General features: G+C 52.3%; 57 protein-coding genes, 3 pseudogenes and 1 riboswitch (1 of these 61 only partly in view). Of the genes and pseudogenes, 37 read left to right on the top strand and 23 right to left on the bottom strand.

What is annotated here, in order from left to right; translation table 11 throughout:
• Positions 1–190 precede the first annotated feature (190 nt).
• The 3 genes from EFB11_RS08635 to EFB11_RS08625 all read left to right on the top strand — a co-directional run bounded on the left by EFB11_RS08635 (position 191) and on the right by EFB11_RS08625 (position 3,431).
• Complete coding sequence (locus EFB11_RS08635) at positions 191–526, top strand: LPS biosynthesis protein (RefSeq protein WP_122789843.1); 336 nt, start codon at positions 191–193, stop codon at positions 524–526.
• A 116-nt stretch (positions 527–642) separates the two neighbouring features.
• Positions 643–2,085 carry a M20/M25/M40 family metallo-hydrolase gene (locus EFB11_RS08630; protein WP_122789842.1) on the top strand — a complete coding sequence of 481 codons (1,443 nt, stop codon included), beginning with the start codon at positions 643–645 and terminating at the stop codon, positions 2,083–2,085.
• A gap of 17 nt (positions 2,086–2,102) precedes the next feature.
• Positions 2,103–3,431 (top strand): MATE family efflux transporter, encoded by a 1,329-nt coding sequence (locus EFB11_RS08625; protein WP_164706683.1) that lies wholly within the window; start codon positions 2,103–2,105, stop codon positions 3,429–3,431.
• 45 nt (positions 3,432–3,476) lie between these two features.
• Here the strand turns inward: EFB11_RS08625 and EFB11_RS08620 are convergent, their stop codons facing one another.
• On the bottom strand, positions 3,477–4,193 hold the full coding sequence (locus tag EFB11_RS08620; protein WP_122789840.1) for an NAD-dependent protein deacylase: 717 nt from the start codon (positions 4,191–4,193) through the stop codon (positions 3,477–3,479).
• 15 nt (positions 4,194–4,208) lie between these two features.
• Entirely contained in the window at positions 4,209–4,733 is a 525-nt protein-coding gene (locus EFB11_RS08615) for a nitroreductase family protein (protein ID WP_122789839.1), read from the bottom strand.
• 226 nt (positions 4,734–4,959) lie between these two features.
• Here EFB11_RS08615 and EFB11_RS08610 point away from each other — a divergent pair, with 226 nt between their 5' ends.
• The 3 genes from EFB11_RS08610 to EFB11_RS08600 are packed head-to-tail and all read left to right on the top strand — an operon-like array spanning position 4,960 to position 7,651.
• The gene (locus EFB11_RS08610; RefSeq protein ID WP_122789838.1) at positions 4,960–6,573 is read left to right on the top strand and encodes an ABC-F family ATP-binding cassette domain-containing protein; all 1,614 of its coding nucleotides are present in this window, start codon (positions 4,960–4,962) and stop codon (positions 6,571–6,573) included.
• The gene (locus EFB11_RS08605; RefSeq protein ID WP_122789837.1) at positions 6,570–7,010 is read left to right on the top strand and encodes a DUF2752 domain-containing protein; all 441 of its coding nucleotides are present in this window, start codon (positions 6,570–6,572) and stop codon (positions 7,008–7,010) included. The genes EFB11_RS08610 and EFB11_RS08605 overlap by 4 nt, the downstream gene beginning before the upstream one ends.
• Positions 7,011–7,030: 20 nt before the next feature.
• On the top strand, positions 7,031–7,651 hold the full coding sequence (locus EFB11_RS08600) for a CpXC domain-containing protein (protein WP_164706682.1): 621 nt from the start codon (positions 7,031–7,033) through the stop codon (positions 7,649–7,651).
• A 45-nt stretch (positions 7,652–7,696) separates the two neighbouring features.
• On the opposite strand, the gene EFB11_RS08595 is transcribed toward EFB11_RS08600, so the two are convergent.
• Entirely contained in the window at positions 7,697–8,551 is an 855-nt protein-coding gene (locus tag EFB11_RS08595; protein WP_122789835.1) for an arsenic efflux protein, read from the bottom strand.
• 110 nt (positions 8,552–8,661) lie between these two features.
• Between EFB11_RS08595 and EFB11_RS08590 the strand changes: the two genes are divergently transcribed.
• From EFB11_RS08590 to EFB11_RS08575, 4 genes are all read left to right on the top strand, one after another.
• Entirely contained in the window at positions 8,662–10,242 is a 1,581-nt protein-coding gene (locus EFB11_RS08590) for a DEAD/DEAH box helicase (RefSeq protein ID WP_122789834.1), read from the top strand.
• A 30-nt stretch (positions 10,243–10,272) separates the two neighbouring features.
• Complete coding sequence (locus EFB11_RS08585) at positions 10,273–11,451, top strand: phosphodiester glycosidase family protein (protein ID WP_122789833.1); 1,179 nt, start codon at positions 10,273–10,275, stop codon at positions 11,449–11,451.
• Positions 11,452–11,620: 169 nt separating this feature from the next.
• Positions 11,621–12,199, top strand: a complete 579-nt coding sequence (locus EFB11_RS08580) for a DUF3793 family protein (RefSeq protein ID WP_122789832.1) — start codon at positions 11,621–11,623, stop codon at positions 12,197–12,199.
• Positions 12,200–12,230: 31 nt separating this feature from the next.
• The gene (locus tag EFB11_RS08575) at positions 12,231–12,659 is read left to right on the top strand and encodes a flavodoxin (protein ID WP_122789831.1); all 429 of its coding nucleotides are present in this window, start codon (positions 12,231–12,233) and stop codon (positions 12,657–12,659) included.
• 264 nt (positions 12,660–12,923) lie between these two features.
• On the opposite strand, the gene EFB11_RS08570 is transcribed toward EFB11_RS08575, so the two are convergent.
• Positions 12,924–13,406, bottom strand: a complete 483-nt coding sequence (locus EFB11_RS08570) for a DUF2798 domain-containing protein (RefSeq protein WP_122789830.1) — start codon at positions 13,404–13,406, stop codon at positions 12,924–12,926.
• Between the two features lie 259 nt (positions 13,407–13,665).
• On the opposite strand from EFB11_RS08570, the gene EFB11_RS08565 reads away from it, so the two are divergent.
• From EFB11_RS08565 to cysK, 8 genes are all read left to right on the top strand, one after another.
• Positions 13,666–14,538 carry an NAD(P)H-hydrate dehydratase gene (locus EFB11_RS08565; protein ID WP_122789829.1) on the top strand — a complete coding sequence of 291 codons (873 nt, stop codon included), beginning with the start codon at positions 13,666–13,668 and terminating at the stop codon, positions 14,536–14,538.
• Positions 14,539–14,556: 18 nt separating this feature from the next.
• Positions 14,557–15,180: a hypothetical protein gene (locus tag EFB11_RS08560; protein ID WP_122789828.1), complete on the top strand. Its 624-nt coding sequence runs from the start codon at positions 14,557–14,559 to the stop codon at positions 15,178–15,180.
• Positions 15,167–16,291 (top strand): alanine racemase, encoded by a 1,125-nt coding sequence (gene alr, locus EFB11_RS08555; protein ID WP_122789827.1) that lies wholly within the window; start codon positions 15,167–15,169, stop codon positions 16,289–16,291. Before EFB11_RS08560 ends, alr begins: the two co-directional genes overlap by 14 nt.
• Before the next feature lie 171 nt (positions 16,292–16,462).
• Positions 16,463–16,828, top strand: a complete 366-nt coding sequence (locus EFB11_RS08550; RefSeq protein ID WP_122789826.1) for a type II toxin-antitoxin system PemK/MazF family toxin — start codon at positions 16,463–16,465, stop codon at positions 16,826–16,828.
• A 20-nt stretch (positions 16,829–16,848) separates the two neighbouring features.
• Positions 16,849–17,445, top strand: coding sequence for a hypothetical protein (locus tag EFB11_RS08545; protein WP_164706681.1), 597 nt, complete (start codon positions 16,849–16,851; stop codon positions 17,443–17,445).
• Positions 17,446–17,505: 60 nt separating this feature from the next.
• Entirely contained in the window at positions 17,506–18,039 is a 534-nt protein-coding gene (locus EFB11_RS08540) for a hypothetical protein (protein ID WP_122789824.1), read from the top strand.
• Positions 18,040–18,066: 27 nt separating this feature from the next.
• Positions 18,067–18,477, top strand: a complete 411-nt coding sequence (locus EFB11_RS08535; protein WP_122789823.1) for an RrF2 family transcriptional regulator — start codon at positions 18,067–18,069, stop codon at positions 18,475–18,477.
• Between the two features lie 129 nt (positions 18,478–18,606).
• Positions 18,607–19,539 carry a cysteine synthase A gene (cysK, locus tag EFB11_RS08530; RefSeq protein WP_122789822.1) on the top strand — a complete coding sequence of 311 codons (933 nt, stop codon included), beginning with the start codon at positions 18,607–18,609 and terminating at the stop codon, positions 19,537–19,539.
• A gap of 37 nt (positions 19,540–19,576) precedes the next feature.
• Here cysK and hydF read toward each other — a convergent pair whose 3' ends face one another.
• The 5 genes from hydF to EFB11_RS08505 all read right to left on the bottom strand — a co-directional run bounded on the left by hydF (position 19,577) and on the right by EFB11_RS08505 (position 24,065).
• On the bottom strand, positions 19,577–20,776 hold the full coding sequence (hydF, locus tag EFB11_RS08525; protein ID WP_122789821.1) for a [FeFe] hydrogenase H-cluster maturation GTPase HydF: 1,200 nt from the start codon (positions 20,774–20,776) through the stop codon (positions 19,577–19,579).
• A gap of 12 nt (positions 20,777–20,788) precedes the next feature.
• Entirely contained in the window at positions 20,789–22,204 is a 1,416-nt protein-coding gene (gene hydG, locus EFB11_RS08520; RefSeq protein WP_122789820.1) for a [FeFe] hydrogenase H-cluster radical SAM maturase HydG, read from the bottom strand.
• Positions 22,205–22,225: 21 nt separating this feature from the next.
• Positions 22,226–23,197, bottom strand: a complete 972-nt coding sequence (hydE, locus tag EFB11_RS08515) for a [FeFe] hydrogenase H-cluster radical SAM maturase HydE (protein WP_122789819.1) — start codon at positions 23,195–23,197, stop codon at positions 22,226–22,228.
• Positions 23,194–23,454, bottom strand: coding sequence for a TM1266 family iron-only hydrogenase system putative regulator (locus tag EFB11_RS08510; protein WP_122789818.1), 261 nt, complete (start codon positions 23,452–23,454; stop codon positions 23,194–23,196). The genes hydE and EFB11_RS08510 overlap by 4 nt, the downstream gene beginning before the upstream one ends.
• A 173-nt stretch (positions 23,455–23,627) precedes the next feature.
• Complete coding sequence (locus tag EFB11_RS08505; protein ID WP_164706680.1) at positions 23,628–24,065, bottom strand: Fur family transcriptional regulator; 438 nt, start codon at positions 24,063–24,065, stop codon at positions 23,628–23,630.
• A gap of 170 nt (positions 24,066–24,235) precedes the next feature.
• On the opposite strand from EFB11_RS08505, the gene EFB11_RS08500 reads away from it, so the two are divergent.
• Both EFB11_RS08500 and EFB11_RS08495 read left to right on the top strand, forming a co-directional pair.
• A complete protein-coding gene (locus EFB11_RS08500) occupies positions 24,236–26,749 on the top strand; it encodes a heavy metal translocating P-type ATPase (RefSeq protein WP_122789816.1) in 2,514 nt (837 codons plus the stop codon).
• Entirely contained in the window at positions 26,712–27,011 is a 300-nt protein-coding gene (locus EFB11_RS08495; RefSeq protein WP_279220541.1) for a metal-sensing transcriptional repressor, read from the top strand. Before EFB11_RS08500 ends, EFB11_RS08495 begins: the two co-directional genes overlap by 38 nt.
• A gap of 39 nt (positions 27,012–27,050) precedes the next feature.
• On the opposite strand, the gene EFB11_RS08490 is transcribed toward EFB11_RS08495, so the two are convergent.
• The gene (locus EFB11_RS08490) at positions 27,051–27,584 is read right to left on the bottom strand and encodes a nitroreductase family protein (RefSeq protein ID WP_122789814.1); all 534 of its coding nucleotides are present in this window, start codon (positions 27,582–27,584) and stop codon (positions 27,051–27,053) included.
• 205 nt (positions 27,585–27,789) lie between these two features.
• Between EFB11_RS08490 and nrdD the strand changes: the two genes are divergently transcribed.
• The 6 genes from nrdD (at position 27,790) to spoIVA (ending at position 34,298) form a co-directional block, all read left to right on the top strand.
• On the top strand, positions 27,790–29,910 hold the full coding sequence (gene nrdD, locus EFB11_RS08485; RefSeq protein ID WP_122789813.1) for an anaerobic ribonucleoside-triphosphate reductase: 2,121 nt from the start codon (positions 27,790–27,792) through the stop codon (positions 29,908–29,910).
• Entirely contained in the window at positions 29,910–30,416 is a 507-nt protein-coding gene (gene nrdG, locus EFB11_RS08480; protein ID WP_122789812.1) for an anaerobic ribonucleoside-triphosphate reductase activating protein, read from the top strand. The genes nrdD and nrdG overlap by 1 nt, the downstream gene beginning before the upstream one ends.
• 9 nt (positions 30,417–30,425) lie before the next feature.
• A complete protein-coding gene (locus tag EFB11_RS08475; protein WP_122789811.1) occupies positions 30,426–30,857 on the top strand; it encodes a dUTP diphosphatase in 432 nt (143 codons plus the stop codon).
• A 94-nt stretch (positions 30,858–30,951) separates the two neighbouring features.
• The gene (locus EFB11_RS16840) at positions 30,952–31,098 is read left to right on the top strand and encodes a hypothetical protein (RefSeq protein ID WP_164706679.1); all 147 of its coding nucleotides are present in this window, start codon (positions 30,952–30,954) and stop codon (positions 31,096–31,098) included.
• 215 nt (positions 31,099–31,313) lie between these two features.
• Entirely contained in the window at positions 31,314–32,804 is a 1,491-nt protein-coding gene (locus EFB11_RS08470; RefSeq protein ID WP_122789810.1) for a DUF3794 and LysM peptidoglycan-binding domain-containing protein, read from the top strand.
• A gap of 15 nt (positions 32,805–32,819) precedes the next feature.
• Positions 32,820–34,298, top strand: coding sequence for a stage IV sporulation protein A (spoIVA, locus tag EFB11_RS08465; protein ID WP_122789809.1), 1,479 nt, complete (start codon positions 32,820–32,822; stop codon positions 34,296–34,298).
• A gap of 66 nt (positions 34,299–34,364) precedes the next feature.
• Here the strand turns inward: spoIVA and pta are convergent, their stop codons facing one another.
• Positions 34,365–35,339, bottom strand: a complete 975-nt coding sequence (gene pta, locus EFB11_RS08460) for a phosphate acetyltransferase (protein ID WP_122789808.1) — start codon at positions 35,337–35,339, stop codon at positions 34,365–34,367.
• Between the two features lie 121 nt (positions 35,340–35,460).
• Positions 35,461–36,015: a cysteine hydrolase family protein gene (locus EFB11_RS08455; protein ID WP_122789807.1), complete on the bottom strand. Its 555-nt coding sequence runs from the start codon at positions 36,013–36,015 to the stop codon at positions 35,461–35,463.
• A 216-nt stretch (positions 36,016–36,231) separates the two neighbouring features.
• Here EFB11_RS08455 and EFB11_RS08450 point away from each other — a divergent pair, with 216 nt between their 5' ends.
• Together EFB11_RS08450 and radA are read left to right on the top strand one after the other, a co-directional pair.
• Positions 36,232–36,972, top strand: a complete 741-nt coding sequence (locus tag EFB11_RS08450; RefSeq protein WP_122789806.1) for an N-acetylmuramoyl-L-alanine amidase — start codon at positions 36,232–36,234, stop codon at positions 36,970–36,972.
• Entirely contained in the window at positions 36,941–38,299 is a 1,359-nt protein-coding gene (radA, locus tag EFB11_RS08445; RefSeq protein ID WP_122789805.1) for a DNA repair protein RadA, read from the top strand. The genes EFB11_RS08450 and radA overlap by 32 nt, the downstream gene beginning before the upstream one ends.
• A gap of 7 nt (positions 38,300–38,306) precedes the next feature.
• On the opposite strand, the pseudogene EFB11_RS08440 reads toward radA, so the two are convergent.
• Positions 38,307–39,158: pseudogene (locus tag EFB11_RS08440) on the bottom strand (nucleoside recognition domain-containing protein); the annotation flags it as partial.
• 37 nt (positions 39,159–39,195) lie between these two features.
• Between EFB11_RS08440 and EFB11_RS08435 the strand changes: the two are divergent.
• Positions 39,196–40,008, top strand: coding sequence for a carbon-nitrogen hydrolase family protein (locus tag EFB11_RS08435; protein ID WP_122789803.1), 813 nt, complete (start codon positions 39,196–39,198; stop codon positions 40,006–40,008).
• A gap of 29 nt (positions 40,009–40,037) precedes the next feature.
• Here the strand turns inward: EFB11_RS08435 and EFB11_RS08430 are convergent, their stop codons facing one another.
• The 5 genes from EFB11_RS08430 to EFB11_RS08410 form a co-directional block, all read right to left on the bottom strand.
• On the bottom strand, positions 40,038–41,600 hold the full coding sequence (locus tag EFB11_RS08430) for a recombinase family protein (protein ID WP_122789802.1): 1,563 nt from the start codon (positions 41,598–41,600) through the stop codon (positions 40,038–40,040).
• 189 nt (positions 41,601–41,789) lie between these two features.
• Positions 41,790–43,655 (bottom strand): S-layer homology domain-containing protein, encoded by a 1,866-nt coding sequence (locus EFB11_RS08425; RefSeq protein ID WP_122789801.1) that lies wholly within the window; start codon positions 43,653–43,655, stop codon positions 41,790–41,792.
• A gap of 18 nt (positions 43,656–43,673) precedes the next feature.
• Entirely contained in the window at positions 43,674–44,843 is a 1,170-nt protein-coding gene (locus EFB11_RS08420; RefSeq protein WP_243115197.1) for an ABC transporter permease, read from the bottom strand.
• Between the two features lies 1 nt (position 44,844).
• The gene (locus EFB11_RS08415; protein ID WP_122789800.1) at positions 44,845–45,573 is read right to left on the bottom strand and encodes an ABC transporter ATP-binding protein; all 729 of its coding nucleotides are present in this window, start codon (positions 45,571–45,573) and stop codon (positions 44,845–44,847) included.
• Complete coding sequence (locus tag EFB11_RS08410) at positions 45,573–46,865, bottom strand: HlyD family efflux transporter periplasmic adaptor subunit (protein ID WP_279220561.1); 1,293 nt, start codon at positions 46,863–46,865, stop codon at positions 45,573–45,575. The genes EFB11_RS08415 and EFB11_RS08410 overlap by 1 nt, the downstream gene beginning before the upstream one ends.
• Positions 46,866–47,552: 687 nt before the next feature.
• On the opposite strand from EFB11_RS08410, the gene EFB11_RS08400 reads away from it, so the two are divergent.
• Genes EFB11_RS08400 through EFB11_RS08385 form a run of 4 tightly spaced genes read left to right on the top strand, consistent with a single transcriptional unit; the run spans position 47,553 to position 49,455 of the window.
• Positions 47,553–48,233 carry a response regulator transcription factor gene (locus EFB11_RS08400; RefSeq protein WP_122789797.1) on the top strand — a complete coding sequence of 227 codons (681 nt, stop codon included), beginning with the start codon at positions 47,553–47,555 and terminating at the stop codon, positions 48,231–48,233.
• Positions 48,230–48,775: a hypothetical protein gene (locus EFB11_RS08395; RefSeq protein WP_122789796.1), complete on the top strand. Its 546-nt coding sequence runs from the start codon at positions 48,230–48,232 to the stop codon at positions 48,773–48,775. The genes EFB11_RS08400 and EFB11_RS08395 overlap by 4 nt, the downstream gene beginning before the upstream one ends.
• An 18-nt stretch (positions 48,776–48,793) precedes the next feature.
• Positions 48,794–49,045 (top strand): histidine kinase dimerization/phospho-acceptor domain-containing protein, encoded by a 252-nt coding sequence (locus tag EFB11_RS17555; protein WP_442906882.1) that lies wholly within the window; start codon positions 48,794–48,796, stop codon positions 49,043–49,045.
• Entirely contained in the window at positions 49,009–49,455 is a 447-nt protein-coding gene (locus EFB11_RS08385; RefSeq protein ID WP_122789794.1) for a sensor histidine kinase, read from the top strand. Before EFB11_RS17555 ends, EFB11_RS08385 begins: the two co-directional genes overlap by 37 nt.
• Before the next feature lie 318 nt (positions 49,456–49,773).
• Here EFB11_RS08385 and EFB11_RS17165 read toward each other — a convergent pair.
• Positions 49,774–49,932 (bottom strand): annotated as a pseudogene (locus tag EFB11_RS17165) (nucleoside recognition domain-containing protein); the annotation flags it as partial.
• 20 nt (positions 49,933–49,952) lie between these two features.
• The gene (locus tag EFB11_RS08375; RefSeq protein WP_122789793.1) at positions 49,953–51,383 is read right to left on the bottom strand and encodes a recombinase family protein; all 1,431 of its coding nucleotides are present in this window, start codon (positions 51,381–51,383) and stop codon (positions 49,953–49,955) included.
• Between the two features lie 133 nt (positions 51,384–51,516).
• Here EFB11_RS08375 and EFB11_RS08370 point away from each other — a divergent pair, with 133 nt between their 5' ends.
• The 3 genes and pseudogenes from EFB11_RS08370 to EFB11_RS17550 form a co-directional block, all read left to right on the top strand.
• Positions 51,517–51,765, top strand: a complete 249-nt coding sequence (locus EFB11_RS08370; RefSeq protein WP_122789792.1) for a hypothetical protein — start codon at positions 51,517–51,519, stop codon at positions 51,763–51,765.
• Positions 51,762–52,856, top strand: coding sequence for a tetratricopeptide repeat-containing glycosyltransferase (locus EFB11_RS08365; protein WP_206424172.1), 1,095 nt, complete (start codon positions 51,762–51,764; stop codon positions 52,854–52,856). The genes EFB11_RS08370 and EFB11_RS08365 overlap by 4 nt, the downstream gene beginning before the upstream one ends.
• 9 nt (positions 52,857–52,865) lie before the next feature.
• A pseudogene (locus EFB11_RS17550) lies at positions 52,866–52,913 on the top strand (hypothetical protein); the annotation flags it as partial.
• 15 nt (positions 52,914–52,928) lie between these two features.
• Here EFB11_RS17550 and EFB11_RS08360 read toward each other — a convergent pair.
• From EFB11_RS08360 to metK, 3 genes are all read right to left on the bottom strand, one after another.
• On the bottom strand, positions 52,929–53,990 hold the full coding sequence (locus tag EFB11_RS08360; RefSeq protein ID WP_164706677.1) for a FeoB small GTPase domain-containing protein: 1,062 nt from the start codon (positions 53,988–53,990) through the stop codon (positions 52,929–52,931).
• A gap of 6 nt (positions 53,991–53,996) precedes the next feature.
• Positions 53,997–54,224: a FeoA family protein gene (locus tag EFB11_RS08355; RefSeq protein ID WP_206424198.1), complete on the bottom strand. Its 228-nt coding sequence runs from the start codon at positions 54,222–54,224 to the stop codon at positions 53,997–53,999.
• 153 nt (positions 54,225–54,377) lie between these two features.
• A complete protein-coding gene (metK, locus tag EFB11_RS08350; protein WP_243115196.1) occupies positions 54,378–55,562 on the bottom strand; it encodes a methionine adenosyltransferase in 1,185 nt (394 codons plus the stop codon).
• Between the two features lie 94 nt (positions 55,563–55,656).
• Positions 55,657–55,769, bottom strand: a riboswitch (SAM riboswitch).
• Positions 55,770–56,261: 492 nt separating this feature from the next.
• On the opposite strand from metK, the gene EFB11_RS08345 reads away from it, so the two are divergent.
• Positions 56,262–56,318, top strand: partial view of an acyl-CoA dehydratase activase gene (locus EFB11_RS08345; RefSeq protein ID WP_122789789.1) — the beginning only. Its footprint extends 2,901 nt past the window's final position; only the first 57 of its 2,958 coding nucleotides appear in the window; its start codon is at positions 56,262–56,264; its stop codon lies beyond the right edge, outside the window.

Below are 56,318 nucleotides of genomic sequence, written 5' to 3'. Positions count from 1 at the left end.
CCTTTCTTTGGTATGTGTATTATAGCAGTAATACATGGAGTCGTCAACGGTATGCGATGACTTTCGGAAACATATACAAACAAACCCGCGCGCTTTTGGCAGGATTGGCCTCTTGGCGGGCAGAGGGCAGATTGCTATAATGGGTATGGTATCATAGAGCCCGTGGAAGAACAAAAAGAAGGTGTACCATATGAAAATTGATGGAAATGAATTGGCAATTCGGCAGAATGAACTGGACCAGCAAGGCAAAAAGAAAGAAGCCTATGAGATGAAGATGGAGTTTTTGCGGCAGGTGCGGGAGAGCGGCGACCATTGCCCCTGCAAGGAGGCCTGTCCGCATCACGGCAACTGTTTTGAATGCGTGACCATCCATCGCGGGCATCGTGACCATTTGCCCATGTGCTTGTGGGACATGATCAACGAGCGGGTCGCAGCGCTTTCGCATTTGACCGAAGGGTCCTTGCATGCGTATGAGGAGCAGCACAAAGCAGGCTGTGCCGATTGTGCTGGTTGTTCCAAAGAATAAAAAAATGGACGTGAAAGGCAAAAGCCGGACACGTCCCTTTTTTCGGAGGAATTGCAAAGATGGACAAATTCTGCTATGCTGGAACGAGTGCAAAATGGAAGGGGAGGAACTTATAAATGTCGTTTACCGATCAGGAGATGATAGACGGCGTCCTGGCGGCGTTTTATCCGTTGTGTGCCATTCCGCATGGGTCGGGTCAGGAACAGGCGCTTGCCGACTATTTGGAGCGCAAACTGCGCGATTGGAACGCCAGCGTACAGCGGGATGCCATGCACAATCTTTGGGCGGATGTGCCCGGCACAGCAGGGCTGGAAAACGCGCCCAGAATCGCCCTGCAAGCCCATATCGATATGGTATGTGCAGCGGGCGCACCGGATTATGATGCAGCGTCCAGCCCGATTGAAACGCGCATTGTAGATGGATGGCTGTCGACCGGCGGACGGTCGTCGCTGGGGGCGGACTGCGGCGCAGGTGTGGCGCTCATTTTATGGCTGCTGGAGCAGGAGATTCCGCATCCGCCGCTGCGCATTCTGTTTACCGTGCAGGAAGAAACCGGCTTGAACGGCGCACGGGAAATCGATGCGCAAAGCGTGCAAGGCGTTACAGAACTGATCAATTTGGATGGGTTTTCGTCGCAGCGCATTCTGGTTGGCGCAGCTGGCGGCACACGGGAACATTATGCCCGGGCACTGGAAACCGTACCATCCCCGGCGGGTAAACCCTACCGCATCACCATATCCGGTCTGACCGGCGGACATTCCGGTTTTGACATCGATAAGCGGCGCGGCAATGCCATTCTGTGGATGGGCGAACTGCTGCGGCGGCTGCAAACCAAAACACCGTTTGCCATCGCGTCTTTGGCCGGGGGACAGGCATTCAATGCCATCGCCTATGAGTGCCAGGCCGAAATTGTGACAGCGGTATCCATCGAGCAGGAGGCTGTGGCATTTGCGCAGGAAATTCAAGACCGGCATGCTGCCACCAATCCACAGGCCAAAATTACGATTGAGCCGTGTGAAATGCCCGAACGGGTGTGGGCGGGGAGTGTCACCAGCGGCCTGCTGACCTTGCTCGGCGGATTTGCCGACGGCGTGTATGCCATGCACCCGGAACTTCCGGGTGTGGTCAGCGATTCCTCCAATTTGGGGCGGGTCTATGAGCAGGATGGCGCGCTCTGTCTGGATGCCATGATACGATTCATGGATCCGCAGGCGGAAATGGCGCTGCGGCAAAGCCATCAGCTGGTGGCGGGTATGTGCGGCTTTGCCAGGACAGTACGCACACGGTACCCAGCCTGGCCGGCCCAGCCGCAAAGTGCCCTGGCTGAACGGATGCGGCAGCTGCATGAGCAGTATGTATCCGGTGAACCGCAGATTGTAGCGCAGCATGTTGGCCTGGAACCGTCTTATTTCTATGCCAAGAATCCGAATCTGGCATGCGTGGGACTGGGTATGGACATCGAAGGCTGCCATTCGCCGGAGGAACGGTGGCGGCTGGACAGCATCCCGCCGCTGGCAAAGATGCTTCTCGAATATCTGGCACGCCCTGCGGCAAACTAAGAAAAAGGGGAAACACGATGGCAAAACAAATGGATCTTTTGCGCGACCGACCGTCCAGTTTGTATTTTCGATACCTGGTGCCTTCGGTCAGCGCATCGCTCGTGACATCAATTTATATTTTAGCCGATACCATCATGATTGGGCGGGGATGCGGAGCCGAAGCATTGGCAGCGCTTAATTTAGTCCTGCCGGTTTTTGCCGTGCTGTTTGCCAGCGGGACATTGTTTGGGGTAGGCGGCGGCGTTCTGTATTCGGTCGCCCGCGGCAATGGGGACGACGAACGCGCACAAGGCATCTGGTCAACGGCGGTCTTGATGGTCGTCGGAGTGGCGCTTCTGCTCATGCTGACGGGGGCACTGGCGTTCCGTCCACTGTGCTATGCCTTGGGAGCTGATGAAAGCAACATCCAAATGGTCATGGATTATGCGCAGTTCATCGTCTATGGAGCACCGTTTTTTGTGCTGTCCTACTTTTTGCAGGCATTTGTGCGCAACGACCAGGATCCCAAACGTGCCATGGCCGGTGTGCTGAGCGGTGCAGCGGTCAATATTATCTTGGACTATGTGTTTATTTTCCCGATGCAGCTCGGGCTGACCGGCGGCGCTGCGGCGACGCTGCTCGGCAATATTGTGACCGTACTTGTGGTGCTCACACATTTGCGCTCCCCGCGCAACCGGCTGTATTTTTCCAGAAAATCCATTCGCCTGCGTTTAGCGGGAGAGATCTTCTTATCCGGCGCTCCGTCCTTCTTCATTGAGGCGGCATCCGGCCTGATTACCTTTACGTTTAACCGTCAGCTTTTGCGGTACCTGGGACATGCCGGCGTGGTTGCCTATGGCGTGGTAGCGAACTATGCGCTTGTAATGCAGTCGCTGTTCAATGGCGTCGGACAGGCAGCACAGCCGGTCATGGCGACCAACTACGGCGCCGGACAGCGTCCACGGGTACACAGAGTGCGACTGATGGGATTGGTAACCGTGGTCATTTTGGCATGTGTGGCGGTTTTGTGCGCATACACCTTCCCAGAAATGATGACCGCGCTGTTTGTCGAGCCGACCGAAGAGCTGCTCGCCTTATCGGTGCCTGCTCTGCACACCTATTTTCCGGCGTTTTTGCCGTTTGGACTCAATCTGTTTTTGACGACGTACTTGCAATCCATCGTGCGCGCGGCACCGGCGCTGGCGATCATGGTCTTGCGCGGCGTGATCCTGCCCGTGCTGTTTGCAATCGTACTGCCGGGGCTGTTTGGCGGCTTTGCGATTTTTGCCGCGGTTTTATGCGCGGAAGGCATTACCAGCCTGCTGTCGATCGGTCTATCGGTGTACCATGCCCGCCACGGCGGATAAACGAACAGGCGCGTTCTTTTCAGAACGCGCCTGTGATATACCCGATTAAATTTGCGCAAAGACCTGACCGATTGGTTCATGGATGACCAGATCGGCCCGGCGATCTGCCGGGGTCGCATCTTTGTTGATGAGCACCAATTTGCTGCCCGTGTAGTAATCGATCAGACCAGCAGCCGGATAGACGGCAAGCGATGTGCCGCCAATGATGAGCATATCGGCATGAGCGATGTATTCGACGCTTTTGCGAAGCGTATGGTTGTCCAAACTTTCCTCATACAGCACCACATCCGGTTTGATCGTGCCGCCGCAAGGGCAGGTAGGCACACCGGTGCTGTTCAGAATCTCCTCCGGCGGGAAAGAGCGATGGCAGCGCATACAGAAGTTGCGATGCACCGAGCCATGAAGTTCCAGCACTTCCTGCGAACCCGCGGCCTGGTGCAGGCCATCGATGTTTTGAGTGATGACGGCTCGCAGTTTCCCGGCCTTTTCCAGTTCGGCGAGTTTTAAATGCGCTGCATTGGGCTTGGCGTCCAAACAGAGCATTTTGTCGCGGTAAAAACGATAAAATTCGGGCGTTTGACGGACAAAAAAGGTATGGGAAAGGATGGTTTCGGGTGGCCAGGCATATTTCTGGTTATACAGGCCGTCCACCGAACGAAAATCCGGAATGCCGCTTTCGGTGGATACGCCGGCGCCACCGAAAAAGACGATGTTCTGCGAACCATCGACCCACTCTTTGAGTTTTGCAACCGCTTCAGTCATAACCAGCGTCCTTTCTTATTCCACAAAGGTGACGGTGCCTTCCTTGCGGGACTTGGCAGGGGTCTCCTTGGCGATGTAGCCGATAGCTGCCGAAGCGATGACGATGTGTGACGAGGGAATGCCATAAGAAGTCAGCAGCTTACGAACCTCCGGTTCATCGCAGCAATCGCGGATCTGGTTGATCCAGCAAGAGCCCAGTCCCAGATTTTCTGCCATGAGCAGGATGTTTTCCATGGCTGCCGAGCCATCCAGAAACGCGTGCCGCTCGTCGCGCTCATAGGAAACGATGATTTGCACCGGGGCATGGTAGAAATTATAGTCCGGACCGCGGTCGGTCGCCGCGCTAACGGCACGGGCCAGTTCCATAGATTTGTCTGCATTATATAAAACTGTAAAATGCCAAAGCTGCTTGCCCATACCGCTGGGAGCCCACTGAGCAGCTTCTACAAGCTGTTCGATTTGTTCACGCGGCGGCAGCTTTCCGGGCTGAAACGCACGGGTCGAACGGCGGGAGCGGATGATGTTCATAAGTTCACGCATAAAGAAAACCTCCTTGAAATGGGGCGAATCGCATCAAAGTTGTAACCTTTTTCAGCGAACGCGGGGTGTTTCATGGTCCATTTGCTTATAGTATAGTCCGCAGCCGCAAGTTTTTCAAGCAAGACGCACAAAAATCTACTCGCGGCAAAAGTTTGATGGCATGCAGAATCCAAGTGTGATATAATACATCTGATTAAAAATTTTTGAGAAAATGTATGGAGGCAACATGATTAACGTTTCCAATGTAAGCGTAAACTTTACAGGGGAGCCCCTCTTTAAAGATGTCAACATCAAGTTCACCGAAGGCAACTGCTACGGCGTCATTGGCGCCAATGGTGCAGGCAAATCGACCTTCCTGAAGATCTTATCGGGCGAACTGGATTCCACGACCGGCGATGTGTCCATCAAGCCGCAGACCCGTATGTCGGTGCTCAAGCAGGACCACTTTGCATTCGACGATTTTACCGTGCTGGATACCATCATCCAGGGCAATCCGCGTCTGTATGAGATCATCAAGGAAAAAGAAGCGCTGTACGCCAAAGACCCCTTCACCGAAGAAGATGGCAATAAGGCCGCCGATCTGGAGGCCGAGTTTGCCGAGATGGACGGCTGGAATGCCGACACTGAGGCGGGTCAGCTTTTGGAAGGCCTTGGCCTGGACGGCGATGCGGTCCTCTATCGTCCGATGAGCTCCATGCAGGACACCGATAAGGTCAAGATTCTGCTGGCGCAGGCGCTGTTCGGCCATCCGGACATCCTGCTGCTCGACGAGCCCACCAACCATTTGGACGTTGACGCCATCCACTGGCTGGAGGACTTCCTGATGGAATTTCCGGGTACGGTCATCGTGGTATCGCATGACCGTCACTTCCTCAACAACGTATGTACCCACATCGTTGACATCGACTATGGTAAGGTCAAGCTGTATGTGGGCAACTACGAATTCTGGTATGAATCGTCCCAGCTCGTGCAGCGCATGATTCGTGACCAGAACCGCAAGAACGAAGAAAAAATCAAGGAATTGCAGGCCTTTATTCAGCGTTTCTCGGCCAACAAGTCCAAGTCGCGTCAGGCGACCAGCCGTCGTAAGCTGATCGATAAGCTGACCGTAGAAGAGCTGCCGGCATCGTCCCGCCGGTATCCGTGGGTAGGCTTTACAATGGACCGTGAAGCCGGTAAGGATATTTTGGAGGTCAGCGGCATTTCCAAGACCATCGGCGGCGAAAAGCTGCTCAATAATGTATCCTTTATCGTTAAGAAGGGCGACAAGATCGGCTTTATCGCCGAGAATGAGCGCGCGGCAACCTGTCTGTTTCAGATTCTCATGGGCGAGATGGAGCCGGATGAAGGCACCTTCAAGTGGGGCGTATCCACCTCGCAGTCGTATTTCCCCAAGGACAACAATGCGTTCTTTGACGGCCATAAGGAAAACATGCTCGAATGGCTGGCGCCGTATTCGCGGACCGATACCCTGGAATCCACGCTGCGCGGCTTCCTGGGGCGCATGCTGTTCTCGGGCAACGATGTGTACAAGCCGGTGGATGTCCTCTCGGGCGGCGAAAAGGTGCGTATGATGCTGTCCCGCATGATGCTGTTTGGCTCCAATGTGCTGGTCATTGACCAGCCGACCAACCACTTGGATCTGGAATCCATCACCGCGGTCAACAATGGCGTACGCGACTTTAAGGGCAACGTTCTGTTTGCGACCCATGACCACGAATTTATGCAGACCATTGCAAACCGCATCATCGAACTGCGCGAGGATGGCGTGCTGGATAAGGAATGCACCTACGATGAATTCCTGGAATTTCGTGCCGAGCGCATGAAGAACGGGAAATGACCTGGAAACAGCGCCTGTATCGGCTGCTGATTTTGCTCGGCATTTTTGCCGGTGTCAGTTTGGTCTTGCTGCTGACCGGCATCAATTGTCCGATTCGATATTTTACCGGATTTTCCTGCCCTGGCTGCGGGATGACACGTGCCTGCCTGTCGTTGGTGTTTGGCCACGGCGATTTGGGGGAGCGGCTGCGTTTGGCGGCACAATACCATCCCATGGTCTTTGTGGTGCCGCCGTTGCTGCTGTATGCCATTTGGGGCAAACGGCCGCTGTTCGGCAGCGAAAAACGGGAACTGGCCGCGATGTATGCCGTATGCGCCCTGATGCTGGTGACATACGGCGTACGTTTGGCGCTGCATGACCCCGTTTTATCCATGGACTGGCAGGATGGCCAGATCGCGCGTGTGTTGCATGCCCTGCGCGGCGGGGCCGGATTTTAGCAGAAGGGAGGGGAATGTCGATGGCACAGATGGAAAAAATCACATGTCCCCATTGCAAAAACGAGAGTGAGCGCAAGCCCCTATCCTCGATCAATATCGACCGTACGCCCGAAATGCGTGCCAAGGTGCAGGACCTGTCCTGTTTTCGCTGGCGCTGCCCGGTGTGCGGTGCGACTTCCTTGGTGATGGACCCATGTCTTTATCATGACTTGTCCGGGCAGTTCATGATCTGGCTGCGGGAAGATACGCCCGAACGGGCGGATTTTGATCCGCTGGCTGGGTATACGCTGCGCTGGGTCGTGGATTTCAATGCGTTTCGAGAAAAAATCAATATTTTAGAGCGTGGTTTGGACGACCGTGCAGTCGAAATCATGAAATATCTGCTGCTGGCACAGTTACCGCAGGATTTGGATGTTGTCGAGCTCTTGTTCCACGATTTGGACACCCGTACGGCAGAGTTCCGGTTTGTTGCAGTGCTGTCCGATGGGGTGGAGCAGTATATTTCCATGCCGGGCGCGGTATATCAGAAGATCGCACAGGATGTACAGGAGCGATTGTTTACCTCGACCCGCGATTTTGTCAAGATCGATCTGGAGTGGGCGCGGGATGCCTTGGATTTGCTGCACAGCGCGACCGAATAAAAAAAGTCCGTTCCGGTTTGACCGGGACGGACTTGATTTCCGAACTTAGTTCCAGATGAACTGGCAGAGGATGCCGCCGATGACAGCGATCACCCAGGTCGCTGCAATGACCGGCAGGGCGCGGCTGCGGCTGGATTTTTCCCGCAGCAAAATCATATAGCCAAAACCGGCGCCGGTCGACAGACCAGCGACCAGGCCGCCGAATCCAATGGCGCCCGACAAATAGAGCTGGCTGAGCAGGACCGAAATGGCGCAGCTTGGGATAAGGCCAATGCAGGCACATAAGACGGGCTGCAAAAAGCTGCCGCCGAGCAAAAACGATGAGATGGCATCTTCACCGACAAATTCCACGGCCAGATTGATGACCACCATAATGCCGAGCAAAAACAGGCAGGTCTGTACGGTACGCAGAACGATTGCAGAGAAAAGAGAAGAGCCGCAGCAATGGTCGCCATGGTGACTGATGTCCATGTGTACAGGTGCCTTCGCTTGGCGGTTGCTTCGATGAAAGATGGTCCATTGCAGCACATAGCCGCCTGCGACTGCCAACGCAATTTTGACCACGATCAATAAAACGGCCTGTCCTGTGGCCCCGCCCGACAGCAGCAGTGGGATGGCTTCGTCCGAGGTGGCTAAAAAGACCGCCACCAGCGTGGCCGGCGCCAAAAACCCTTCGGCAAACAGGGCGGAAGCGGCTGCCGAAAAGCCGCATTGGGGCACGCTGCCCGCCAGAGCGCCAATGACTGGGCCGACTTTTTGTGCCTTGTCCATCAGCGTGGGCGCGGCGCGCATTTTGTGCTCGATCCAGTAGAGCACCGCATATACGATCAAGAGGATGGGCGCGCTTTTGATAACATCCTCGAGGGAATGCGTGATCGCATGTAAAATAAGATGAGCCATGATGTTCTCCTTTGCTAACCTGGGAATGGTTCTCATTATATCATCTTCCTTTTGGGAATGCAAGGGCTGCGCGCACATCCGGCTGATTTTTTCAGATAGTAGGAGTTAGTATGAACTTTAATGAATTTGGGATTGATCCCGCCATTTTACGCGCACTGAAAGAGATCGGTTATGTAAAGCCGACCCCTATCCAGGAAAAAGCCATCCCGCTGGTATTGGCTGGCCGGGATCTTTTGGGGTGTGCGCAGACGGGCACCGGGAAAACCGCTGCATTTTCCATTCCGCTGTTGCAGCACATGGGCAAGCCTGCGCCGGGTGAGCCGCGTCCCATTCGCGGCCTGATTCTGACCCCAACCCGCGAGCTGGCGCTGCAAATCTATGAAAATATTTGTCAGTACAGCCGCTATACCGGACGGGTCGCAGCCGTCATCTATGGCGGCGTGTCCCAAGTGCCCCAGGTGGAAGCCCTGGAACGCGGCGCGGATATTTTGGTCGCAACGCCGGGACGGCTGTGGGATCTGATGGGGCAGAAGCTGCTGGACATCAGTAAGGTGGAATGCTTTGTGCTGGATGAAGCCGACCGTATGCTCGACATGGGCTTTATTCAGGATGTCAAGCGCATCATCGACAAATTGCCTCGCAAGCGGCAAACCCTGTTGTTTTCGGCAACCATGCCGCAGGAGATTGCCGATTTGGCCAAGACCATGTTGCATCGTCCGGCACAGGTGTCGATCACCCCGGCTGCAACGCCGGTAGAAGTCATCGAACAGGGCGTCTACTTTGCGGAAAAGGCCGAAAAGCGTGAACTGCTGAAGGCTGTTTTGCGCGAACGAAATGTGCCCCAAACGCTGGTATTCTCCCGCACCAAGCATGGCGCTGACCGCATCGCGCGCGATTTGAACCGCGCAGGGATTTCGGCACGGTCTTTGCATGGAGATAAGTCCCAGGGAGCGCGGCAGACAGCACTCAAGCTGTTTAAGGAATACAAGATCGCAGTATTGGTGGCAACCGATATTGCGGCTCGAGGGCTGGATATTTCTGAATTGCCGCTAGTCATCAACTTTGATTTGCCGAATATTCCGGAAACCTATGTGCATCGCATTGGCCGCACCGGCCGGGCAGGCATGGAAGGCACCGCTTTGTCGTTCTGTGCCCAGGATGAGCGGCCGTATTTGAAGGACATTGAAAAGCTGACGCGGACCCAGATTCCAGAAAAGGAATGGCCGGCCGATATGCCGGTGGTCCCTGCACCGGTGGAAACCGTGCGTGCGGTCGTCAAGTCGCCGTCGCGCCGTAAGGCCGCGACAAAAAAGACCCAGGCAGTCGAACCCGCACCGGAAAAGAAGAAGGTGCCCAATCGTCGTCAGTCCCATCACAACGGGCCGACCGAAGCATTGGCGCAAAAGTATCCTAAGCCGGCGCAGACGCCGCCGAGCAGCCGCTCGTCGCGCCGGTCCAAGCAGCGGGACGATTTGAGCATGGATATTTCCACTCCGCGGACCCGGGAGCTGTCGGAAGAGGCAGCCGCTCGTGTGCGGGCAAAAATCCAACAAAAGCTGGCCGAACGGGCTGCTGCGCGGCAGCAGCAGATGGCACAGCAAACGCCACAAAACACGGAAGAGAAAAAGCAGCGCCGTATCTTTCGTACGGGCCGTGGTCGTGGCCGCAAGCGTACCCCGGCAAAAAAATAAACAGACAACGACTAGGATGGGAGTACTTCTATGAACGGAAAGCATCGTGTCGGACTGGGTGCTTTGGTATTGGTCTTACTGATGGCTACGGTAGCATATCCCGTCCTTCTATACACAGACAACGCCTTTGTCACCAAGTGGCGGACATTGTATATTGAAACGGCTATGAGCACCATGAGCCATCAGTGGCTGGCAACTGCATTTATTCCGCAGTCGATCATTGATGAGGTCATGAAAACCCGCGAAGAAACGACAGAGCTGCAAAAGACCGCCGAATCGACTTGGAATCTGGGGGACGTGACTTCAGCCATTGTCGAATCCGAGGAGATCGAAGACGAAGAAGAGCGGTTCTATACCCTGTTCAATGAATTGGACCGGGAAAGCTTTGAAAGCTATCTGGAAGACCATGAAGAGGTGCTGGAAAAAGGCTGGGACCGTATCGCCATTGATAAGTGCGATGAGGACAGCGATACCGGTATCCGTACTAAACAGGGCGACACCGTTCTGGCGATCAGCGCCAAACAGGGTATTATGATCGTAAAAGTCAAGGGTGAGACGTATGAAGGCAGATTGGCGATTGTCAAGGATGCCTCACGGGTCGAACTGAAAACGTGTGAGGAACTCTTCGATGTGGGCCAGTATATCAAGGATATCGCGGAAGACAATGACGCGATTCTGGCGATCAATGCCTCCGGTTTTGTCGATGCCGATGGCGTTGGCAACGGCGGTACACCCTATGGCTACTTGAAGGTGGCAGGCAAGGAATTGCAGGAGCCGTATGAACACGGCTATAAAATTATCGGCTTTGACGAAGATGATCTCATGCAGATCGGCGATTCCAACATCACCGACGACCTGTGGGATGCTGTGGAATTTGGTCCGGCGCTGATGGTCGATGGAGAGTCTAAACTTAAGAGCGCCTCGTCCGGATGGGGCTTGCAGCCCCGTACCGCCATTGGACAGGCTGCGGATAAAACGGTCCTGATGCTGGTCATCGATGGCCGCAGTACCCGCTCAGCGGGCGCAACCGTAGGCGATTGCAAAGAGGTACTGGAGGAGTATGGTGCCGTGCAGGCTTGTAATCTGGATGGCGGTTCCTCGTCGGTCATGTATTACAATGGCCGTGAGATCACCCATCCGACAACGGCCGGTGATAATCCGCATGGACGGAAACTCCCCAATGCCTTCACGGTCAGTTGGAAACAATAAGAGAAAAAACAGCCGGAAAAAATCCGGCTGTTTTTTTTGAAATGTGCTTGACAGCGGGGGAGGGGTATGATATATTAAATACACAAGTTAGCCAAGACTAACAACGAAAAAGCCTGGCTGACTTTTCTTCGAAACATAGGTTAGCATAAGCTAACAAGGAGGGACATCCATGCACATTCGACGCTTTGAAAACGAGTTAGTACACCATTGCGCGCCTGCACTTTGCCGGTTAAAGCCTGCCAATCTGGTGAGCTTCGCCAAGCGTGAATTTCCAGAGTTGCCGCATGTGCTGCAAACATATCAACCGGTAATGGAATCCTACGGAATCCATATGGAGCTCCTGTGCAGCTGCGACAAGCGATGGCTGGTTCTGGTCTATGATCCAGCCTTGCTGCAACGACAGCTTTCCCAATCGACGGTTTCCAATCTGCTGCAGCGCGATGGCTATCCGGCAGGAGGGATGCGCGCACAGCTGGAGTTTTTAAAATACCGGCTGCAAAGATATCGGACGTTTCCGCACGAAATCGGATTGTTCCTGGGGTATCCCATATCGGATGTCTTAGCCTTTCAACAAAATCGCGGCGAAGGATGTAAACTATGCGGCTATTGGAAGGTATACACCAATGTAGAGGCTGCGAAGAAAAGCTTTGCAACCTTTGATGCCTGCCGGGATGCGCTGGAACAGGCGCTGCGCGCAGGAAAAACCGTCACGCAACTGCTGGAAATGCAAACAATGCGTACAGCGTGAAAATATATTGAATCACTGGAGGTTATACAACATGAGCAAAGTAGCTGTAATTTACTGGTCTGGCACCGGCAATACCGAAATGATGGCGCAGGCTGTGGCAGAAGGCGCCAAGGCTGCAGGGGCCGATGTATCGCTCCTGTCGGTCGCGGATACCAATGCAGCCGAAGCCGCAGGGTTTGACCGCCTGGCGCTGGGATGCCCGGCCATGGGCGCGGAGGTGCTCGAAGAGATGGAATTTGAACCCTTCTTCACCGAACTGGAACCCAAATTAACTGGTAAGCGCGTTGCTCTGTTTGGCTCGTTCGACTGGGGCGATGGCCAGTGGATGCGCGATTGGCAGGCACGCACCGACAATGCCGGGGCATATCTTGTCCAAGACGAAGGTCTGCGCGCACATGGCACTCCCACGCCGGAGGACTTGGAAGCCTGCAAGGACTTAGGCAAAACACTGGCAGGCTGATTGATTTTCTTTGATCCTATCTCTCCCATCCGCTTTTTTCTGAGCAGACGGGTACTTCATTCCTCATTCAATCTTGTAGCGGAAGGCGCAGCGAAAGCTGCGTCTTTTGCTATCTGTAAAAATAAATTCACAACATTCGACAAAATACGACGGATGTGTCGAAAGAAATGTGCTATACTACTAATGTTTTCAAGGCCCGCACCGCCATGAAAACGAAATGATCCCCCGCCTTTTCTGACCAGGAGGCGGGGGATCGCTTTTTTCTTATGAGTGGGTATCCTGCTGAAGCTGTTTGCGGAAGATTGTGCGGAAAATCAAACGGACCAGCGGACCGGCAAAGAAAATCTGCCAGCACAGCGCCATGGGGAAATTGACAGCAGCGGTTTGCAGCCAAACTGCAATCAATTCCGAGCCCGGATTCTGAAATAAGATGGTAGCGATCAGGCTCATAATCGGGCACATCAGGCATACGATCATCGAAGAAATCGCCAACAGAATGAAAATCGGCTTATCCCGGCCGGGTGTGACCAGGCGGAAGGCCAATTTCTGCGAGAGATGCTCAACCACAAAAAACTCCAAAAAAAATGCAACCGGCCACATAATAACTATTTCTTCCAAGGCTATGACAAAGACACGGTTTTGCATGCCGCCGACATTCCAGGCAATGTTGTAGCAGACCATGGCATAGACCATCACGAATGCCATGAGCAGAGTGAAAATGATGTTTTGAAATTTGGTTTTTGGCATGTTTAAAAACTCCTTTTTGAAAAATGGGCGCAAAAAAACACATATGCTTTTGTGTTGTTCGTTATCAGCGAGCCAAGGCGCACATGTGTCGTTTCCAATCGATTACCAAAAACCAAGCGTATTCTGTTGAGCCAATCTAGTTTATCATGTCCAACTGTAAAAAGCAAGGATTTTTTGAGCGGATACGCCGGAAATCTCCTTTGCAAAGCCCCGCAAATGGCGTACAATAAAAGAAAACACTTCGGGGAGGATTTGTACAATGCAGCAGATCGATCGTAGGTTTGTGCGGGAACACCTGCCGGTGCGGCAGGCAGAAACCAATAAAAATGATTATGGGCGTGTGCTGGCCATTTGCGGCTGCAAGGGATATACCGGCGCGGCCTATTTTGCTGCGCAAGCCGCAGTACGGATGGGAAGCGGTGTGGTAACATTGGCTGTTCCGGAGGCGATTTATCCAATTTTGGCGGTCAAGCTTAACGAACCGGTCGTGCGGCCGCTGCCTTGCGATGCAGAAGGCAAATTTTCCAAAGAAGCTTTGCCCGAACTGCATCATTTAATGAGCCGGGCCGATGCCATGCTGCTGGGCAGCGGTTTGGGACGGTCGGATGCTTTGGACGCTATGGTCTGGGATTTAATTCAAACGGCACAATGCCCGATGGTTCTGGATGCCGATGGCATAAATGCCTTATCGGGGCATATAGATATACTGCGGAAGGCACAGGCCCCTGTAATTTTGACCCCGCACAAAGGGGAATTTGCCCGGATTTCCGGTGTGGAGTCCGCCCGGTCGGAGGAGGCTGCACAAGGCTTTGCCCAGGATACCGGCAGTGTGCTGCTGCTCAAGAGCCATCGGACTCTTCTATCCGCGCCGAACGGCCGGCAGGCGCGCAATACGACCGGCAATCCCGGCATGGCCAAGGGGGGCAGTGGGGATGTTTTGGCTGGGATGTTGCTCTCGCTGCTCGGACAAGGGATTCCGGCCTTTGAAGCGGCTTGCATGGGTGCTTGGCTGCACGGTGCGGTCGGCGATCGATGTGCGGCGGAGATGGGCGAATATGGCATGACCCCCAGCGATATGCTGCAAGCATTGCCGTATACCATTGCTCAGGTTCAAAACATCCGATCATCATAAAAAAGGAGTGGATTGCATTTGCGAAAGAAAACAGGCGCCGCCATGGCAGTGGCGGCCTTTTTTATCCTTTTGTGCGGCTGCGGCGTCAAGTCCGGAAATACCGGAATCCCAGAAAAAATCCAGCAGACCTATGAGCAGCTGCCCGGATTTACAGCACAGGTAAAAATTCTTTCCGATTTGGAGCAATCCACTCTGGAATATGGCGGCGAATTTGAGTATAATAGAGAAGACAACGATATTTTTACACTGAAAACCCCCGATGCACTGGCAGGGATCGTCCTTGTCGCTTCGGGCGAAAGCCCAGCGAATTTGACGGTACAGTATGACGATACGGTTTTTGATACCGCACAGCCAGCACGGGCTGGATTGACGCCAGCCGATGTCCTGCCGCTTTTGATGGATACGATCCGTACCGGCGCACCCTTGGAAACCTGGGAGGAAACCGTAGGCGGTGTCAAGATGGTGGTGGCACGCTATGAGACCGAGGACGATCAGGGACGCATCATGCGCCAGATTTGGTTTACCCGCGAAAGTTTATGGCCGTCGTATGCTGAGCTGTACGCGGACGATCAGCGGGTCATGCAGGTGTTTTTCAGTGAAGTTCAGCAAATAGAGGGATCAAACAACAATGAAGCAGAATAAGCATCGCACATGGGCAGAAATCGATTTGGGTGCGATTGAACATAATTTTCGTGTGATTCAGGAATATGTAGGCGATTGCCCGGTAATGGCTATCATCAAGGCAGACGCTTACGGACATGGCAGCGTTCGGGTTGCCGAACGTCTGGCCGCTGCCGGCGCCGCCCGTTTTGCCGTGGCGACGGTCAGTGAAGCCATCGAACTGCGGGAGCAGGGCGTCAAATTGCCGATTTTGATTCTCGGCTATGTCGGAGATGAGGATGCGCGTCTGATCGCGCGCTATGATATCTCGGTGCCGGTCTATGACCGGGAAACCGCGCAGGTCTTTTCCCTGGCTGCTCAGCAGGAAGGCAGCCCCATCCGGGTCCACTTCGCGCTGGATACCGGCATGACCCGTATCGGTTTTGCCGCGCGGCGCGTACAGGAAACCGTGGATGAAATTATCCGTCTGGCGGCTTTGCCGGGTCTGGTCGCAGAGGGGATGTTTACCCATTTTGCAGTGGCGGATACGCTGGATGGGCAGGCATTCACCCAGCGGCAGATGGAAGAATTTCGCGCAGTTGCAGAAGGTCTGGAAGGTTCCGGACTTCATATTCCGGTCAAGCATTGCGCCAATAGTGGCGGTGTGTTACAATATAAAGACGGATATTTTGATATGGTGCGTGCAGGCATTATCCTGTATGGCTATTATCCGGACCCCAGCTTGCCGCGGGTGCTCGATCTGCGGCCGGCGATGACGTTGAAAGCGCGTGTGGTGCAGGTGCGTGATGTGGAACCTGGACGCACGGTCAGCTATGGCCGTACCTATGAAGTGACCCGTCCGATGCAGCAGGCTGTCCTGTCCATCGGATATGCGGATGGTTATCTGCGGGCGGCTTCCGGGCGTGCCTATGTATTGGCAGATGGAAAACCGGCGCCGGTATTGGGCCGGATTTGTATGGATATGTGCATGATCGAAGTGCCTGAGGGCGCCCAGATCAAGCGAGGCGACGAAGTGATTATTTTTGGCCCGGGCGAGATCACAGCCGATCACGTTGCGCAAGCGGCCGGGACGATCTCGTACGAGGTGCTTTGCGCTGCTTCGGCGCGCGTGCCCCGCATTTACTTTGGATAAGCAAAACGGAACCGGACACTCCAAAACCGCATAAGCTGGGATGTAGGGCGTCAAGCCCTGCGGCAATGTCAGAAAAATTTCTGCGCTTTGCCTTATAATCACCCGCTTTGTGGGGAAAATAGGATTACAGGGTCTTAATCCCCAAATCCTTTCCATCGGAGTGTGACAAACGTGGATAACAGTATCAAACGAGGAGATATTTATTACGCCGACCTCAGTCCGGTGGTCGGCAGCGAACAAGGTGGGATCCGACCGGTACTTATCGTGCAAAATAACGTAGGGAACCGGTTCAGCCCGACCGTGATTGCCGCTGCGATCACATCGCAGGTCAATAAAGCCAAAATGCCGACGCACATTGAATTGGGCGCCCGGTCTTTTGGGCTGACCAAAGATTCGGTCGTGCTGATGGAACAGATTCGCACGTTGGATAAGAAACGGTTGCGTGAAAAGATGGGCTGCCTGGATGAAGCGCATATGCGGCATGTGGATGAAGCGCTGGCCGTCAGCTTTGGTTTGGAGCAGCAAGCCACGAATTAAAAACGAGGAGTTACCAAGCGGTGAGAAATAGACGCAGATTTACAATTACAGTGGGAGCGGTGCTGATGGTGTGCATGCTGATCACCGGTTATGCCGCAGTAGCAGCCGAATATGGCTCTGCGGAGGACCCGCTCATCACACAAAGCTATTTGGAACAGGTGCTGACCCCTTCTCTGACCAGTGCGGCAGAGAATACGGCGAAAACGCAGGCGAGCACATATCAGTCCACGATGGAGCGCAAGATCGTGGAGATGAGTCAGGCACTCGACAACAAAATCGCTTCTCTGGCGGCTAAATTGACCAATGACGATACCTTCGTCAAAAAAGTCACTGATGCCGGCGGGGTCGAAGAAGAAAACGAGTGGGAAACGGTCAATGTCGCTCCCGGTTCTACGCTGAAGCTGGATGTGGATACAGAGATCGTACTGCGCAAGGGTAGTGCGACCTGTGTCGAAAGCGCAGGTACCGGTCTGACCGATTTGTCGGGGGGCGGTGTGCTGTCTGCAGACGAAGCGCTGACGCAGGACCATCGTTATATTGCAACCACACAGAGCGCCGGATTCCATGCCACTAGTTCGGTGACGGTGCTGGTAAACGGCGGGCATTCGGTGTCATAAATCGCAAGAAAAATGCGTACCTTAAAATAGGTACGCATTTTTTATGTAGGAGGGATGGGGATGCGGTTTCCGGTGGAATATCGCGGCCAGGAGGCTGGGTTTGTGGAAGCCACACAGGACATCCATGGCATACAATTTGAGGCCACCTGTACGCTGCATACGCAGGAAGTGGTCCGCCTATACACCCAAGTGGAGGAGCGGCATTTCAAAATCGGTGTTCTGGAGCCGGAAGATGGGGTACTGCGTTTAAAACGGCTGTGGACCCCGGAAACTCTGCGCAGTTTCCAGATCACTGAACTGCCGCGCCGGTATTATATCGATGACGGGCGTCCGGGTTGTGCGCCGCAAATAGAAAACCATACCACATCGCTGCCGCAGGACCCGCACATGTTACAAGCAGTGGAAAAAGGCGCTGTTTGGCAAGCGGATGCCGAAGGCGGATGGCTGCGTGCGCCCTTTGATTCGCAGCAGGAGCAGCCTTTAGCCTTTGTCCTCACCGCCTGTGAGATTCAAAAAGGGGAGCATGGTTATGTGGCAGCATTTCACTGGAAAGCAACCGAATCGACTTGCAAAAGCAAAAACCTTGTTGTATGATAGGTTTTAAGAAGGAGGTGAAAAGCTGTGCTGATTTCAACCAAAGGGCGATATGCGTTGCGCGTGATGGCCGAACTGGCACAATGTCCAGGGGATACGCCGGTACCCTTGCGGGATATTGCAGAGCGGCAAGGCATTTCCGAGAAATATCTGGAGGCCATTTTAAAAAAGCTAGTGCAAGCTGGTTTGGTCAGCGGTACACGGGGCAAAGGCGGCGGGTATATTTTATCCTGTGATCCGGCCACCTGTACGGTGCGGCGGATTTTAGAAGCGGCAGAAGACACATTGGCCCCGATTGCCTGCGGCGAACTGACCGGGGAAAGCTGTGCCCGGGCACAGGGTTGCGTGACCTTACCGATGTGGAAAGAGTTGGACCGCCGGATCAAAGACTTTTTTGATTCCATCACCTTGCAGCAACTTTTGCAGAAAAAGGAATGACGGCAGTAGTCAATTCAACGAAATTTTTTATTTTCTAAAAACCTATTGACTTGGTATGAAAATGATGTTAATATACCTACATAAACGATAGGAATTAAAGATCTCCCTCGAAAGGTAGGTAACATCGATATGCGTATTTTTCATAGTGCAACCGAACTGATTGGCAACACACCGTTGCTCCGGCTTTCCCGCTTGGAGGAAAAGCATGGGATACAGGCATCCATCCTGGCAAAACTCGAGTATTTTAATCCGGCAGGAAGCGTTAAGGATCGCATTGCCAAGGCGATGCTGGATGCCGCGGAAGCTGATGGCCGACTGACACCGGACAGCGTCATCATTGAGCCCACCAGCGGCAACACAGGCATCGGCCTGGCTGCGATTGCAGCAGCCAAAGGGTATCGAATGATCGTGGTGATGCCGGAAACCATGTCGGTCGAGCGCCGGCAGATGGTGCAGGCATATGGCGCGGAGTTGGTCTTGACCGAAGGAGCAAAGGGCATGAAGGGTGCCATTGCCAAGGCCGAGGAATTGGCGCGCGACATCCCGCATAGCTTTATTCCAGAGCAGTTTGACAATCCGGCCAACCCCAGAGTGCATGAGCAAACGACAGGCCCGGAAATTTGGCGTGATACCGATGGACAGGTGGATATTTTTGTTGCTGGCGTTGGCACAGGCGGAACAGTGACTGGTGTAGGCCAGTATTTAAAGGCCCAGAACCCGAATGTGCAGGTTATCGCCGTAGAACCGGCAGATTCGCCGGTTTTGTCCAAGGGACAGGCGGGGGCCCATAAGATTCAGGGCATCGGTGCTGGATTTGTGCCGGCCATCCTGAACACATCGATTTATGATGAAGTCATCCCGGTGCAAAATGAGGATGCTTTTGCCTGGGGACGAGAGATTGCCCGCACCGAAGGCGTGATGGTTGGCATCTCGTCGGGTGCAGTCCTTTGGGCCGCCATGGAAGTGGCCAAGCGCCCAGAAAACAAGGGCAAGAATATCGTGGTGCTGCTGCCGGATACCGGAAGCCGGTATCTGTCCACCCCGATGTTTGCCGCAGAGTAAAAGAAAAACGCTGCCAAGTACTTGGCAGCGTTTTTTGTTATACCGAAGGAAGGGCAACGTCATCCAGAATCCCTTTGAGTTTGGCGATCAAAACGCCATAATTTGTAATAGGGACACCGGCCGACTGGGCTTGCCGTACCCGCGAGAGCAGATAGGTGCGGTTGAACATGCAGCCGCCGCAGTGAACGATGAGGTCATAGGCATCCAAGTTTTCCGGGAAGGCCGTGCCGCTGACAATGTCAACTTGCAGCCCTGCACCATATTTTTTGCGCAGCAGGGCGGGGATTTTCACTCGGCCAATATCTTCGGTCAAGGGAGCATGGGTACAGGCCTCGGCAATCAGGACGCGCGAAGAATCGGTCAAGCGGTCGACTGCCCGGGCACCTTCGACAAAGGCAGATAAATCGCCCTTGTGAGCAGCAAATAAGACCGAAAAGGAGGTCAGTTTGACACCCTTTGGAGTCTTTTCATAAACCTCTCGGAAAACCTGTGAATCGGTGATGATGAGGGCAGGCGGTTCCCGCAGCACTGCCAGTGCGTTTTCCAGCGTGTCAGGGGTCGCGTTGATCGAGATACAACCGGTATCAAGCAGTTCGCGGATGGTCTGCACCTGAGGGAGAATCAAACGGCCCTTGGGCGCCTCTTTGTCCTGCGGCATTACGAGCAGAACGGTATCACCCGGACCAGCCAGACCGCCTAAAATCGACGGTGCACCATAGCCTTCCGGGATGGCCCGCGCCAGCGCAGTGAGCAGCGCAGGGATACCGTCTCCCGTCTTGGCGCTGACGATCAGAGGCTCGCTGCCGAGTTCCTGTGTGATGCGCTGTGCCAGCGTCTGTGCGTCGCGTTCATCCGCCTTGCTGACCACAGTGATTTGCCGAATGCCGCGTTCGCGCAGCTTACGGCTCCATTCCTTTTCCAGCGTCAGATCGTCCCCAGCGCATAACAGCAGGGCAATGTCCACTTTCGGGATGGTTTCCTCGGTCTTTTGTACACGCATGGCGCCCAAATCGCCATCATCGTCAAAACCGGCGGTGTCGATGAGCAAGCAGGCGCCTAGGCCACGGATTTCCATGGCCTTGCGCACAGGGTCGGTGGTCGTGCCCGGCACATCGGACACCAGCGCGACCGGCTGGCCGGTCAGCGCATTGATGAGCGAAGATTTGCCGGCATTTCGTCTGCCATAAATCGCAATATGCAGGCGGTTGGCCGAAGGGGTTTCGTTTAGCGTTGGCATGGCGTTCCTCCTTTAGAAGCGGAAGTCACGCATACCGCCATCCATATCATGCAGATGCTCATAGACAATGCTGCGCACCTTATCGTTCGGGATGGTTTCGGCTTCCTTGGCGATCATGTCGAGCGCCAACTTACGCGTTTCCTCACTGGCGTAGTCCTCAGCAAACTCCTTGAGCGTCATGAGCGCATTGGGCAGGCAGCAGTTGCGAATTTGTCCCGACTTGACCAGACTCATAAACCGGTCGCCCGTGCGGCCTTCGCGGTAGCAGGCAGTGCAGAACGAGGGGATGTGGCCGAGTTCGAGCAGCCAGCGCACAACTTCATCGAGCGTACGGTTGTCGCTGATCTCGAACTGGGAGGAATCCTCCTCTTCGCCGCCGTCGGCATAGCCGCCCACACTGGTGCGGGAAGCGCCGCTGATCTGCGATACACCGTACTTGATGACCATTTCACGAGTCTTTTTGGATTCGCGGGTGGACACAATCAGGCCGGTATACGGCACCGAGATGCGCAAAATGGCGACGATCTTTTGGAACAGTTCATCCGAAATGCCATTGGTAAACGAAGAGGCGTCAATATCATCTGCGTCACGCAGGCGGGGCACACTGATGGTATGCGGGCCAACACCATATACAGCTTCCAGATGTTCGGCGTGCATCAGCAGACCGACAAAATCGTATTTGTACAGGTTCAGGCCAAACAGGACACCGCAGCCGACATCGTCGATGCCGCCCTGCATGGCGCGGTCCATGGCCTCGGTGTGGTATGCGTAATCGTGCTTGGGTCCGGTCGGGTGCAACAGCTCATACTGCTCCTTGTTGTACGTTTCTTGGAACAGGATATAGGTGCCGATACCGGCGTCTTTGAGCTTTTTGTAGTTTTCGACCGTGGTGGCCGCGATGTTAACATTCACGCGGCGGATGGCGCCGTTTTTGTGCTTGATGGAGTAAATGGTATCAATGCACTCGAGGACATATTCGATCGGGTTGTTGACCGGGTCCTCGCCGCATTCGAGCGCCAGACGCTTGTGGCCCATATCCTGCAAGGCAATGACTTCGCGGCGGATTTCATCCTGCGTCAGCTTTTTGCGTGCAATGTGCTTGTTTTTCAGGTGATAGGGGCAATAGGTGCAGCCATTGACGCAATAGTTGGACAGATACAGCGGCGCAAACATGACAATGCGGTTGCCATAAAAGGCCTGCTTGATCTTGGTCGCCTGGGCAAAGATACGCGCAAGCGCATCCTTGTCTTCGCACAGAAGCAGGACCGCAGCTTCGCGGTGGCTCAGACCCTTGCAAGCGTCAGTCTTGTCAATGATTTGATTGACCAGTTCCAAATCATCTTTGTGCGCTTCGGCATAGGATAGGGTATCCAAAATTTCCTGATGGTTGATAAATTCCTCGGCTTTGAGCGAACGGGGATCATACATAACAATAGCCTTCTTTCTCTCTCATACGGGGGTCTTGCCCCGGTTTCTTAATTCTTCTTCGAGTTGGCGGCGGCCTTCGGCAATGGTCGTTTCCGAAAATTCCGCCGGATAGATTTGATACAGTTTGCGCAGACGGGAGGGTGTCACCTTGCGCATCACGACGTTGCCGCCCGATTCATAGACCCGGTCGGCCGCGGCCCGGTCCAGTACGCCCAGGGCGGTTGTGACCGGCAGGTTGGCATGCGGCAGCAGCAAACGGGCGAGTGCGACAGCGCGCAAAGTCAGCATAGCGCTGCCATGCGGCTCGGTACCGAGTGGCGTGTCTGGATGGGGCAAGAAGGGGCCAATGCCCGCCATGTCGCAAGGGATGCTGCGCAAAAGCAGCAAATCGTCTGCAATGGTGGCAGCCGTTTGACCAGGCAGGCCGATCATAAATCCGCCGCCGGTTTCCAGACCGGCTTTTTTGATGTCCTTCAGACAACGCACTCGTTCCTCCAAACAGGAGTCGGGATGCAGGGCCGCATAAAGCTTTGGGTCTGAGGTTTCATGCTTGAGAAGATACCGGTCACAGCCAGCCGTCCGGAACTGCTGATAGGCCTCGGCTGGAAATTCACCGCAGGACAGAGTTACAGCAATGGCCGGAGCCGCTTTTTTGATGCGGGTGACGATATCCGCTAGCATATCCGGGGTATAGTAGGGGTCTTCGCCTGATTGCAGTACGACTGTCTGATAGCCGTTTTCGGCGGCTTTCAGCGCTGTCTGGACGATTTCATCGGGCTCCAGACGAAAACGCGCCAAATTTGTATTGTGACAGTTGAGTCCGCAATAGCGGCACGACCGTCTGCAATAATTGGAAAATTCGAGCAAGGCGCGAATACGGACGGTATCCCCAAATTGCGCGCGGCAGACCGCGCCTGCTTGCGCAAAAATAGGGGCAAAGGCATCCTCGTCGGCTTGCAGCAGATCGATCAGGGCAGAGCGGTCGAGCGTCATGCCGAACCTCCTACCTTTTGGGTGACCGTCTTAACATTGACGCCGCGCAGCATACCGAGTTTTCCGGACAAAGCGCTTACAGTCGATTGCGGTGCATCCATGACCACACTGATGATCGCAACCCCGCGGTCATGGTAGGGGATTCCCATACGGCCGACAATATATTCTCCATATTCATGCAAAAGCTGATTGAGTTTTTCGGTTGCCGTCAGATCTTCCACAATAATCCCCAATAAAGCAATACGCGTTTCTTCCATAAAAAAGTCCTTTCCAGCAATAAAAAATCCCATGCCGGCAGACACGGGAAAACCAAAAAAGAACCTTTGCTGTCCGGAAAAATCCAGATAGCGCAGGTGTGAAGATCGGGCTTTCTCCGCTTCCGCAGGCGAACCTTTGTAAGAGGATACTGGTATTATAACAGGAATGTTTCTCATTTGCAAGTATGGGAAATATCCGGTGGACACTTTTTCTGGCACGCAGGACAAATCCCGGTAAACGACAGGGAATGACTGGTGATAATATAACCAGTCTGAGCAGCAAGCTGACTTTCCAGTGTTTCCAAGGGGCACTCGTCCATAAAAACCACCGCGCCACATACCGAGCAGTGCAGGGTATGGCGATGGGTATGCGTATGGAGTTGGTAATAGCAAAAACCATCCAGCCCATCGTTTTTCAGGACGAGCCCATGTTCGGTCAGCTGCGCCAGTACGCGATAGGTCGTCGACAGCCCCATCCGGCTGGACTGGCAGGCAAGCGTATGAATTTTTTCGGCGGTCATGGGTTCGCTATGGTTGCGGAGCACATCTAAAACCGCTTTGCGGCTGGGGGTCAGGCGCAAACCGCAGGATTTCAGCAGATCGCTGGACATAGAAAACTCCTTTCCGAATGGACAATTTTTATTATTATACCACAGCCAGCGGAAATGGCAAACCCAAAGAAGAATGAAATTAGGCTCTGCTAACAAAACGCTTGACAAATGTGGAGAAGGTTTGTATACTAAAACCATACCCCCTCCCCTGGGGATGTGGAGGTGAAAGCATGGAACAACAATTTCAAGTCACCGGCATGAGTTGTGCCGCGTGCTCTGCCCATGTGGAAAAGGCGGTCAACGCGGTGCCGGGTGTGCAATCGGCGCAGGTCAACCTGCTGGCTGGCAGCATGAAAACTACGTTTGACCCAGGGCAGACCGATGCGCAGCATATCATACAGGCCGTCATCGACGCTGGCTACGGCGCGTCGGTCAAAGGGCAGGAAGCAGCGGTATCAAAACCGGTCGATGATGGCGCCGAACTGCACGAAATGCAGCGGCGCATTATTATATCCTTTACCTTTTTGGCGCTGCTGATGATCGTGTCCATGGGACATATGATCGGCATGCCGCTGCCCAGCTTTTTGGAGGGTCCGTCCAACGCAGTCAGCTTTGCGCTGACGCAATTTTTGCTGACCCTGCCGATTGTGCTAATCAACCGGAAATACTATGTCAATGGATTTAAAACCCTGTGGCATCGCGCGCCGACGATGGATGCGCTGATCGCCGTGGGTTCGGGCGCCGCCCTGGTGTATGGTATCTTTGCCCTGTATCAGATTGGATATGGTTTGGGCCATGGGGAAGCTGACCGCGTGCAGCGTTACATGCACGATCTGTATTTTGAGTCAGCCGGTATGATCCTCACATTGGTCACGCTGGGCAAGTATTTTGAAACCCGCGCCAAAAAGCGCACCGGGGAAGCCATTGCCAAGCTCATGGACCTGAGGCCGCAGACAGCGACCGTGGAACGCAATGGTGCCGAAGTTACCATTCCAATCGAACAGGTGCAGGTGGGCGACGTGGTCGTAGTGCGTCCGGGACAGAGCGTGCCGGTCGACGGCGTCATCCAGAGTGGACATGCGTCGCTGGATGAATCGGCTTTGACCGGCGAGAGCATCCCGGTGGAAAAGCAGGAAGGCGATACAGTCATCGCGGCCACCATCAACAAAACTGGGTTTTTCAAGTTTCAGGCATCCCGCGTTGGGGATGATACCACTCTTTCGCAAATCATCCGGCTGGTCGAAGAAGCGAGTGCGTCCAAAGCCCCCATCGCCAAATTGGCAGACAAGGTTGCGGGAGTGTTCGTTCCGGTCGTGCTGGGTATCGCTCTGCTGACGGCGATTGTTTGGCTGGCCGTTGGCGAAACCTTTACGTTTGCCTTGTCCAGCGCTATCACTGTACTGGTCATTTCGTGCCCATGCGCGCTGGGTCTGGCGACTCCGGTTGCAATTATGGTCGGCACCGGCGTCGGTGCGGAGAATGGCGTGCTGTTCCAGTCGGCCGAAGCGCTGGAGCGGCTGCATAAAGTGGATGCCGTTGTGCTCGATAAGACGGGCACGGTCACTGAGGGGCACCCTTCGGTCACCGATGTGCAGGTCTTGGCGGGGAGCGAGACGGAATTTTTACAGCTTGCCCTTTCTCTGGAAAAGCCAAGCGAACACCCCTTGGCCGAAGCGGTCGTGCGGTATGCGGAAGAGAAACACATCCGTCCGCTGCCCACAGAAAAATTCCAAGCGATTTCGGGCAAAGGCATTGTGGCGGAGATTGCAGGGCAAACCTGTATGGCAGGTAATTTGCGTATGCTGCGGGAACAGGGCGTGGATGTTTCGGCTGCGGAAACCTGGGGAAAGCAGTATGCCGCGGCAGGGAAAACGCCACTCTATGTGGCGCGTGCCGGCCAAATGGTCGGGATCGTTGCAGTGGCCGACCAGGTCAAGAGCAACAGTGCACAAGCAGTACGGTTGCTGCAAGAGATGCATATTGACGTCACGCTGCTGACCGGCGATAATAAAGTGACAGCCGAAGCCATTCGCCAGCAATTGCAGATTCCCCGTGTGGTAGCCGAAGTGCTGCCGCAGGATAAAGAACGGGAGATTCGCAAATTGCAGGAGAGCGGAAAAACGGTCGCCATGGTGGGCGATGGCATCAACGATGCTCCGGCCTTGGCGCGTGCGGATGTGGGCATCGCTATTGGCGCCGGAACCGATGTGGCCATTGAATCGGCCGATGTCGTTCTGATGAAGTCCGATTTGCTGGATGCCGTCAATGCAGTGCGCTTGTCGCGCAACGTGATGCGCAATATCAAACAAAACTTGTTCTGGGCCTTTTGCTATAACTGCATCGGCATCCCGATTGCAGCCGGTGTTTTTGCACCAGCCCTGCGTTTGTCGCCCATGTTTGGCGCTGCGGCGATGAGCTTGTCCTCGGTATGTGTTGTGAGCAATGCGCTCCGCTTAAAGCTGTTCCGGCCTGTGACGGGCAGCCCGCAGCGAGCGAATTTACAAATGGAAAATAGAAAGGAAGAAAAACAAATGAAAAAGACCATGACGATTGAAGGCATGATGTGCACCCATTGTTCGGGCCGCGTGCAGCAGGCACTGAACGATTTGGACGGTGTATCGGCTGTGGTCAGCCACGAAACTGGCAAGGCTGAATTAACGCTGGTCCATCCGGTTTCCGACGAAGCGCTGACCCAGGCGGTGACCGATGCCGGGTATAAGGTGGTCGATATCTGTGAGGGCTGACCGCAAGCAAGTTGAACCACTCGTAAAGATGGCACGGGGCCAGCTGGACGCAGTCATGAAAATGATTGAAGATGACCGCTACTGCATGGATATTGTCACACAGATTTTGGCGACCGAAGCCTTGCTGCGGAAAGCACGACAGGCAGTTGTGAAGGGCCATTTGGAAGGCTGTGTGCAAGAGGCTTTGGAAGGTGGCACCCCGGCCGATCGCGCCAGAACACTGGATGAGATCACCAAGCTGATCGAAAAGATCGAGCGATAAAAAAGACCGGTATCCAAAAGCGATACCGGTCTTTTTCATTTATCGATAACTCAGCAGGGTCGGCACATCCTTGCGCTTGGGTGCCACCGCGTCCCCTTCCGGGTAGCCGATTGCAATGAGTGCCATCAGCTCCTGATCTTCGGGAATGTTCAGATATTGTTCCAATGCTTCCCGGTCAAAAATACCCATAATGACCGAGCCAACGCCGAAATTGTGTGCGGCCAGACAGAAAGTCTGGGCTGCAATGCCGCAGTCATAATATTGCCAGCCACCTTCGCGGTCGGTCGAGAACGAACCATCGCGTTCAAACCCGGAACGGCTCTTGACAAAGGTCTGGGCGATCAGCGTCTTACAGCCACCGATGATGCGCGCATTGAACGGCGCATAGGTTTCACAGATGGCCTGCAAAACATCCGGGTCCTCAATGGCAATATACCGGGCGATCTGCGTGTTCTTCCAAGAGGGGGCATAGGCTGCCAGTGAAATGATCTTTTCCAAGGTTTCATGGCTCACCGGTTCATCCGTGAATTTGCGGATGCTGCGGCGGGTCAAAATACAGGATTGCGTATCCATTGTTTTCCTCCCATGCAGGTATGATTTTGGATGTTTTCATTATAAGAGGAAGGATTGGAGATGTCAACCAAGTGCGCGCGGGAATGTTCACGAGAATTGACGTTTTTGGTGCGTGGAATTTGTAGAAATTCATGGCTGGCAGCACAAGATGTGGTGTGCTATAATGGAACGGCCACAATATAGAATGAGAAAGGAGCCCGCTGGGATGATCTATGTTATCAAAAAGGACAACACCCGCGAGGAATTCAACGTACAAAAAGTGATCGCGGCGGTCAATAAATCGGCCAATCGGGTACTTTATACCTTTACAGATGCGGAAACCCAGGCGATCTGCACCTATGTCGAGGACTATGTGAAAAACATGAACGTTTCCGAAGTCCAGATCTGGCAGATGCACAACATCGTGGAAGCGGCGCTGGAAAGCGTCCGCCCCGAAGTCGCCAAGAGTTACCGCGATTATCGTAACTATAAACAGGACTTTGTCGGCATGCTCGACAGCGTTTATAAAAAGAGCCAGTCAATTATGTACATCGGGGATAAGGAAAACTCCAACACCGATTCGGCGCTGGTCTCCACCAAGCGCAGCCTGATTTTCAACCAGCTCAACAAGGAACTGTATCAGAAGTTTTTCATGACCACCGAGGAGCTGCAAGCCTGCCGGGACGGTTATATTTATGTCCATGACATGTCGGCTCGCCGCGATACCATGAACTGCTGTCTGTTTGACGTGGGCCATGTCTTAAAGGGCGGTTTTGAGATGGGCAATCTGTGGTACAATGAGCCCAAGACCCTGAATGTCGCCTTTGACGTGATCGGCGATATTGTTTTATCGGCTGCCAGCCAGCAATATGGCGGCTTTACCGTTCCGTCGGTTGATTTGCTGCTCGAGCCTTACGCCGAGCGCAGCTACAAAATGCTGACCGAGAAATACAGCCGTCTGGGTCTGGACGCTGAAACGGTCGAAAAGGAAGTCATGGCCGATATTCTCAATGATTTTGAGCAGGGCTTCCAAGGCTGGGAGTATAAGTTTAACACGGTGGCATCCAGCCGCGGTGATTATCCGTTTATCACCATGACCATGGGCACTGGCACCGGACGGTTCGCCAGACTGGCATCGATTACCATGCTCAACGTCCGCCGCCGCGGACAGGGCAAAAAGGGACAGAAAAAGCCAGTACTGTTCCCGAAAATTGTCTTCTTATATGACGAAAACCTGCACGGTCCGGGGAAGGAACTCGAGGACGTATTTGAAGCGGGCATTTTGTGCTCGTCCAAGGCCATGTATCCCGACTGGCTCAGCCTGACAGGCGAAGGATATGTCCCCAGCATGTACAAGAAATATGGCGCGATTATCAGTCCGATGGGCTGCCGGGCATTCCTGTCTCCGTGGTATGAACGCGGCGGTATGAAGCCGGCCGACGACGAGGACAAGCCGATCTTTGTTGGCCGATGGAACATTGGCGCGGTGTCGCTCCATCTCCCGATGATTTTAGCTAAGGCGCGGCAGGAAAACCGCGACTTTTATGAGGTTCTCGATTATTATCTGGAACTGATCCGCAAATTACATATCCGGACCTATGCCTATTTGGGCGAGATGCGGGCATCCACCAATCCGCTCGCCTACTGTGAAGGCGGTTTTTATGGCGGTCATTTGGGCCTACACGATAAAATCAAACCCATCCTGAAAACGGCGACTGCTTCGTTTGGTATTACCGCACTCAATGAACTGCAAATGCTCTATAATGGTAAGAGTCTGGCGCAGGACGGCGCCTTTGCGCTCGAAGTGATGCAGCACATCAACGACAAGGTCAATCAGTTTAAGGAAGAGGACGGCAATCTGTACGCGATTTACGGCACCCCGGCAGAAAGCCTGTGCGGTCTGCAAGTGCAGCAGTTCCGCAAAAAGTATGGCATCATCGAAGGGGTCAGCGACCGTGATTATGTGTCCAACAGCTTCCACTGTCATGTGACCGAGGACTTAACACCCATTCAAAAGCAGGATCTGGAGAATCGCTTCTGGAATCTGTGCAACGGCGGCAAGATTCAATATGTCAAATATCCAATCGAATACAATCTGGAAGCCATCCGCACCTTGGTGCGCCGAGCCATGCGCATGGGCTTTTACGAAGGCGTCAACCTGTCGTTGGCGTATTGCAATGACTGCGGGCATGAAGAACTAGCCATGGATACCTGTCCGAAATGCGGCAGCCACAACCTGACCAAGATCGAGCGAATGAACGGATACTTGTCGTATTCGCGTGTCAAGGGCGATACGCGCCTGAATGCAGCAAAAATGGCGGAAATCGCAGAAAGAAAGAGTATGTAATGCGTTATCATAATATCACAAAGGACGATATGCTCAATGGGGAAGGATTGCGCGTGGTGCTGTGGGTATCCGGCTGCGCGCACGCCTGTCCGGGCTGCCATAACCCGGTGACTTGGGATGCTGAAAGCGGTCTGCCCTTTGATGCAGCGGCCAAAGCGGAACTGTTTGAGGAACTGGAAAAAGACTATATTGCAGGCGTGACCTTGTCAGGCGGCGACCCGCTGTATCCGGCCAATCGGGAAGCGATTGCCGCGCTGTGTCAGGAAATCAAAGACCATTTTTCGGACAAGACCATCTGGTTGTATACCGGTTACAAGTGGGAAGAAATTCGGCATCTGCCGCTGATTCAGAATGTGGATGTGGTGGTAGATGGCCGTTATATCGAAGCGGCGCGGGATACGCTCCTGCCGTGGCGAGGAAGCGAAAACCAGAGGGTCATCGATGTGCCCAAGACGTTTGCACTGGGGCAGATCGTACTCCGGCCTGAACCCGATTACACTGTTTGAGGAGGATTTATGAATATCAAAATCAAGTATTTTTCCGATCAGATCGAGCGGCTGCGGTATATTGATGGCAAATCCGACTGGATCGATCTGCGTGCCGCTGAAGAAGTGGAAATGAAGGCCGGCGAGTTCCGCCTGATCCCGCTCGGCGTTGCCATGCAGCTTCCGGCTGGTTATGAAGCCCATGTAGTGCCGCGCAGTTCGACGTTTAAAAATTTTGGTATTTTGCAGACTAACAGCATGGGTGTAATCGATGAGACCTATTGTGGCGATAACGACCAATGGTTCATGCCCGCGTATGCGGTGCGTGACACGGTGATTCACGTTGGCGACCGGGTGTGTCAGTTCCGTATTATGGAGCATCAACCGTCCATCTCGTTTGATGAGGTGGAAGAACTCGGCAACACCGACCGCGGTGGACACGGCAGCACTGGCGTACAATAAAAGCAAATCCGGACATGCGAAAAATCGCAGTCCGGATTTTTTTGTCACCGATTTTGGGGAGGGGACTATACTGACAATAGGAGCGTGATGCGGTATGAATTGTCCGGGAAGATTGGTGGGATTTTTCGCCATTGCCTTTGGCGTTGGCGTGCTCATCGGCGGACTGCTGCCGTGTCTTGTTGTCAAATGGCTGTGCGGCTTGGGGCTGATCGCAGTCGGGGCTATCTTTGTACAGCAGTAAAAGGAGGCATGTGCTGTGAAAATCGTGATTTGGAAAAGTCCGAAATGTCTGTGTGGTATGTTTCGCCGGCTGTTTGGCATGGGCAAAGAATAAGCGAGCGCACAAGGCCGCCTTCGATTTTTTAAAACCGAGGGCGGCCTGCTTTTTGATTCATATTCCCAAAACAAGGGCAATATACTGGTAGCAGAAGCAGGAACAAAGGAGGAATTATTCAAATGGAACTGGTTCGGAAAAGTATTCCCTACTATGATGTGATCCTGGACAATGTATCGGTATATGAAGAATCGACCGACGCGATCGTGCCCGACGCCTTCCCGGATATCGCACGCATCGTTTATGCAGACGGCACGGTTTCCATCAAGGATGAGTCACCGCAGAACGATCGGGTGCTGGTTTCCGGCTCGGTAGCCGCAACGGTACTGTATCAGCCCGAAGTAGGAGGAAGTTTACAAAGTTTGGAGATTCCCCTCAGTTTTGCTCACATCGAAGAAGCACGCGGCGTGAGCGCCGATTGCACCTGTTTTGTGCGGTGCAGCATTGCCGATGTGACGGCGCGGGCTGTCAATTCGCGCAAGGTCAGTGTTTCTGCAAAACTGTGTTTTGAAACCACCGTCTACCAGCCTTCTATCTTACAGTATACCGAACAGATTCAGAGCGGAGACACGCCGCTCGAAGTGCTGTATGATACCAAAGAAATCACGCTGCTGCGGCAGGTGGAGGGAAGTTCCTTTACCATACTGGATGATTTGGAATGGAATGGTTCCGAAGGACTGGAGTTGTTACATACCGACTGTGTGCTGCGGCAAAATGAATGCCGCGCGATGAATGGGCGGATGCTCATACGTGGCGAAGCGGTCTTGCAGCTTTTGCTGCGGGACGATACGGGAGCCTTCCAGCAGGTGACCAAAAATATTCCCTTTACGCAAATGTTAGACGCATCCGACATGCAGGAGGGCGATGCAGCGACCGTCCGATTGGCGGTCCGCAATTTGGATTGCATATTGACCGGCAGCGGTGTGCTGTCCATCGGCATCGGGGTCTGTGCAGTCATCTTGCAGGATGAAAAACATGCCATTCAGACCATCCATGATTTGTACCAGACCAAACATGCGCTCAATGTGCAGGTCACGCCGGTGAAAGTCCAAGACTGCATGCTGTGCGGGAACTTTGCCGCGGATGGAAGCGAAAATATTCCACTGGGTATGAAAACCTCGCAATATCTGGGCGCCAAGGCCATCTGCACAGGCATGCAAATGGAAGGGGACACCCTGCGTGTCAAGGTGGACGCATTCATCCTATACTATGACGATGAGGGCAATCTCTATCAGACCCACCGCGCACTGCATGTACCGCTGCGGGTCAGCAATCTACCAGTTGAACCGGCTCTGCATGATATTGCCCTACAAGTCGCGCTGTCACCGGCTGGGGAAGACAGTGTCAATGTACACCTGTCAGCTTCTGGGGGAGCGACCAAACGCACACCACAGACGTTTCAGGATGTAACATCCGTGGAACTCGGGCCCGAACGCAACGCCGAGCTTTGCGGAGTGACACTCATTTTGCGACGCGTGGAAGAGGGGGAGAGCCTGTGGGATATCGCCAAACAATATGCGACTACGGTATCCGCCATCCGCAGTGCAAACAGCATTGCGGAAGAACAGAAAACAACGCAGGCACAGTTGCTGCTCATCCCCATGGAACAGTAAGAGGAGGGAAGCAAAATGGATCATAAAACACTGTATGAAGAAATCGGCGCCCGGACCGGGGGCGATGTTTATATCGGCGTCGTGGGGCCGGTTCGCACGGGAAAATCGACCTTTATCAAGCGGTTCATGGAAACCATGGTCATCCCAGGCATCGAAAATGTCTACAAACGGGAACGAGCCAAAGATGAACTGCCGCAATCGGGTTCCGGCCGCACCATTATGACCGCAGAACCCAAATTTGTTCCCGAAGAAGCGGCCGAGATCAGTACACCGGGTGGAGGCTTCTGCCGGGTCCGTCTGGTCGACTGTGTAGGATATTTGGTCGATGGGGCGCTAGGCAGCATGGAGGACGATGTACCACGGATGGTGACCACCCCATGGGATGACGTGCCCATCCCGATGAGCCAAGCAGCCGAGATCGGCACTCGTAAGGTCATTGCCGAGCATTCGACGATCGGTTTGGTGATTACCACCGATGGCACCTTTTCCGAAATCCCGCGGGAGAGCTACATACCGGCAGAAGATCGCGTGATTGAAGAGTTACAGGCCATAGGCAAGCCATTTTTGACCCTGATCAACTCTTCCGACCCCAACGGGGAAGCGGCGCAGGCTGTGCGCGACGAACTACGCGAAAAGCATGGCGTGGAAGCCTTGCCGGTCAACTGTCAGACCCTGTCGGGCAACGATGTGTCCAATATCTTGGCTGGCGTGCTGTATGAATTCCCGGTGCGGGAAATTGCCATTGAATTGCCGCGCTTTGTGGGCGCGTTGCCGCAGGGGCATGCCGTGAAGGAATCGGTGTATGGCAGCATCCGGCAAGCGGCGGGCGCCGTACAGAAAATGCGGGATTTGACGCAGGCGGCCGAGCAGATTGGGCAAAATGAATACATTTCTTCGGCGCAAGTAGCCGATATGGATTTGGGCGTCGGAAAGGCACGGATGAAAGTCGCCCTGCCGGGAGAGGTCTTTTACAATATTGTGGCCGAAAAGACTGGAGTGGATATCCATGACGATGCAGACTTGATTCCGCTGCTGACCAGATTGGCAGAAACCGAGCGGGAGTACCGCCGCATCCAGGGGGCTTTGGACCAGGCGCAAGCTACCGGTTATGGCATCGTCATGCCGGAGGTCAACGAACTGTCTTTGGAAGCACCCGAAATTATCAAACAGGGCGGACGGTATGGGGTGCGTTTGTGCGCTTCGGCAACCGCAATCCACCTGATTCGAACCGATATCAAAGCATCGGTCACTCCACTAGTTGGCACCGAAAAACAGTCGGAAGAACTCGTACATTATATGCTCGGCGAATTTGATGGAGCGCCCGAGCGCATTTGGGATACGAATATCTTTGGCAAATCGCTCAGTGAACTGGTCAATGAGGAACTGGCGGGCAAACTGGCTCGCATGCCCGAAGACGCACGAGATAAGTTCCGGGAAACACTGGAAAAAATCATCAACGAAAGCACAGGAGGGCTTATTTGTATTCTGTTATAAAAAATGCCGGTCTGTTACAAACAGACCGGCATTTTGCCTATGTACATAAACAGAAAATGTAGAAAATTACTTCAGACCTGCGGTGATGATCGCCATCTGATATACTTCATCGGCATTGCAGCCACGGGACAGGTCGTTGATCGGTGCATTCAGACCCTGCAGGATCGGACCGTATGCTTCAAAGCCGCCCAGACGCTGTGCGATCTTGTAACCGATGTTACCTGCATTGATGTCCGGGAAGATAAAGGTGTTGGCCTGGCCAGCAACCGGAGAACCCTTGCACTTGGTCTTGGCAACAACCGGGGAGAAAGCAGCGTCAAACTGCAATTCGCCGTCAACCGCCAGATCCGGAGCAGCCTGCTTGGTCTTTTCGGTTGCATTCTTCATCATATCAACGGTTTCGCCCTTGCCCGAACCCATGGTCGAGTAAGACAGCATTGCAACCTTGGGATCGATACCGAACGCCTTTGCCGTGCGAGCGGTTTCGATTGCGATTTCAACCAGATCGTCTTCGCCCGGATTGATGTTGATGGCGCAGTCGCCCATTGCATACTTTTCTTCCTGGCCATCCTTGCCCTCACGGACCAGAATAAAGCAGGAGGATACGATCTTATTGCCCGGCTTGGTCTTGATGATCTGCAGAGCCGGACGAACGGTGTCAGCCGTCGAATAGGTTGCGCCGCCCAGCAGAGCGTCGGCATAACCCATCTTGACCAGCATGGTGCCAAAGTAATTGCCCTTGGACAGTGCAGCGCGGCACTGCTCTTCGGTCATCTTGCCCTTGCGCAGTTCCACCATCTTCGCAACCATTTCGTCCATCTTGTCAAAGGTTGCCGGATCGATGATTTCCAGACCCTCGATATCAAAGCCGCCAGCCTTGGCTGCTGCCTTGACTTCATCCACATTACCAACCAGGATGGAATCCAGAATGCCATCCTTCTTCAAACGGGAAGCGGCTTCCAGAATACGAGCATCCGGGCCTTCGGTAAATACGATCTTGCGCGGATCTGCTTTCAGGGTTGCTACTAAATTCTCTAACATTTTCGTTCTCCTTCTTTCACACGGATCAAGGTGTGCCGAACCAGTGGTCCGACATTTTTATTATACACCTATCGGTTTTGGTTTCTCAACCGGAAAATCGAAAAATACCCAAAAAATACAGTCATTCATGGATGACATGGATCTGCAAGCCTTTTAAAATATCCAACGCTTTTTGATGCAGTTTCGGATCAAAGCTGCGGCAGAGAGCAGCGTCTACCGTGATTTGTGCATTGGGCCAGGTAGACTGCAACATGATTGCATTGGAAAGTACACATAGGTTGGTCACAAGCCCTACGATTTGAATTTCGGTTACATCTTCGCCAATGCGTTCCCGCAACCGAAGGGCATCGGCGGGGTCCATCCCAAAAGAATGCTTATGCACCACATGGATCTGCGCATTCGCGCAGGTTTCGCAGCATAGTGCCTGGGTTTCGCCGTACAGCTGTGCGCCAAACGAACCGGCAAGACAATGGGGTACGGGCAGGGCCAGACCTTCGCGTGTTTGCAGATAATCCTCCTGGTGGGTGTCCAGGGTGAACAGCACCAGATCACCCATCGCAAGCCAGGCTTGAACCAGATGTGCGATTTCATGGTCAATGGTTTCGGCTCCCGAAAAACCCAAGGCACCGGAAACAAAATCGTTTTGATAATCGATAACAGCAAGCAGCTTTTTCACAAAATCACCTCATTTTGTAATTTATTTTAGCATAAGCCACTGGGGAAAACAAGGGATGCAGCACGGCCGCTGGCCGAGAGAAAAGACTGTACAGAAAATAATCTGCGCAGGGCCAGACAAACTGTGCTATAATCACATATGGCATAAGGCGTTTTCCCTGTGCATAGATATATCCAGGCGACGATTTATCCAATAGACTGGGTAGGGGGAAACGCTATGGCATGGAAAGAACGTTGGATTTGTGCGAGCTTGCTGATTGCTACGGCCCTTTTGCTGGCCTTTGGGTCGACAACAGGCCGGGACTGGGTGAGTGTGTTTTCGTCGGAGCAGACATGCCCAACCCTGGTCATCGATGCGGGCCATGGAGGCTTTGACGGTGGTGCGGTCGGCTCCAACGGCACGACCGAACAAGACATCAATTTGAACATTGCCCGCAGCTTGCAGGCGTTAGCGCAATGTTTTGGCTATTCAGCAAAGATGACCCGGGAAGATGAACAGGCACTTGATTATGTAGAAGGCCGGAGCATCCGGGAGAACAAAGTAGCTGACATCAAAGCCCGCGAGCGGATTGCAGAAGAAACCGAGCATGCGGTTTTTTTGAGTGTGCATCTCAATAAATTTGAAGATCCGCAATATTTTGGGGCGCAGGTATTTTATTCTAAAAACCATGCCGACAGTCAGGTTTTGGCTGAAGAAATCCAACAATGTTTGATCGATGGCATCCAAAATAACAACATCCGGCGTGCCAAACCGGCAGCCGCTGCGATTTATTTGATGAAGAATCTGCAATGTCCAGCGATTATTGTGGAGTGCGGGTTCTTGTCCAATCCAGAGGAAGAAGCAGCCCTATGCGACCCAGCTTATCAAAAACGGCTGGCGATTTGTATTTTTAAGGGCTATGAATTATATCAGAATGGAGCGAAGAATGAAGCAAAAAACACTGTTCTTATGCAATGAATGTGGATATGAAAGCGCAAAATGGTTTGGGAAATGCCCCTCTTGTGGGGCATGGAACACCATGAGCGAATTTAAAGTCAAACCCGAAACCGCTACGCGGAGCGTTTTGGCAGACACCTCCCATACAACCTCCAAACCGGTTCGTATGGATGAAATCGAAACCGAGAACGAAGCGCGGTTCGGTTCAGGCATCGGAGAACTCGACCGGGTTTTGGGCGGCGGCGCGGTGCATGGCTCGTTTGTGCTGGTCGGCGGCGAGCCGGGCATCGGCAAATCGACGCTGCTCCTGCAAATGTGCCAGGAGATGGGCCGCAACGCCAAAGTACTCTATGTATCCGGTGAGGAATCGCTGCGGCAGATTCGTCTGCGAGCCTCCCGGCTCCATATTTCGTCGAGCAATTTGTATGTGCTGGCCGAAACCGATATGGAGCAGATCATTCAGGAAACCGATGCCTTGGCGCCGGATATTTTGATTGTCGACTCCATTCAGACCGTGTACCGACGAGAATTGCAATCGGCCCCGGGCGGTACGACCCAGATCAAGGAGTGCGCCATGCTGCTGATGCAGTATGCAAAGCGGCACAGTGTCACCATTTTTATTGTGGGACATGTCAACAAGGAAGGTACGTTGGCAGGCCCGAAGATTTTGGAACATATGGTCGACTGCGTGCTTTATTTTGAAGGGGAGCAGACCGGTCCCTTCCGCTGTTTGCGTGCCGCCAAGAACCGATTTGGGTCGACCAATGAAATCGGTGTGTTTGAAATGAGCGACCATGGCCTTTTGGAAGTACAAAACCCATCGGCCGCAATGTTAGCTGGACATCCCGCCGGTGCGGCGGGAAATTGTATTGCCTGCGTCATGGAGGGCACCCGGCCGCTTTTAGCAGAAGTACAAGCCCTCGTGGCAAAGACCGCCTTTGGTGTACCGCGCCGCACTGCGGCGGGTGTAGATTACAACCGCATGGTTTTGCTGCTGGCCATTTTGGAAAAACGGGCCGGACTCTTTTTATCCAACAGCGATGCCTATGTCAATGTGGTAGGCGGTATGCGGTTGGAGGAACCGGCGGTGGATCTTCCCATGGTCCTGGCGATTGCATCTAGTTTTCGGGACAAGCCTTTGCCAGAGGGCGTGATGAGTTTTGGAGAAGTGGGATTGACTGGGGAGCTGCGCGCAGTCAATTGTGCCGCACAGCGTATCTGGGAAGCCTATCGATTGGGATTCCACACATGCATTATGCCCGATCAGGACTTGGGGGAGAATATTCCCAAAGAGATGAACATCGTGCGGGTGAAAAGTGTAGCCGATGCCATCCGGGCGGTATTGTAAGGAACGGTCACAACAGGGGCGAAACAAACTGGACCATGCTGCACAGCAGTACCCCGAAAACTGTTGGGAGAACAAAAGCGACCGCTGTCCACCGCCAGCTGGCTGTTTCTTTGTGAATGGTTAAGCAGGTAGTGGAGCAGGGCCAGTGAAATAGCGAAAACAGTAGGAAACAGAGGGCTGTCGTTTGCGTCCAGCCGTTGGCTAAAAGAACGGTTGCCAAATCGGTCAGTGAATTGGTTTCGACTAATGTTCCCATGGACAAGTATCCCATGAGGGTAAGGGGTAAAACGATTTCGTTTGCCGGAAATCCGAGAATAAATGCTAGAAGAATGACGCCATCCAGGCCGAGAATACGGCCAAAGGGGTCGAGTGCATTGGCACAATGCTGAAGCAAAGATACGCCGTCCAGCGAAAGATTCGCCAAACACCAGATCACAAAACCCGCAGGGATCGCAACCAATACTGCGCGACCCAGCACAAACAATGTGCGGTCAAAAATCGAATGGACAATCACGCGCCCGACCTGTGGCCGACGGTATGGGGGCATTTCTAAAGCAAACGAACTGGGCGTGCCTTTAAAAAGGGTATCGGATAGCAAGCGGGAAACCAGCAACGTCGCACCGATACCTAGTACCAGCAGTCCAGTGAGCAATATAGCGCTCGATAGGCTGCCCAGTCCGGATTGGTTCATGCCGGTGAAGAAAATAGCCAGCAGTGAAATCATCGCTGGAAAGCGTCCATTGCAGGGGACAAAGGCGTTGGTTAAAATCGCAATCAAACGCTCGCGGGGGGAATCGATAATGCGGCAGCCGACCACACCGGCTGCATTGCACCCAAACCCCATACACATGAAAAGGGAAACAAGGTGCTGGAATCAACAAATGAGGTGAACCAAAATGTGTGCTAAAATTGCATTAGTACAGCTGAATGCGTCGGACAATCCGATGGATAACCTGAAAACAATCGAACAATATGCTATACAGGCGCATCAAAAGGGCGCAGACCTTCTGGTGCTTCCGGAGTACACCATGGCCTATCCAAAGCATGGTCAGTCCTTTTCGGAGGGACAATCGATGCAAGGCAGCTTTTGTGCAGGGCTTTGTGAACTGGCCCGAACGCAAGGACTTTATATCATCTGCGGTATGCTGGAAAAAAACGATACTGACAAGCCATACAATACCACGGTCGTCATTGACCGGCAGGGCAAGATCGTGCGGTCCCATCGGAAGACCCATTTGTTTGCGTCTCCAAAGTATCGGGAAGATGACCATTTTTCGCAGGGGAATACGCTGTTTGAGCCGTTCGATACCGACTTTGGCCGCATTGGCCTTTTGATTTGTTATGAAATCCGTTTTCCGGAATTGGCGCGTTTACAGGCTTTGGCTGGGGCGGAGATTTTGATTGTCAGCTCGGCGTTCGTCGCAGGAGAGAACAAGGCGCAGCAGTGGCATACACTTTTGCAGGCGCGTGCCATTGAAAATGCGGTGTTTGTTTGTGCAGCCAACCATAGTAAGCCACATGTATTTTTGGGGGAAAGCTGTGCATATGATCCAAATGGATTGCCGCTCGGCAGTTTGACCGATGGAGAAGGAATGCTGCTGGTGTCGTGTGAGGCAAAGGATTTGGAAAAGTTTCGCAAGACCAATGGGGCTATTTTGCAGCGGCGTCCGGAGCTGTATGGATTCGCTTGTGAAAAGACAAGTTCATAATAAAAAGCCAAGGCAATTGCCTTGGCTTTTTACATATTGATTTCCTGAGAAGGGCATGAAAAGCGAAACTGGATTTCAATCGTCTGGGTCTGGTCGGATGTGGCATGCGGCTGTTTTGGGTGGACATCAATGCGGCGGATAAAAGTTTGTACGATCTGGGCGTCCAAAGATGTCAGATGCAGCGTCTTTTGCAGTTCGCGCTCGATAGAGCGGCAATCGTCCGTTTTTATGGAATGAGGCAGAGGGCAGGATTTCAGATATTCCAATTGCGCGTGATACCGCTGCGACAATTCGAAAAACAATTCTGGGGAAATCCGTCCCGCATATTTGTCATCGTATAGCTGGGCCAATTTTTTTTGAATGCTCTGTATTTCCTGTCCAGAATGATCTTCCGGTGTGGAAGGAAGCTGATGTTGGAGTTCTGTCAGCAGACGACGCGGATCGTTACAGGAAAAGGCGATTTGCAACCCGGTCAGGACCGCCGCATACAGATCTTCATACGCGATATGGTGGTTGGTGCAGCAGGTCTTCCCGTGCTGCTTATAGCCGCCACATGCCAGAGAGGCTACCGAGCCTTTTCGGCGGGTACCGACGGTTGACATATTTCGGCCGCAATCGGCGCATTTGGCAATTCCAGAAAAGATATTTTGAAATTTGGCAGAAGAAGAAGGCTTGCGATGGCTGAGGTTTTGCTGAGTGCATTCCCATGTGACCGAATCGATCAAGGGGGGATGCGTATTCAATACCAGCACCCATTCGGAACGGGGACACGGAATGATTTGTGAATTTTTAAAAGAAAGTTTATGGGACTTTCCCTGCAACATATGACCGCAATATACTGGATTCTTGAGGATTTTTCGCACAGAAGAAGCACTCCAACAGGGATGTTCCGATGTGCTAGCTAGGGATGTTTGCTCTATACGGTAGGCAAGAGGGGGCAAAAGATGCTTCTCATTGAGTGTTTGTGCGATTTGAGAAGGGGTATCCCCTTGACAGGCATAGGAAAATAAGAGCCGTACGACAGCAGCCGATTGTGGATCGGGTATTAAGCGATTATGATTGGAAGGGTCTTTCCGATACCCAAACGGCGCAAAACTACCAATGAATTCGCCGTTTCGGATTTTAGTATGAAAGGAACTGCGAATTTTATTGGAGATATCCCGCGCATACATCTCATGCACCGCGGTCATCAAAGGCGTTGCCAGCGCCATTGCACTAGTGGGACAAGCAGAGTCATAGCCATCCGTAATGGAGATAAATCGGACATGGTGCGCAGGAAAATATTCGTCCAATAAATCGCTGGTGCGAGCGCTGTTGCGGCCTAAACGCGAGAGATCCTTGACTAGAACAAGATTCACGTTTCCGTGTTCAATGTCCTGGCATAAGCGCTGAAAGGCCGGTCGGTGAAAATTGGTACCCGAATAGCCATCATCTACGTATTCCGAAAAAACAGAATAGCCTTTGTCCTTGGCATAAGCACGTAGCAGTGCGCGCTGATTGGTCACAGAAGCACTTTCGGCACCGTCACCATCTTCTACCGAAAGACGAATATACAATGCAGCTGCCCAAGGCACGGGGGATTCAATTCCCATGAAGATTCCCTCGGTTTTGCAGATATTGTAGCAGCAGCTGAGATAGCGGAAGCTCCCCGCCTTGAAGAGAAAGATGGAACTGAGTGGGAGTTTGCGGCCGTCCGCGAGCGGGAGATCGATGTTTTTGCATAGCTGTCACCTCTGATACATTCTATGCAAAGGGGACAAACAGACATGCTGAAAGAGAATTTATGATTTGATGGTTGCGACAATGATGCGAATACGCCCGCCATCTTGTGTATCTTTGTCATAATAGGCTTTTAAATTATATTTGGAAAAATTATTTTGCAGTTCGGTGAGCGATAGCAGGGAGTAGGCACCATTTTGTTGCAGATACACCGAACAGGAATCAGAAAAATACCAAGTACCATCCTCGTTGGTGATTCCGAGCATGGAAATGGAAGTTGGATTGCGAATCTGGGAAAGCGTCATAACGCTGGATAATTGTCCGTCTTCCAGGGTTAGACGCGCTGGGCCATACGAAGCCCCCAAGGTCTTGTTATTAGTGGATACGGTTTGCGTTTCTCCGTTGACCAAATATTTATAGGAGCCCGACAAGCTCATTCCCTCGGAGTTTTCGGTAACACTTGTGATGATGCCATATTCATACAGATCGCCTGTAAAATCACGCAAAATCAGGTCGGAAACCTCCCCTTGGGCGTTTTCCGTGTAAAAGCGTACGTCGGAAGAATCCAGAGTGGCGCCCAGCAAACGAGAAGAATAGATTCGAACCGCCTCGTTCTCACGAACATCTAAGATGCGGATATCGTCCGCCAAGGCTTTTTTACCGAGCATACCACTGGAATACGTGCCGGATAAGGTCTTGCCTTTCAGCGACGACACCTGTGCGCTGTCGGTTGAAAAGGTGACCTGCACCAGATCATCTTCAGCATAGCTGGTATTTGTGCAGGGGATGAGATAACTTTGTCCATCGGTCGCGATGACCGTTAAAGTACGAGCGGTCGACGTATTGCCGACCGCATTTTGATAGGTTTCATAGGATACAGATGTTACAACTCCATAAATATCCTGCGCATATTCATCTGCCGGGAGGGCAAAAACCACTTCACCGTCTTTGCCCAACAGGAGTGTGATCATATCACCGATGTTCAGACTGCCCAGCGTGGAAAGCGAAAGCATGGCTTCCGATGTGCCGAGCGAATAGGTGTTCCCCGAAACCGTGACCGACGTGGGGGAAGCTGTGCTGGGAGATGCGCTTTGATAAACACCGGTCACCGCATTTGCATACGCCCAGATGGAGTTTAGCCCTTTGGAGTAATACACCACATCGTATTTTGCAATCGCATCTGCACTGGAAAGGTATCCGTTGCGATACACGGTCGCGCCGTCAGAGGAAATCCCTAGAGCCGATAAACTGCTTTGCACGACAAACGGTCCATCCAGTGTATCCGCAATGACAGACAAGTAATCGATATTGCCGTCTGCATCCAGGGTATATCCCAGACTTTCAGAATACGCGGTGCCTTCTTTGGTATCGGCGGATAGTAGATTGTAGAACAGATACATCATATCCTGGCGGGTCATGGTGTCGCCTTGGCTGGCCGAAATGCGGTCATTGAGTCCAAGAGAATTGGCCAAGGAAAGCTGGCCGTAAGGATAGGCTCCAGAAAAGTCCGTTGTCGAGTAACCAAGTAGTTTCAGAACACCGGTGTCTGCTTCTTCCAGCGTAATATTCTGCTCTGGGTGGTAGGTACCATCCAAGTATCCGGTCAGCCATCCCTGTTCCACCGCAGTTTTGACATAAGCGGCCGCCCAGTGTGTATAGGGAACGTCACGAAAAGGGGATACATTGGAGACCGCCGATACCTTGTCTTTATAGGACGAGGTAGCGACGAGCATACGTGCAAATTCTGCACGGGTCACATTGTCCGAAAGATTCAGATCGCCGTTTTCATCGCCAGTCATAATCCCCAGCGCGCCGATCACCTGCGTGATGACCTCGTCGGATACAGCATCCGACGAGGCCGAAGCAGGAAAAACCGATGCGGTGCATAGTAAGCCCAGCATCAGCGCAAAAGTAAGAAAACGCTTCATAAAACACCTCACATAAATTCAGTCAAATCGCAGCGCATCGATGGGATTGAGTTTGGATGCTTTGTTGGCCGGCATAAATCCAAAGAAAACCCCAATAAACACCGAAACGCCAAAACTCAGCCCAATCGCCGATGCCGATGGCTGTGCGTTGATTCCAATGAACGAACCAAGGGCCATCGCAACGGCTACGCCAAGCACAATGCCAATCAATCCGCCCAAAGCCGACGTTGTACCAGCTTCGATGACAAATTGGCGCATAATGTCCTTTTTCTTGGCGCCAAGGGATTTTCGAATACCGATTTCGCGGGTCCGCTCGGTCACCGAAACCAACATGATATTCATAATACCGATGCCACCGACCAGCAAACTGATTCCTGCGATGCCTACCAGCACCATGGTCATCATCGATGTCATTTCTTCCATGCTATCGACGATTTCCTGCATATCGCTGATGGTATAAAAATCATCATCTTGAAAAACCGTATACAGCGCATTTTCCAAAACCGCTGTCGCTTCGCTATTCAGGGAAGCATCCAAGGTGGCAAATGTATAACTGGAGATGGCTCCAAAAGTTAGTTTGGATGCCGTCGTATAGGGAATATAGATGCAATCATCGGTTGATCCTTCCGAAGAATCCGACTGTTCTGTCAGCGCACCGACAATGGTATAGCGGTTGCCATTGATCTTGATGGTTTGGCCGACAGCTTGCCCGCCAAACACCATGGTGTTCAGATAAGACCCAACTACCGCGGTTTTGGCGCGATTCTCCATATCAGTATAGGAAAGAAAGCGGCCTTCCTGCAAACCGAGTTTGTTGATGACTGCATAATCTTCGGACACACCGGTTACCGATGAGGTATAGCTGTCACTATTGACTTTGACCGAACCCATAACGGAAACCGTGGGGCTCATTGCCTGAAACAAATCCGGGTTTTCTTCGTATAGGTCATACATATCGTCCACATCGACCGTACGGGATGAGCCGCGTCCGGTGATGGAAACGGTTAGGGTATTGGTGCCCATGTCCTCAAACATCGAGGTAACTTCGCCGGTCATACCTTGCATCAGCGAAACCAGAATGATGACCGACCCAACGCCAATGATGATGCCCAGCATGGTCAAAAAGGCGCGCATTTTGCTGCCCGCCAAGCTTTTCAGCGCCAACTTGAATGCCTGATAAAAGCCCATATCAGTCCCCCCTTGGAAAGGCATCGCGCGCCGGGCCGTCAAAAATGATCTTGCCATCTGCAACCCGTACCACGCGCTCGGCTTCCGCGGCAATGCCGTTATCGTGTGTGATCAAAACAATTGTGTTGCCTTCCCGATGAAGTTTTTGCAGGAAATCCAGCACTTCCCGGCTGGTGCGGCTATCGAGTGCACCGGTTGGCTCATCGGCGAGGATGACTGAAGGATCTCCGGCCAGCGCGCGTGCGATCGATACACGCTGCTGCTGGCCGCCCGAAAGCTGAGAGGGAAGGTTTTTATATTTGCCTTTCAAACCGACGCGATCGAGTTGATACCGCGCTCTTTGAGAACGCTCTTCGGCTGGCATGCCGGCATAGAGTAAAGAGAGTTCCACATTTTCCTGTACAGTTAACTTCGGGATGAGATTGTATTGTTGGAAGATAAAGCCCAATGTTTTGTTGCGGATGTCGGCTTGCTCATCATCGGTCAACTGGGAAACATCTTCGCCTTTTAACAAATAGGACCCACTGGTCGGGACATCCAGACAGCCGATGATATTCATGAGTGTGGATTTCCCCGAACCGGATTGCCCGACGATGGCGACAAACTCACCTTCCTGAATGCAAAGCGAAACGCCATCTGCGGCATGGACTTCGGTATCGCCCATCTGATAAATTTTATAGATGTCGCGCAGTTCGATCAAAGGGGTTGGGGAGGAAACCGTTTGTTTCATTACGGCATCCCTCCACTGGGCATTCCACCGCCGCCGCTTGGCATCCCTCCGCCCCCAGTGGGCATTCCGCCGCCGCTCGGCATGCCTCCACCGCTGGGCATACCGCCTCCAGGCATCATTTCCTCCCCATTTTCTGAGGATTCCTGCGTAATCTGCGGCACATACACAATATCGCCTTCCGACAGACCCGAGGTGATGACAATGGACGTATCATCCGACAAACCAGTTTCGACTTCAACTTCCTTCCAGCCATCGGGAAGGGTTTGACCGCCTACCATGATGCCATCGGTGTTCTTCGCGCTGTCATCTTTCACATATACAACATTGCCGCGCTGCACCGCTGCCACCGGAACGGTGATGGCATCGGTTGCTTCGTCAACCACAATGGTCGCATCAACATTCATACCCGGAAGGAGATCCTCGGGAGGATTATCAATTTGGACGGTAACTGGATAGGTGGTTACCCCATTTTCGGTCGTTCCGGCAACCGAAACTTTGGTGATGACGCCTGAAATCTCCACACCCTCCAAAGCGTCACATGTAATATCAACCGTCTGTCCTACTTTCACTTCATTGACATCCAGTTCGTCGAGTGAAATATCAAACGTCAAATAGGATAAATCATAAATGACTGCCAAGATAGTTTGGCCGTTGGTCGCATCCAGCGTATCGCCGACTTTGACACTTTTGGTCACCACCGTACCGGCAATGGGGGCAGTAATGGTATAGTCATCCAGTTGATCGACCGTGTTTTGATAGGATAACTGCGCATCTTGTAGGGAAAGTTCGCTGTTTTCTACCTGGTTTTCAATGGATGTCGATGACAGGGTAGCAACGGTCATCCCATCGGTCACAGAAGAGCCCTCCTGGATATTGAGCGAGGCGATCTTGCCCGATACGGAGGAGGTAATGGTGGATTCACTTTGGTAAGTAAAAGTGCCGCCCGTCGTACATGCTTTTCCATCAATGGTGGCTGTTGCAGCGGATGAGGTAGAAAGGCCGCCGGGATTGCTGACCTTTAACGTCACATAGCGGACGATTTGATAGCCGTTAAGCACGGTTTCAGCAGCATCGATTGCACTGACGGTACCGGTGAGTGTTTCAAACGAACCATCCATGGTCACTGTTGCGCTTTCGCCAATCCAAAAGCTGGCGGCATCGTCCGAAGCAAAGGGAACACGCAGTTCCATCGTCGAACTATCGCGAATATCGGCAATTTTGGTGCCGGCTTCGATTTGGTCGCCTTGCTCTACATAAAGCGCAATGACCATGCCGCTGTCGTCGGCACGGATGTTGAGATCATCCAGACTTTCGACCGTTTGGTTGTAGCTGTTCTAGCTTTGCTGAAGCGAAAGCTGGGCGCGACTGATGCTGTTTTCCATATCCGTCTTGTCGATTTCGTAAAGTGTTTGTCCCTGGGTGACAATATCGCCTTCTTCAAAGGTACAGGATAGGACCTCTCCTTGTACCGAAGAGGTAACATTGTATTGGTTAGCTGGCTCAAGCGTTCCAGTAGAAGATAGGGTGCGTTGGACTGTCTGCCGGGAGACTTCGGTCTCGGTATAACTTTGAGCAGCTTCTTCGGAAGGGGATGTCAGCTTTTTGAATGCAAAGAATCCTCCGCCTGCGAGCACAACGACCGCAAGGACGATATAGCGTTTGCGAATTTTACATTTTTTGGTGTCTTAGACACAAACGGCAGCCGTTTTTGGATGGCTTGGGCAGGCCCTTGTAATCGTTGTTTTAGAACAGAAAAAGGGTGTTTGTGCTTGATTCTAGGAGTTTTCTTCAAAATATCACCTTCCAGCATGTCGTGATCTAAATCTGCCGTAAGTAACATAGCGGTTTTATGTTAAAGGAAGCTTAAAGCGGACGGGCATGCACCGGATGAAAATCAAATTTCACACAAAACACACAATTCAGCCCAATTTAATATAACCATGGTATACTCTCCGTATCTGCACGAAAGGAGAACATAGATGCGGATTTTAGTTGTCGAAGATGAAAAACGATTGGCATCCACTCTAGAGGATATGTTGGAACAAGAAAATTATCTGGTGGATTTGGCGTGCGACGGCGAATCCGGCTTGGATAATGCAATGATCGGCATCTATGATGCAGCGATTTTGGATGTCATGCTGCCGGGGATGGACGGTTTTGAAATCGTGCGGCATTTGCGAAAAGAAGGCGTTGCTTTACCTGTGCTGCTTCTGACGGCACGGACCGATACGGCAGATCGCGTAACTGGCCTGGATTGTGGAGCCGATTATTATTTGACAAAGCCCTTTGCCTGTGAAGAACTGCTGGCCTGCCTGCGGGCACTTTTGCGCCGCCAAGGGGATGTTGTGACAGAAGAACTGCAATATGGCGATTTGACGCTGAATTTGCTGACCAGTACGTTGTCGTGCGGCAAACGACAGGTGACGCTTTCGGCGCGTGAATTTGAACTGATGCGCTTACTGCTTATCAACCGGGAAAACTTAACTTCCAAGGAAACGATGTTGGTGAAGGTTTGGGGATATGAAGCAGAAGTGGAGGGGAATGTGGTGGAAGTTTATCTATCGTTTCTGCGAAAAAAACTCAATCACATCAAATCGACCGTTCGTATTGAGGCCATGCGCCGGATGGGCTATCATTTGCGGCAGGATACTCCGGCATGATTCGGCGGCTTCGATGGAAAATGGTCGCAGCGATTATGATCGTAGTGACCCTGATTATTATTTTGGTGTGTGCCATTTTTTATGGCATTACGAGCGATAATATCCGCCGGACAAGTCAGGAAATGCTGATGCGTGCGGCGACGGAACAGCCAATGCGCATTGCTGGGCAGCCGGATATACCGGAGGGAGAGGGCGGCAACATTGGTTTGCCGTATTTTTTGATTGTCGCCGATGAAGAAGGCAATATCACAGAAACCATGGGGGATACCTTTCACTTCACAATCGATCTGGACGAACTCACGGGCGAGATTCTGGCGCGTGCTGACGAAGAAGGTGAATTGGAAGCATACAATCTGCGGTATCTACGGCAAAAAACGCCGGATGGGTGGAGAATTGCCTGCCACGACCTAGAATTCGAACAGCGTCTCAAATGGTCGACTCTGGCTACGAGCATTTTAATTGGCAGCGGCACGATTGTTCTATTTTTTGTACTGAGTCTGATTTTTGCCAACTGGGCTGTGCGGCCCGTGGAACAAGCGTAGTACCGGCAAAAACAATTCATCGCCGATGCTTCACACGAGATGAAGACCCCTCTAACAGTCATTTTATCCAATGCCGATATGCTGGAACGTCAAATTATGTCCGAGAATGACACGCAGGCTGCCCGCTGGATTGAAAATATCCATGTGGAAGGCACACGTATGCGCCGCTTAGTGGAAAGTATGCTTTTTTTGGCACGCTCTGACGCCCCATCTCGACCCCATCAAGGCAGCGCATGGATTGGAGCGATGCAGTCGAAAGTAGTGTATTGACTTTTGAACCGCTGATTTTTGAACATGGCCTGGAGATTGAAAGCGAAATAGAACCAGAATGCTTTGTGAAGAGCAATCCGGACGATTTGCGTAGATTGTCGGATATTTTGTTGGACAATGCGGTAAAATATGCTTTGCCAGGAGGAAAGATACAGGTTCGTCTGGAACGGGAACTCAATCGTTATGCTGTATTGACAGTTTCCAACCCTTCAGCTGAAATCACAGAGTATCAAGCGCAAAAGCTGTTTGACCGGTTTTACCGATTGGACCCTGCGCGTGCGGAACAAAGCGGATATGGCTTGGGCCTGTCTATTGCGAGAAGTATGGTCAAGATGCAAAAAGGCAAAATATGGATGAATTATCAGGATGGGCGTGCTACATTTTATGTAAAATTGCCAGTTCAAAAATAAATTTTGAATTTTCATGTCTCTTTAATCTTCGTCCAATATACTTTAAGCCATGGAAGACAAACGCGTGATCATCCCCAATCCGCAGTTTTCCAAGCGTTTTGGACGGCGTAGGTCCAGACGCGTAGCCTTATCCCCAAAGGCGAATTCTTTTTTTATCCTTTTTCCCCTTAGGGCAACTGCCTGCCCGCAACCAGTGCACCGCTGGTTACAAAACGGCAGACCAAACCGCTCTTGCAGAAACGCAGAGCCACTCCAAAAGAACAGCGCTGTGAATGCCCGCAGCGCTGTTCTTTTATTTTCAGCACGATACAGCCTTTTACACATGGTAAGGGCTTGCTTGCCACAAGTACGGGCTTTGCAGAATGCATGGTCCAGATTAAAGGCCACCCGTGGTAAATATCCTACATCTTCTAAGAGTGTGAAAATGGGAAAAAAGATTGCCATAGGCGGCAACATGACCGAGATAATGGACGCTATCCCTCCGGTATGAGAACCGCTTAAAAATTCCAGAAAATATGGATCGCATCATCTTGCAGAACAATATGATCAATCAAAATGCGGAGAATGTGCTGCTTTTGCTGGAAATCGGCCTGCTTTAAAACGGAAACGATGCGCGTATTATCGAGGAAGCCATGAGATGATGCGGAGGCGGAAGGCGCTTGACGGAGAAACTTCGTCAAGCGTTTTTTTTCATGCTGCAATCGTTCCAGGCGCGCAGCAATCTCATCCATGGGCTGCATTTGATATAGATCCAATAGATGCGCCGACTGCTGACGGATTTCTGACAGGCGCTTTTGGATTTGAAGCGATGTAGGTGTTGTTTCGGGTTGCGGCAAATCAAACGATTGCCAGTGCAGCGAGCAGCAAGCGCTCCAAATGATGGTTTCCAGGTCGGTGATCGGCCAGTTCTTGTTTTTGCAGTGAGGGTCTCGCACCATTTTTGGGGATGTTTTGGCACGGGAATAGCAGGTGTATGTATGAATCAGTGTACGTTCCGCACAGGGCAAACGCTTGGAACCACGATAGGCTCCCATCGCATAGTACCGGGCGCCGCAGTGCCCGCACCAGACAAGACCGGTCAATAGAAAACTGCGATGGGACATCGACTTGGACGATGTTTGGGAGAGTAGTTGCTGCGCACGTGAAAAAATTTGTACAGAGATTAAAGGTTCGTGGCGGCCAGGATACAATTGACCTTTCCAAGGAACGTATCCGAGATAGGTCTTGCGTTTTAAAATTTGAGCGATGTCCGAAGAACTGGCATAAGTGCCAGCACGATCGGGATATTGTCGCGTCATCTGGGATGCGATCTGCCGCAGGGATTTTTGCTTATTGACAAACAGGTCAAATATTGTTTGGATTTGAATGGCTTCATCGGGATTCACCTGTAAAATACCCGTCGCAGGGTCGTACCGATAACCAATGGGAGGATGTCCGCCGCCACGCCAATATCCTTCTTTGGCACGCTCCTCCAGTCCCATTTGGGTACGTAACTTGATATTTTCCCGCTCAAGCTGTGCAAAGGCGGATAAAATACCGATCATCGCGACACCATACGGTGTTGTCGTGTCAAAGCTTTCATTCATGGAGATAAAGTTCACCTGATTTTTCAAAAAGACATCCTCGATCAAAAACAGGGTGTCTTTTTGACTGCGGCTCAAGCGGTCCAGTTTAAATACTACGACAACATCCATACTGGACGCAGCATGACGAATATCGGAAATCAGGCGCTGGATCGCCGGGCGGTCCAGCTTGGCACCTGAGTAACCGGGGTCGACATACTCGCGGGCCACCTGCCAGCCGCGGGCAGTACAATAGGCGCGCAGCCGTTCAAGTTGTGCCTGGATGGAATAGCCTTCGGTCGCTTGTTCCTGTGTGGAAACGCGCACATACAGTGCAGCTTGCGGCAAAGTGTGTTCCGAACTCATATAAAAAACCTCCTATTCTATTCCTTAAAATATGGAAATAGACTAGGAGATAGACGCTCTTTTTCAAAACCATTCAACCCAAGTTTCCATGCAGCATATGATGAAAAAGAATGCTTTGAGGGAGGAGAATCATATGCAAGGTCCGCAGACATATGGTGGTTTGTTCAGCGAATCCTGGACCCCACCGGCCATGATGAATGCTCCATTGCCGTATGCCGGCATGGAGTCCGCCGAAAGCGAGGAAACCATGGAAAAACAAGCACTGGCAGTTTCGGATGCACAGGGATTGGACGATATCGTACCGCAGTTTAACTGTTTGTTGGCGAATTTACGCGCAGCCGGTCTTTTGGAGCCCCAGCAGGAAGAAGGGAAGAACTCGTGAAAATCTGTGTATACGCGATTTGTAAAAATGAAAGTGCTTTTGTAGATACATGGATGGAATCCATGCGCGAAGCTGATGAAGTGATCGTGCTGGATACGGGATCACAGGATGATACCGTAGCCAAGCTGCGGCAGGCAGGCGCCAAGGTGTTTCAGGAGCAAATCACCCCTTGGCGATTTGACGTTGCGCGTAATCGGTCGCTGTCCTATGTACCGGAGGATGCGGATATTTGCGTGTGTACCGATCTGGATGAAGTATTCCATCCGGGTTGGCGAAAAAAGCTGGAAGAAGCTTGGAAACTGGGCACGATGCAGGCATCCTATCGCTACACTTGGAACTTCAATCCAGATGGCTCAGAAGGGTATGTATTTTGGATCGAAAAAATTCATGCAAGGCATGGGTTCCGGTGGGAGCATCCGGTGCATGAAGTGATACAGCGAATCGGCGAAAGTCAGCCAGGTGAAAAAATATTTGTGGAAGGCATACAGTTGGATCACCATGCCGATCCGAAGAAATCTCGTGGTCAATATTTGCCGCTGCTAGAATTATCGGTACAGGAAGCCCCGGAGGATGACCGTAATATGCATTATCTGGGGCGGGAATATTTTTTCTATGGGCAATGGGATCGGTGTATCCAGACGCTGCTGCATCATTTGTCCATGCCGCGGGCAACCTGGCTGGATGAACGATGTGCTTCCATGCGGTATATTGCAAAGTCTTATTTGAAAAAAGGGCAAGAGCCACAAGCCATGGTTTGGTTTTGGCGCGCCATTGCCGAAGCTCCCCATCTGCGGGAGCCCTATATGGATTTGGCCAAAGTCCTATATGCTAAAAAAGACTGGGATGGCGTGGTCTATTTGACAAACTGTGCCCTTGCGATTGTCGAACGACCTCGGACCTATATTTGTGAAAGCGAAGCATGGGGCAGTTTGCCGTGGGATTTGCGATCGTTAGGACTGTATTATACCGGTCGGGTCGAGCAGGCGCTGGCCGATGTAAAGAAAGCGTTGGAGCTTTCGCCGCAGGAAGAACGGCTCAAAAATAACCGCGTCTGGATGGAAAAAGCTTTGGAAAAGGTAGCGCACGGATGAGGAGGCAGCATGGAGCAGCAAACAATACAGATCGTACATCACCGCAAAGATGGTACTGTTTTGGAAGATGTGTCACAGTTGATGGTACCCCAGAATCATATGACCGAAAATGTACTTCCAATTTTGATGCAGATTCTTCGACCTTCTGAGGAACGGCAAGATGGTATCACAACCCACGGGGATAGTGGACGCCAGCACGTTCCAGACGCCGTCAATGAGCAGGCTGTGCAGCCAAGGCGGAGCATGGAAGAAGGATAAGATGGACTCAAAGAATGGCACCATTCCAAACAGGAGACGGGATAGCCATTCGCTGGGTACATTGGCTCCAACAATCGTGAGGAAAAGAGTCAGCGCAAGCAAAAGCAGCATGACGGGGATGCCCCAATGCCGGCTGGTTAAAATGCGGTCAATTTTTCGGTCACGACTGCGTAAAAGATCTTGTTGTGCCTGTACCGTTAGATTGGCAATTTCCTCAGCCCGCAGAACAATGGAAGCAGTGTTTTGTTCCAGCCATTCGGTCGTGGTTTCTTCAGACGAAACCGGCTCCGTATAAGGAATGGGAACCGGGCAAACCGTACGGGTTCCTAAGTGAACTTGATATGCGGTTTCCAACAGCTTGGATAACCCCTTGCCGGACCGGGCCGCACAGGGAACCACAGGAATACCGAGCAGTTCTTCCAAGCGTGGAATATCAATTTGAATCCCTTTGCGTTTGGCTTCGTCCATCAAATTGAGACATACAATGGTTTTGGGAAACAGTTGTATGGTTTGCAATACCAGATGCAAATTGCGTTCCAGGCAAGTCGCATCCACCACAACAATCGTGCAGCCCGCCTGACCATGCAAAAGAAAATCGCGGGCTAGTTCTTCTTCGGGGGTCTTGGTAGCCAGGGAATAGGTGCCGGGCAGATCTACCAGGACAAATCGCTGTCCGTGATGCATGGTCACTCCATAGGCGGTTTCGACCGTTTTGCCAGCCCAGTTTCCCGTATGCTGATTGAGTCCGGTCAAAGCATTGAATACTGTGCTTTTTCCAGTATTGGGATTGCCAAGCAGCGCGATGATCAAGTCCTCTGCATGACATGCTTGCTGCATCTTACGCTGACAGTGCCAGCCGACGCTTTTATTTGTCAAACCCAATCAGATCACCTCAATGTTTTGGCTATCGTGCTGTCGCAGGGCGATGATGGTTCCGCGAAATAAGTATGCAGCAGGGTCTCCGGCGGGACTGCGATGCACACATTCAATGCGGGTACCTTCAATCAGACCCAAATCCGACAAACGTTGCCGAATGGAGCCTGAAAGATGCAAGTTTTTGATATGCGCGGCCTGTCCGGGGCGCATCTGTGCAAGGGAGAAAGAGTGCATGATGATCAATCGACCTTTCTATTTGAGATTGAGAAGGGATAGTTTTCGTTCCTTATCATTTTATGCGGGTCGATTTTTATGGTGCTTGTCAGAGTCCGCGCGGGGGAAGGCACAAAAAAGGATGCCATATGGCATCCTTTTTGCAATATTTTTTTATTGTACAGCAGCTTTGAGATCTTCGACGCGGTCAGTCTTTTCCCAGGCAACGCCCAGTTCTTCGCGGCCCATATGGCCATAAGCTGCCAGCGGGCGATAGATCGGACGGCGCAGCCCCAGAGTCTTGATGATTGCGGCAGGACGTAAGTCAAAGACGGTTTCTACGGCCTGTGCCAACTTAGCTTCGTCGACCTTGCCGGTTCCAAACGTATCGACCATGATGGATACCGGATGTGCAACGCCAATCGCATAGGCAAGCTGCACTTCACAGCGATCTGCGAGTCCAGCGGCTACGATGTTTTTCGCAACATAACGTGCAGCATAGGCCGCCGAACGGTCCACCTTGGTCGGGTCCTTGCCCGAAAATGCACCGCCGCCATGACGGCCAATGCCACCATATGTATCTACAATGATCTTACGGCCAGTTAGACCAGAGTCGCCCTGCGGGCCACCGATGACAAAACGGCCGGTCGGATTGACAAAGAAACGTGTGTTTTCATCCAGCAGATGCGCCGGAATCACCGGAGTGATGACATGTTCGACCATATCGCGGCGGATTTGGGACAGGGAAACTTCGGGAGAATGCTGGGTAGACAATACGATCGTATCAACACGTACCGGTTGGTTGTTGTCATCATACTCAACCGTAACTTGCGTCTTACCATCCGGACGCAGATAGTCGAAGGTGCCATCTTTCCGGACTTGGGTCAAACGCTTGGCCATTTTGTGAGCCAGAGAAATGGGCAGCGGCATGAGTTCCGGGGTTTCATTGCAGGCATACCCAAACATCATGCCCTGGTCACCGGCACCAGTTGCCAGTTCGGCTTCTTCACCGCCTTCTTTGCGCTCGAGCGAATTATCGACACCCAATGCAATATCCGCGCTCTGCTCGTCAATGGTCGTCAGAACCGCACAGGTATCACAGTCAAAACCGTATTTTGCGCGGTCGTAGCCGATTTCACGGATGACCTCGCGGACTACCTTCGGAATATCGACATAGCACTTGGTGGAGATTTCGCCCATGACAGAAACCATGCCAGTGGTGCAAGTGGTTTCACAGGCGACGCGGGCATAGGGGTCGTTTTCAAGCATAGCATCCAAAATCGCATCGGATACTTGGTCACAAATTTTGTCGGGATGTCCTTCGGTGACCGATTCAGAAGTAAACAGATGTCTTGCCATAATTATAAAAGTCCTTTCTATGATAAAATAACCGCGAAGATTGGTGGATTCCTGACATCAAAAAAGCCCTCCCCAGCGGAGAGAGCACCATCATGCCTCATCTTTCGGTTCGTTGAGCGAACAGAATTCCCGCCGGATTTGGCACCTTGCATGCTTGCAGGTTGCCGGGTTTCATTGGGCCGATCCCTCCACCACTCTTGATAAGGTATCTTTATGAAATTAACTATATTTTAACGAAAGACAATGCAAATGTCAAGCGGTCGATTGGAGAAAAATCTCCCAACCGGTCGAAATATCGGATGTTTCAGAAAAATCGGAAGAGTCATCCTGTTGTTCGATCGGTGAAATGAAAAACTGAAACACAGGAAATATCGGAGTGATTCCGTGTGAAAAAGTGTAAAGCACAGCATGCAGCCGTTGCTCTTTTATGCAAGGGAAGGGAAACGATAAAATTCATAAAAATGCCCGATTGCAAAGCAAATAATTCATCGGATTTTGTGCGATTTTGGTATGTTTCAGCATTCTTAACGGCATCTTAACAATAAAAAGCGCTTTTTCATAACATCTGGATTTGACTTTGAAAAAGTTTCGTTGTAGTATTACATTGCTATACGAGTACTAGTGCCTGATTCAGCATAGATATACAGTATGCATGAATGAAGCACATCAAAGAGTTTCGATGGAAATAGGAATGAAGATATGAGTTTAGTAAGTTTAGGAATTGATATTGGTTCTACCACCGTAAAGTTGGTGGCT

It is taken from the genome of Intestinibacillus sp. Marseille-P6563, assembly GCF_900604335.1.
Taxonomy (GTDB): domain Bacteria; phylum Bacillota; class Clostridia; order Oscillospirales; family Butyricicoccaceae; genus Butyricicoccus_B.
This window is presented reverse-complemented; position numbering and strand designations above follow the sequence as displayed.

Bases quoted from the DNA above. Each gene is read 5' to 3' on its own strand.
- EFB11_RS08600 (WP_164706682.1), top strand. From the start codon at position 7,031: ATGGCACAGATGGAAAAAATCACATGTCCCCATTGCAAAAACGAGAGT.
- pta (WP_122789808.1), bottom strand. From the start codon at position 35,339: ATGTTAGAGAATTTAGTAGCAACCCTGAAAGCAGATCCGCGCAAGATC.
- EFB11_RS08565 (WP_122789829.1), top strand. From the start codon at position 13,666: ATGCAGCAGATCGATCGTAGGTTTGTGCGGGAACACCTGCCGGTGCGG.
- hydF (WP_122789821.1), bottom strand. From the start codon at position 20,776: ATGCCAACGCTAAACGAAACCCCTTCGGCCAACCGCCTGCATATTGCG.
- cysK (WP_122789822.1), top strand. From the start codon at position 18,607: ATGCGTATTTTTCATAGTGCAACCGAACTGATTGGCAACACACCGTTG.
- EFB11_RS16840 (WP_164706679.1), top strand. From the start codon at position 30,952: ATGAATTGTCCGGGAAGATTGGTGGGATTTTTCGCCATTGCCTTTGGC.
- EFB11_RS08585 (WP_122789833.1), top strand. From the start codon at position 10,273: ATGAACGGAAAGCATCGTGTCGGACTGGGTGCTTTGGTATTGGTCTTA.
- EFB11_RS08420 (WP_243115197.1), bottom strand. From the start codon at position 44,843: ATGGGCTTTTATCAGGCATTCAAGTTGGCGCTGAAAAGCTTGGCGGGC.
- EFB11_RS08495 (WP_279220541.1), top strand. From the start codon at position 26,712: ATGCCGGGTATAAGGTGGTCGATATCTGTGAGGGCTGACCGCAAGCAA.
- EFB11_RS08400 (WP_122789797.1), top strand. From the start codon at position 47,553: ATGCGGATTTTAGTTGTCGAAGATGAAAAACGATTGGCATCCACTCTA.
- EFB11_RS08605 (WP_122789837.1), top strand. From the start codon at position 6,570: ATGACCTGGAAACAGCGCCTGTATCGGCTGCTGATTTTGCTCGGCATT.
- EFB11_RS08475 (WP_122789811.1), top strand. From the start codon at position 30,426: ATGAATATCAAAATCAAGTATTTTTCCGATCAGATCGAGCGGCTGCGG.
- EFB11_RS08635 (WP_122789843.1), top strand. From the start codon at position 191: ATGAAAATTGATGGAAATGAATTGGCAATTCGGCAGAATGAACTGGAC.
- EFB11_RS08505 (WP_164706680.1), bottom strand. From the start codon at position 24,065: ATGTCCAGCGATCTGCTGAAATCCTGCGGTTTGCGCCTGACCCCCAGC.
- EFB11_RS08450 (WP_122789806.1), top strand. From the start codon at position 36,232: ATGGCATGGAAAGAACGTTGGATTTGTGCGAGCTTGCTGATTGCTACG.
- EFB11_RS08510 (WP_122789818.1), bottom strand. From the start codon at position 23,454: ATGGAAGAAACGCGTATTGCTTTATTGGGGATTATTGTGGAAGATCTG.
- EFB11_RS08625 (WP_164706683.1), top strand. From the start codon at position 2,103: ATGGCAAAACAAATGGATCTTTTGCGCGACCGACCGTCCAGTTTGTAT.
- EFB11_RS08610 (WP_122789838.1), top strand. From the start codon at position 4,960: ATGATTAACGTTTCCAATGTAAGCGTAAACTTTACAGGGGAGCCCCTC.
- nrdG (WP_122789812.1), top strand. From the start codon at position 29,910: ATGCGTTATCATAATATCACAAAGGACGATATGCTCAATGGGGAAGGA.
- EFB11_RS08375 (WP_122789793.1), bottom strand. From the start codon at position 51,383: ATGAGTTCGGAACACACTTTGCCGCAAGCTGCACTGTATGTGCGCGTT.
- EFB11_RS08615 (WP_122789839.1), bottom strand. From the start codon at position 4,733: ATGCGTGAACTTATGAACATCATCCGCTCCCGCCGTTCGACCCGTGCG.
- radA (WP_122789805.1), top strand. From the start codon at position 36,941: ATGAAGCAAAAAACACTGTTCTTATGCAATGAATGTGGATATGAAAGC.
- nrdD (WP_122789813.1), top strand. From the start codon at position 27,790: ATGATCTATGTTATCAAAAAGGACAACACCCGCGAGGAATTCAACGTA.
- EFB11_RS08370 (WP_122789792.1), top strand. From the start codon at position 51,517: ATGCAAGGTCCGCAGACATATGGTGGTTTGTTCAGCGAATCCTGGACC.
- EFB11_RS08470 (WP_122789810.1), top strand. From the start codon at position 31,314: ATGGAACTGGTTCGGAAAAGTATTCCCTACTATGATGTGATCCTGGAC.
- EFB11_RS08570 (WP_122789830.1), bottom strand. From the start codon at position 13,406: ATGCCAAAAACCAAATTTCAAAACATCATTTTCACTCTGCTCATGGCA.
- EFB11_RS08500 (WP_122789816.1), top strand. From the start codon at position 24,236: ATGGAACAACAATTTCAAGTCACCGGCATGAGTTGTGCCGCGTGCTCT.
- hydG (WP_122789820.1), bottom strand. From the start codon at position 22,204: ATGTATGATCCCCGTTCGCTCAAAGCCGAGGAATTTATCAACCATCAG.
- EFB11_RS08385 (WP_122789794.1), top strand. From the start codon at position 49,009: ATGGATTGGAGCGATGCAGTCGAAAGTAGTGTATTGACTTTTGAACCG.
- EFB11_RS08395 (WP_122789796.1), top strand. From the start codon at position 48,230: ATGATTCGGCGGCTTCGATGGAAAATGGTCGCAGCGATTATGATCGTA.
- EFB11_RS08435 (WP_122789803.1), top strand. From the start codon at position 39,196: ATGTGTGCTAAAATTGCATTAGTACAGCTGAATGCGTCGGACAATCCG.
- EFB11_RS08595 (WP_122789835.1), bottom strand. From the start codon at position 8,551: ATGGCTCATCTTATTTTACATGCGATCACGCATTCCCTCGAGGATGTT.
- EFB11_RS08415 (WP_122789800.1), bottom strand. From the start codon at position 45,573: ATGAAACAAACGGTTTCCTCCCCAACCCCTTTGATCGAACTGCGCGAC.
- EFB11_RS08355 (WP_206424198.1), bottom strand. From the start codon at position 54,224: ATGCACTCTTTCTCCCTTGCACAGATGCGCCCCGGACAGGCCGCGCAT.
- EFB11_RS08425 (WP_122789801.1), bottom strand. From the start codon at position 43,655: ATGAAGCGTTTTCTTACTTTTGCGCTGATGCTGGGCTTACTATGCACC.
- hydE (WP_122789819.1), bottom strand. From the start codon at position 23,197: ATGACGCTCGACCGCTCTGCCCTGATCGATCTGCTGCAAGCCGACGAG.
- EFB11_RS08630 (WP_122789842.1), top strand. From the start codon at position 643: ATGTCGTTTACCGATCAGGAGATGATAGACGGCGTCCTGGCGGCGTTT.
- spoIVA (WP_122789809.1), top strand. From the start codon at position 32,820: ATGGATCATAAAACACTGTATGAAGAAATCGGCGCCCGGACCGGGGGC.
- metK (WP_243115196.1), bottom strand. From the start codon at position 55,562: ATGGCAAGACATCTGTTTACTTCTGAATCGGTCACCGAAGGACATCCC.
- EFB11_RS08620 (WP_122789840.1), bottom strand. From the start codon at position 4,193: ATGACTGAAGCGGTTGCAAAACTCAAAGAGTGGGTCGATGGTTCGCAG.
- EFB11_RS08540 (WP_122789824.1), top strand. From the start codon at position 17,506: ATGCGGTTTCCGGTGGAATATCGCGGCCAGGAGGCTGGGTTTGTGGAA.
- EFB11_RS08580 (WP_122789832.1), top strand. From the start codon at position 11,621: ATGCACATTCGACGCTTTGAAAACGAGTTAGTACACCATTGCGCGCCT.
- EFB11_RS08590 (WP_122789834.1), top strand. From the start codon at position 8,662: ATGAACTTTAATGAATTTGGGATTGATCCCGCCATTTTACGCGCACTG.
- alr (WP_122789827.1), top strand. From the start codon at position 15,167: ATGAAGCAGAATAAGCATCGCACATGGGCAGAAATCGATTTGGGTGCG.
- EFB11_RS08575 (WP_122789831.1), top strand. From the start codon at position 12,231: ATGAGCAAAGTAGCTGTAATTTACTGGTCTGGCACCGGCAATACCGAA.
- EFB11_RS08430 (WP_122789802.1), bottom strand. From the start codon at position 41,600: ATGGGAATTGAATCCCCCGTGCCTTGGGCAGCTGCATTGTATATTCGT.
- EFB11_RS08490 (WP_122789814.1), bottom strand. From the start codon at position 27,584: ATGGATACGCAATCCTGTATTTTGACCCGCCGCAGCATCCGCAAATTC.